This is a genomic window from Pseudoalteromonas sp. 68 DY56-GL68, assembly GCF_041414825.1.
Classification (GTDB): Bacteria; Pseudomonadota; Gammaproteobacteria; order Enterobacterales; family Alteromonadaceae; genus Pseudoalteromonas.
In genome coordinates this window covers 541341-592290 of sequence record NZ_JAOCZL010000021.1, presented here as the reverse complement: position 1 = coordinate 592290, position 50950 = coordinate 541341, and the positions used below count along the sequence as shown (strand labels likewise).

The 50950-nt window shown below is 40.5% G+C and carries 50 protein-coding genes (1 of these 50 running past the window's edge); 30 read left to right on the top strand and 20 right to left on the bottom strand.

All coding sequences use genetic code 11. From position 1 onward, the window contains the following. The first annotated feature begins 173 nt into the window (after positions 1-173). From NYF15_RS17140 to ihfA, 5 genes are all read left to right on the top strand, one after another. Positions 174-1229, top strand: coding sequence for a DUF2066 domain-containing protein (locus tag NYF15_RS17140; protein WP_130149649.1), 1056 nt, complete (start codon positions 174-176; stop codon positions 1227-1229). After that, positions 1229-1939: a DnaA regulatory inactivator Hda gene (gene hda, locus NYF15_RS17135; protein ID WP_205989508.1), complete on the top strand. Its 711-nt coding sequence runs from the start codon at positions 1229-1231 to the stop codon at positions 1937-1939. The genes NYF15_RS17140 and hda overlap by 1 nt, the downstream gene beginning before the upstream one ends. Positions 1940-2015: 76 nt before the next feature. Next, positions 2016-2996 (top strand): phenylalanine--tRNA ligase subunit alpha, encoded by a 981-nt coding sequence (gene pheS, locus NYF15_RS17130; protein ID WP_062568835.1) that lies wholly within the window; start codon positions 2016-2018, stop codon positions 2994-2996. A gap of 15 nt (positions 2997-3011) precedes the next feature. Further along, positions 3012-5399, top strand: coding sequence for a phenylalanine--tRNA ligase subunit beta (pheT, locus tag NYF15_RS17125; protein WP_371354213.1), 2388 nt, complete (start codon positions 3012-3014; stop codon positions 5397-5399). Positions 5400-5401: 2 nt separating this feature from the next. Beyond that, positions 5402-5701 (top strand): integration host factor subunit alpha, encoded by a 300-nt coding sequence (gene ihfA / locus NYF15_RS17120; RefSeq protein ID WP_036969033.1) that lies wholly within the window; start codon positions 5402-5404, stop codon positions 5699-5701. Between the two features lie 42 nt (positions 5702-5743). On the opposite strand, the gene NYF15_RS17115 is transcribed toward ihfA, so the two are convergent. After that, complete coding sequence (locus NYF15_RS17115; protein WP_371354212.1) at positions 5744-6544, bottom strand: DUF2989 domain-containing protein; 801 nt, start codon at positions 6542-6544, stop codon at positions 5744-5746. 173 nt (positions 6545-6717) lie between these two features. Between NYF15_RS17115 and NYF15_RS17110 the strand changes: the two genes are divergently transcribed. From NYF15_RS17110 to ccoG, 9 genes are all read left to right on the top strand, one after another. Continuing rightward, positions 6718-8160, top strand: coding sequence for a glyceraldehyde-3-phosphate dehydrogenase (locus NYF15_RS17110; RefSeq protein ID WP_371354211.1), 1443 nt, complete (start codon positions 6718-6720; stop codon positions 8158-8160). A gap of 201 nt (positions 8161-8361) precedes the next feature. Beyond that, a complete protein-coding gene (locus tag NYF15_RS17105; protein WP_371354210.1) occupies positions 8362-9489 on the top strand; it encodes a M14-type cytosolic carboxypeptidase in 1128 nt (375 codons plus the stop codon). Positions 9490-9775: 286 nt separating this feature from the next. Further along, positions 9776-11278 (top strand): alanine/glycine:cation symporter family protein, encoded by a 1503-nt coding sequence (locus NYF15_RS17100; protein ID WP_237118739.1) that lies wholly within the window; start codon positions 9776-9778, stop codon positions 11276-11278. 143 nt (positions 11279-11421) lie between these two features. Further along, positions 11422-11748 (top strand): hypothetical protein, encoded by a 327-nt coding sequence (locus tag NYF15_RS17095; protein WP_130150085.1) that lies wholly within the window; start codon positions 11422-11424, stop codon positions 11746-11748. Between the two features lies 1 nt (position 11749). Further along, positions 11750-12031: a YeaC family protein gene (locus NYF15_RS17090; protein WP_130149656.1), complete on the top strand. Its 282-nt coding sequence runs from the start codon at positions 11750-11752 to the stop codon at positions 12029-12031. Then, on the top strand, positions 12021-14702 hold the full coding sequence (locus NYF15_RS17085) for a DUF349 domain-containing protein (protein WP_371354209.1): 2682 nt from the start codon (positions 12021-12023) through the stop codon (positions 14700-14702). The genes NYF15_RS17090 and NYF15_RS17085 overlap by 11 nt, the downstream gene beginning before the upstream one ends. 48 nt (positions 14703-14750) lie before the next feature. Then, on the top strand, positions 14751-15308 hold the full coding sequence (locus tag NYF15_RS17080; RefSeq protein ID WP_237118737.1) for a DUF1439 domain-containing protein: 558 nt from the start codon (positions 14751-14753) through the stop codon (positions 15306-15308). 114 nt (positions 15309-15422) lie between these two features. Continuing rightward, on the top strand, positions 15423-16841 hold the full coding sequence (locus tag NYF15_RS17075) for a sigma-54 interaction domain-containing protein (RefSeq protein ID WP_371354208.1): 1419 nt from the start codon (positions 15423-15425) through the stop codon (positions 16839-16841). Between the two features lie 139 nt (positions 16842-16980). Continuing rightward, positions 16981-18363: a cytochrome c oxidase accessory protein CcoG gene (gene ccoG, locus NYF15_RS17070; RefSeq protein ID WP_371354207.1), complete on the top strand. Its 1383-nt coding sequence runs from the start codon at positions 16981-16983 to the stop codon at positions 18361-18363. A 25-nt stretch (positions 18364-18388) separates the two neighbouring features. Here ccoG and NYF15_RS17065 read toward each other — a convergent pair whose 3' ends face one another. From NYF15_RS17065 to NYF15_RS17055, 3 genes are all read right to left on the bottom strand, one after another. Then, the gene (locus NYF15_RS17065) at positions 18389-18805 is read right to left on the bottom strand and encodes a hypothetical protein (protein ID WP_130149661.1); all 417 of its coding nucleotides are present in this window, start codon (positions 18803-18805) and stop codon (positions 18389-18391) included. A gap of 184 nt (positions 18806-18989) precedes the next feature. Continuing rightward, positions 18990-19895, bottom strand: coding sequence for a M14 family metallocarboxypeptidase (locus tag NYF15_RS17060; protein WP_371354206.1), 906 nt, complete (start codon positions 19893-19895; stop codon positions 18990-18992). Between the two features lie 63 nt (positions 19896-19958). Then, complete coding sequence (locus NYF15_RS17055) at positions 19959-20549, bottom strand: hypothetical protein (protein WP_237118733.1); 591 nt, start codon at positions 20547-20549, stop codon at positions 19959-19961. 160 nt (positions 20550-20709) lie between these two features. Here NYF15_RS17055 and NYF15_RS17050 point away from each other — a divergent pair, with 160 nt between their 5' ends. Continuing rightward, complete coding sequence (locus NYF15_RS17050) at positions 20710-21747, top strand: AI-2E family transporter (protein ID WP_371354205.1); 1038 nt, start codon at positions 20710-20712, stop codon at positions 21745-21747. 19 nt (positions 21748-21766) lie between these two features. Here NYF15_RS17050 and NYF15_RS17045 read toward each other — a convergent pair whose 3' ends face one another. From NYF15_RS17045 to NYF15_RS17025, 5 genes are all read right to left on the bottom strand, one after another. Continuing rightward, entirely contained in the window at positions 21767-22186 is a 420-nt protein-coding gene (locus tag NYF15_RS17045) for a hypothetical protein (protein ID WP_237118732.1), read from the bottom strand. After that, on the bottom strand, positions 22173-23510 hold the full coding sequence (locus NYF15_RS17040) for an ATP-binding protein (protein WP_371354204.1): 1338 nt from the start codon (positions 23508-23510) through the stop codon (positions 22173-22175). The genes NYF15_RS17045 and NYF15_RS17040 overlap by 14 nt, the downstream gene beginning before the upstream one ends. Next, entirely contained in the window at positions 23504-24178 is a 675-nt protein-coding gene (locus tag NYF15_RS17035) for a response regulator transcription factor (RefSeq protein ID WP_062568851.1), read from the bottom strand. The genes NYF15_RS17040 and NYF15_RS17035 overlap by 7 nt, the downstream gene beginning before the upstream one ends. A 2-nt stretch (positions 24179-24180) precedes the next feature. Further along, entirely contained in the window at positions 24181-24432 is a 252-nt protein-coding gene (locus NYF15_RS17030; RefSeq protein ID WP_062568852.1) for a PepSY domain-containing protein, read from the bottom strand. Positions 24433-24592: 160 nt separating this feature from the next. Beyond that, positions 24593-24892, bottom strand: a complete 300-nt coding sequence (locus tag NYF15_RS17025) for a YciI family protein (protein ID WP_371354203.1) — start codon at positions 24890-24892, stop codon at positions 24593-24595. A gap of 176 nt (positions 24893-25068) precedes the next feature. Between NYF15_RS17025 and NYF15_RS17020 the strand changes: the two genes are divergently transcribed. Then, the gene (locus tag NYF15_RS17020) at positions 25069-26493 is read left to right on the top strand and encodes a sodium-dependent transporter (protein ID WP_371354202.1); all 1425 of its coding nucleotides are present in this window, start codon (positions 25069-25071) and stop codon (positions 26491-26493) included. A gap of 51 nt (positions 26494-26544) precedes the next feature. Here NYF15_RS17020 and NYF15_RS17015 read toward each other — a convergent pair whose 3' ends face one another. Further along, positions 26545-27183 (bottom strand): type II CAAX prenyl endopeptidase Rce1 family protein, encoded by a 639-nt coding sequence (locus NYF15_RS17015; protein WP_130149667.1) that lies wholly within the window; start codon positions 27181-27183, stop codon positions 26545-26547. Between the two features lie 58 nt (positions 27184-27241). Beyond that, a complete protein-coding gene (locus tag NYF15_RS17010) occupies positions 27242-27829 on the bottom strand; it encodes an inner membrane-spanning protein YciB (RefSeq protein WP_371354201.1) in 588 nt (195 codons plus the stop codon). Between the two features lie 162 nt (positions 27830-27991). On the opposite strand from NYF15_RS17010, the gene NYF15_RS17005 reads away from it, so the two are divergent. Both NYF15_RS17005 and NYF15_RS17000 read left to right on the top strand, forming a co-directional pair. Continuing rightward, entirely contained in the window at positions 27992-28291 is a 300-nt protein-coding gene (locus NYF15_RS17005) for an HU family DNA-binding protein (protein WP_346729895.1), read from the top strand. A 138-nt stretch (positions 28292-28429) separates the two neighbouring features. Then, on the top strand, positions 28430-29002 hold the full coding sequence (locus tag NYF15_RS17000; RefSeq protein ID WP_371354200.1) for a type 1 glutamine amidotransferase domain-containing protein: 573 nt from the start codon (positions 28430-28432) through the stop codon (positions 29000-29002). Positions 29003-29062: 60 nt separating this feature from the next. Here the strand turns inward: NYF15_RS17000 and trpA are convergent, their stop codons facing one another. From trpA to NYF15_RS16970, 6 genes are read right to left on the bottom strand one after another with little or no spacing between them, the layout of a single operon-like run. Then, complete coding sequence (gene trpA, locus NYF15_RS16995; RefSeq protein WP_055021153.1) at positions 29063-29875, bottom strand: tryptophan synthase subunit alpha; 813 nt, start codon at positions 29873-29875, stop codon at positions 29063-29065. Then, positions 29872-31056 (bottom strand): tryptophan synthase subunit beta, encoded by a 1185-nt coding sequence (gene trpB, locus NYF15_RS16990; RefSeq protein WP_294411650.1) that lies wholly within the window; start codon positions 31054-31056, stop codon positions 29872-29874. The genes trpA and trpB overlap by 4 nt, the downstream gene beginning before the upstream one ends. A gap of 7 nt (positions 31057-31063) precedes the next feature. After that, positions 31064-32428, bottom strand: a complete 1365-nt coding sequence (gene trpCF, locus NYF15_RS16985; protein ID WP_371354199.1) for a bifunctional indole-3-glycerol-phosphate synthase TrpC/phosphoribosylanthranilate isomerase TrpF — start codon at positions 32426-32428, stop codon at positions 31064-31066. Beyond that, complete coding sequence (gene trpD / locus NYF15_RS16980) at positions 32421-33440, bottom strand: anthranilate phosphoribosyltransferase (protein ID WP_371354198.1); 1020 nt, start codon at positions 33438-33440, stop codon at positions 32421-32423. The genes trpCF and trpD overlap by 8 nt, the downstream gene beginning before the upstream one ends. A 9-nt stretch (positions 33441-33449) precedes the next feature. Then, positions 33450-34055, bottom strand: coding sequence for an aminodeoxychorismate/anthranilate synthase component II (locus tag NYF15_RS16975; RefSeq protein WP_237118723.1), 606 nt, complete (start codon positions 34053-34055; stop codon positions 33450-33452). Beyond that, positions 34055-35623 carry an anthranilate synthase component 1 gene (locus NYF15_RS16970; RefSeq protein WP_371354197.1) on the bottom strand — a complete coding sequence of 523 codons (1569 nt, stop codon included), beginning with the start codon at positions 35621-35623 and terminating at the stop codon, positions 34055-34057. The genes NYF15_RS16975 and NYF15_RS16970 overlap by 1 nt, the downstream gene beginning before the upstream one ends. 445 nt (positions 35624-36068) lie before the next feature. Between NYF15_RS16970 and NYF15_RS16965 the strand changes: the two genes are divergently transcribed. The 7 genes from NYF15_RS16965 to NYF15_RS16935 all read left to right on the top strand — a co-directional run bounded on the left by NYF15_RS16965 (position 36069) and on the right by NYF15_RS16935 (position 40591). Then, entirely contained in the window at positions 36069-36908 is an 840-nt protein-coding gene (locus tag NYF15_RS16965) for a PHP domain-containing protein (protein ID WP_371354196.1), read from the top strand. A gap of 9 nt (positions 36909-36917) precedes the next feature. Further along, entirely contained in the window at positions 36918-37538 is a 621-nt protein-coding gene (locus NYF15_RS16960) for an L-threonylcarbamoyladenylate synthase (RefSeq protein ID WP_237118720.1), read from the top strand. 8 nt (positions 37539-37546) lie between these two features. After that, on the top strand, positions 37547-38383 hold the full coding sequence (locus tag NYF15_RS16955) for a ScpA family protein (RefSeq protein WP_371354195.1): 837 nt from the start codon (positions 37547-37549) through the stop codon (positions 38381-38383). Between the two features lie 24 nt (positions 38384-38407). Beyond that, entirely contained in the window at positions 38408-38824 is a 417-nt protein-coding gene (locus NYF15_RS16950) for a VOC family protein (protein ID WP_371354194.1), read from the top strand. A 132-nt stretch (positions 38825-38956) separates the two neighbouring features. Continuing rightward, on the top strand, positions 38957-39322 hold the full coding sequence (gene nrtS, locus NYF15_RS16945) for a nitrate/nitrite transporter NrtS (protein WP_237118718.1): 366 nt from the start codon (positions 38957-38959) through the stop codon (positions 39320-39322). A gap of 137 nt (positions 39323-39459) precedes the next feature. Beyond that, positions 39460-40011 carry a cytochrome b gene (locus NYF15_RS16940; protein WP_237118717.1) on the top strand — a complete coding sequence of 184 codons (552 nt, stop codon included), beginning with the start codon at positions 39460-39462 and terminating at the stop codon, positions 40009-40011. Position 40012: 1 nt separating this feature from the next. Beyond that, positions 40013-40591: a YceI family protein gene (locus NYF15_RS16935; RefSeq protein WP_062568870.1), complete on the top strand. Its 579-nt coding sequence runs from the start codon at positions 40013-40015 to the stop codon at positions 40589-40591. 20 nt (positions 40592-40611) lie between these two features. Here the strand turns inward: NYF15_RS16935 and NYF15_RS16930 are convergent, their stop codons facing one another. The 3 genes from NYF15_RS16930 to NYF15_RS16920 all read right to left on the bottom strand — a co-directional run bounded on the left by NYF15_RS16930 (position 40612) and on the right by NYF15_RS16920 (position 42594). Beyond that, positions 40612-41475, bottom strand: coding sequence for a TIGR02285 family protein (locus tag NYF15_RS16930; RefSeq protein ID WP_371354193.1), 864 nt, complete (start codon positions 41473-41475; stop codon positions 40612-40614). A gap of 100 nt (positions 41476-41575) precedes the next feature. Beyond that, on the bottom strand, positions 41576-41743 hold the full coding sequence (locus NYF15_RS16925; RefSeq protein WP_165381452.1) for a hypothetical protein: 168 nt from the start codon (positions 41741-41743) through the stop codon (positions 41576-41578). Between the two features lie 416 nt (positions 41744-42159). Further along, positions 42160-42594, bottom strand: coding sequence for a hypothetical protein (locus tag NYF15_RS16920; RefSeq protein WP_341804189.1), 435 nt, complete (start codon positions 42592-42594; stop codon positions 42160-42162). Positions 42595-42867: 273 nt separating this feature from the next. Between NYF15_RS16920 and NYF15_RS16915 the strand changes: the two genes are divergently transcribed. The 5 genes from NYF15_RS16915 to NYF15_RS16895 all read left to right on the top strand — a co-directional run. Beyond that, complete coding sequence (locus NYF15_RS16915; RefSeq protein WP_130149682.1) at positions 42868-43443, top strand: hypothetical protein; 576 nt, start codon at positions 42868-42870, stop codon at positions 43441-43443. 47 nt (positions 43444-43490) lie between these two features. Further along, positions 43491-44432, top strand: coding sequence for an acetoacetate decarboxylase (locus NYF15_RS16910; protein ID WP_371354192.1), 942 nt, complete (start codon positions 43491-43493; stop codon positions 44430-44432). 9 nt (positions 44433-44441) lie between these two features. Further along, positions 44442-46691: an NAD(P)-binding protein gene (locus NYF15_RS16905; RefSeq protein ID WP_371354191.1), complete on the top strand. Its 2250-nt coding sequence runs from the start codon at positions 44442-44444 to the stop codon at positions 46689-46691. Positions 46692-46815: 124 nt separating this feature from the next. Beyond that, positions 46816-49068 (top strand): TonB-dependent receptor, encoded by a 2253-nt coding sequence (locus NYF15_RS16900; protein ID WP_371354190.1) that lies wholly within the window; start codon positions 46816-46818, stop codon positions 49066-49068. Positions 49069-49100: 32 nt separating this feature from the next. Next, a protein-coding gene (locus NYF15_RS16895) for a 7TM diverse intracellular signaling domain-containing protein (RefSeq protein WP_371354189.1) crosses the window boundary here: on the top strand, positions 49101-50950 show its 5' portion. It continues 832 nt past the right edge of the window; 1850 of the gene's 2682 nt are visible here — the first part of the coding sequence; it begins with the start codon at positions 49101-49103; its stop codon lies beyond the right edge, outside the window.

The following is a 50950-nucleotide window of genomic DNA, read 5'->3' as shown; positions in this document are numbered from 1 at the left end:
GGCTCCTAATTAAAGAAACCCGTTGCAGCAATGCAACGGGTTTTTTGCGTTTGTCATCGCGATTTTATACGCGCTCTATCCTCATTGTCAGCTACCATTCATTAAATTAACTTTGCTTTGTGTATGGCTTTGATTTAGGATCAAAACAGTTTAAAAGCAAGAACTAATGGCCTGTGTCTAGATTACTTATTTGTTTATTATTATTTTTTTCGAGTGCTTCAACTTTTGCTGTTGAGGTGACTAATCTATATCAAGATACCCTTAAAGTTGCAGACAAATCACGCGATGCTCGTTTGGCAGCAAGTCGTGAAGCACTGCTTAATGTGCTGGTTAAGGTCAGCGGTGATACAAGTGCGGATCAAAACCCTCTTGCTAAACAGCGCACCCGCGATATTTCAGATTACATGCTTAAGTTTGAATATGACGAAAAAGCAGACGGTAGTTTAAATCTGGTCGTTAAGTTTGAAGCGAATAAGATTAATGCACTGATCAAAGATCTCGGTCTGCCATTATGGGGTACACGCCGTCCTTTAGTGGCTATCTGGTTAGGCATTGAAGATAACTGGCGCCGTGAACTGGTTACTCAGGAATCATATCCGCAGCTTGAACAGTTAATTTATGATAAAGCAGGTGAGCGTGGTTTACCTGTCGTTGTTCCTTTGCTTGATTTACAAGACCGCTCAATTGTAGGTATCCCAGAGGTATGGGGTAATTTTTCTGAGCCTGTAGAGCGTGCGTCGAGTCGTTATAGTGCAGAGCGCAGTATCACTGCAAGAATGTATCAACAACAAGACTCAGAAACGTGGATCCTTGATTGGCGTTTTACTAATGATGACCTTTTTGAAACGAATCGGCTGGTAGGTGACAAGCAACAGATTGTTGCCGATATGGTTGATAGTTTAGCCACAGGCTTGGCATTCGAGTATGCGATAGATCCGACTACGATTGGCCAACTTGCATCAGCAACATTTTATTTAAAAGGTATTAATAACTTTGTTGATATTGAACTTGCAAAACGCCGATTAGCAACCTTGAGTGTTGTTACACGTGTAGAAATTTTGCTACGTACACCAGATATGGTGCAATTCAATGTTAATCACACTGGTAGTATGAATGATTTTAGAAAAGCGCTAGAACTTGATAGTGCCTTTAAAGCCTATGAGGACCCTCGAGATTTTTATCAAGTTATTAATCAAGACGAACTTGAATATCAGTGGCAGGGGCTTTAATTCTAGTGCAAGAACCTATGCAAATGGCACTGCCGGTTACGTTGCCTGATGATGAAACGTTTACGTCTTATTTTGGTGGCGAGAATTCTCTTGAGGTTAGTCATCTTAAAGATGCATTTACAAAACTAAGTAGTAAATTCCAATATACTTACTTATGTGGTCTAGGTGATTCTGGTAAGTCTCACTTGTTGTACGCAACCTGTATTGACGCCCAGGAGCGTGGTTTATCAACGATGTTACTGTCTATGAGAGAGGTGATTGACTACGGGCCTGTCGTTCTGGATGGCTTGGAGACTCTTGATGTTTTATGTATCGATGACGTTCATTTAGTGGCTGGCAATGATGCATGGGAAAAAGGGTTATTTAACTTCTTCAATCGCTTTAATGAGCCAGGGAAATACTTGGTTGTCACTGCCGATCTATTACCTGATATGCTGCATATCAATTTACCTGATCTTGTATCGCGTTTGAAATGGGGCACGACATTGCAAATACGCTCAATGAGTGACGATGACAAGGCTGAGGCACTCGTTCGCCGTGCCCACATGCGCGGCCTTGAACTGACCGATGAATGCGCGCGCTTTTTATTAACGCGATTAAGCCGTGATATGCGCGCACTACTCGATGTTTTAGATAAACTTGACCATGCCTCTATGGCTGCACAAAGAAAATTAACAATTCCTTTTATAAAATCAACGTTAAAGCTTTAGTAGGGCTAGAATCTAGTCCTTGCTTTCAGTTATCATTAGCTATTACAAAATCCTTCTGTGAAAGACCAGGTACTCAATGAACTTAGAAAATATTTTAGCGCAAGCACTCGAGGCTGTAGCCAGTGCGAATGAAATCGCGCAATTAGAAGATATCAGGGTTAATTACCTTGGTAAAAAAGGTGAAATCACCAACTTACTTAAAACGCTAGGCAAGATTGCTCCTGAAGAGCGTAAAGAAGCGGGTCAAGTGATTAACCAAGCAAAACAAGAAGTACAAACAGCCATTAACGAAAAGCGTGAGTTACTAGCAAGTAAGGCTCTTGAAGAGAAACTAGCGGCAGAAACAATCGACGTAACTTTACCAGGTCGTGTTATGCCAACAGGTGGCTTACACCCAGTAACTCGTACTATTGAACGTATTGAAAGCTTTTTTGGTGAGTTAGGTTTTGCGGTTAAATCAGGTCCTGAAGTTGAAGATGATTTTCATAACTTCGATGCGCTAAATATTCCTGAGCACCACCCAGCGCGCGCTGATCACGATACTTTCTATTTCAACCCTAAGCTTGTGTTACGTACACAAACCAGTGGTGTACAAATCCGTACGATGGAAACTGAGCAGCCACCACTGCGTATCATCTCTCCAGGTCGTGTTTATCGTAACGATTATGACCAAACACACACGCCTATGTTCCACCAAGTGGAAGGCTTAATGGTTGATACAGATGTAAGCTTCACTGAGTTAAAAGGTATTCTGCACGACTTTTTACGTAACTTCTTCGAAGAAGATATGGAAATTCGTTTCCGTCCTTCTTACTTCCCATTTACTGAGCCATCAGCTGAGGTTGATGTTATGGGTAAAAACGGCAAGTGGTTAGAGGTATTAGGTTGTGGCATGGTTCACCCTAACGTTCTTAAATCCGTGGGTATTGATCCAGAAAAATACACAGGCTTCGCATTCGGTATGGGTGTTGAGCGTTTAACCATGTTGCGTTACGGCGTGAATGACTTACGTGCATTTTTCGAAAACGATTTAAAATTCCTAAACCAGTTCCGTTAAGAGTGAAGATATAAAATGAAATTTAGTGAAAAGTGGTTAAGAGAGTGGGTTAACCCAGCAATCGACACACAGGCTCTTTCGGAACAGTTATCAATGGCTGGTCTTGAAGTTGACGGTGTTGAGCCTGCAGCAGCAGAGTTCACAGGCGTTGTTGTTGGTGAAGTGGTTGAGTGTGGTCAACACCCTGATGCTGATAAATTACGAGTGACTAAAGTAAACGTAGGCGGTGATGAGCTACTTGATATCGTGTGTGGTGCACCTAACTGCCGCCAAGGTTTGAAAGTCGCTGTTGCGACTGTTGGCGCTGTATTACCTGGCGACTTCAAAATCAAAAAAGCCAAACTTCGTGGTCAACCTTCACACGGCATGCTGTGCGCATTCGTTGAATTAGGTATCAGCGAAGAAGGCGATGGCATCATGGAATTACCAAGTGATGCGCCAATCGGTACTGACTTACGTGAATACTTAAGCCTTGATGACAACATTATTGATGTTGACTTAACACCAAACCGTGGTGATTGTTTAGGTATTAAAGGTCTAGCGCGTGAAGTGGGCGTATTGAATAGTGTTGATGTAAATACACTTGAAATTACACCAGTTGCTGCAACGATTGAAGACAAAGTATCGATTGAGCTTGTAAATGATGAAGCGTGTCCTCGTTATTTAGGCCGTGTAATCAAAGGTATTAACCTTGATGCAGAAACACCACTTTGGATGGTAGAAAAGCTGCGTCGCAGCGGTATTCGCTCAATTGACCCTGTTGTTGATGTAACAAACTACGTGTTATTAGAGCTAGGTCACCCAATGCACGCATTTGATTTAAATGCGATTGAAGGTGGTATTAAAGTACGTAGCGCAAACGCGGGTGAAGAGTTAGTTCTGTTAGATGGCAACACAGCTAAACTAGACGAGTCTACGCTTGTTATTGCTGATCACAACAAAGCGCTTGCTATTGCAGGTATTTTTGGTGGTGAAAAGTCTGGTGTAACTGAAGCAACTTCAGACATCTTATTAGAAAGCGCCTTCTTTAACCCGGTAGCGATTGCTGGTCAAGCACGTAGCTACGGCTTACACACGGATGCGTCACACCGTTACGAGCGTGGTGTTGATTTTGCACTGCAAAAAGATGCGATGGAACGTGCGACAGCATTATTACTTGAGATTGTTGGCGGTGAAGCAGGCCCTGTTGTTGAAGCCGTAGCAACAGACAAACTACCAAAAGTAACAGAAGTGCGTTTACGTCGTGAGCGTTTAGACCGCGTAATTGGTCACCACATTGATGATGCAAAAGTGACTGACATCCTAACGCGTTTAGGTTTAGACGTGAAAATCGTTGATGGCGTATGGAGTGCTGACGTACCTAGCTATCGCTTTGATATTCGTATCGAAGAAGATTTAATTGAAGAAGTTGCGCGTGTTTACGGCTATAACAGCATTCCAAACGTTGCACCAACTGCTAAATTAAAAATGACTAACCATGATGAGTCGCATGTTGCGGTCACTAAATTCCGTAATACGCTTGTAACGCGTGGTTACCAAGAAGCAATAACCTACAGTTTCGTTGATCCAAAAGCACAAGCAATTTTACACCCGCAAAGTGATGCACTTGTATTGCCACACCCAATTTCAGTTGAAATGTCAGCAATGCGCGTGAGCTTAATGCCGGGTCTATTAGCATCATTAGTGTATAACCAAAACCGTCAGCAACCACGTGTCCGTTTATTTGAGCACGGCTTAAAATTCTTACGTGACGAAAATGCTGAAAACGGCGTAAACCAAGTTGCTGTCATTGGTGGTGTTATCTCTGGTCTTGCACACGGTGAACATTGGGTTCAAGAAAAGCGTAGCGTTGATTTCTATGACTTAAAAGGTGATGTTGAAGCACTTTTAGCAATTAGCAATGATACAGCACGTTTTGAGATAAAAGCAGAGCAGTCTGATGGCCTACACCCTGGTCAATCGGCAGTAATTTATTCTGATGGCAAGAAAGTAGGTTTCTTTGGTGCAGTGCATCCACAAGTGCAAAAGTCACTAGATATCAATAACACAGCATTTGTGTTTGAAATCGAAATGTCTGCACTAGAAAAAAGAAAATTACCAGAAGCTGTGGCTGTGTCGAAATTCCCGTCAAACCGCCGTGATATCGCGATTTTAGTGGAAGATCAGGTGAAATCTGGCGATATTTTAAACGTGATAGAAAAAGTTGGCGGAAATCAATTGGTTGACCTAAACTTATTCGATGTGTATAAGGGCAAAGGTATTGAGCCAAATTATAAGAGTTTGGCGATTGCTCTAACACTACAAGCGGTTGATAGAACGCTCGAAGAGAAAGATATCAATCAGGTAGTTGATAATGTGGTGGCCGCACTGGCCGAACAATTTAACGCATCGTTGAGGGACTAGATATGGCGCTTACTAAAGCCGACATAGCTGAACACCTATTTGAAAAACTCGGGATTAATAAGAAAGATGCCAAAGATTTAGTTGAAGCGTTTTTTGAAGAAATCCGCTCAGCGCTAGAAAAAGGTGAGCAGGTTAAGCTCTCTGGATTTGGTAACTTTGATCTTCGAGATAAGAAAGAACGTCCAGGCCGTAATCCGAAAACAGGCGAAGATATCCCTATTTCGGCACGCCGAGTGGTAACTTTTAGACCCGGTCAGAAGTTAAAAACTCGCGTTGAAGTTGGCACAAGCAAATCAAAATAAAAAAAGGCAGCGTTAGCTGCCTTTTTTATTTCTTTTTGCTGTTTAAAAATCACGAGGGGACACAAACTTACCTGCTTGGATACTGTCGTAGGTTTGTTGTGCTAAATCATCTAAGCTTTCTAGGCTCTTACCTGAGGCTGTTAACTTATGTTCGATTGGTAAAATATCAACATTTTCGTAGCCAGATAACTGCGCAACCCGTGCGAAAGTATATGCGTGCTTGTATTTTTCATGTTTATAAAACAAGCTGACTAAAGTTGGGTAGATCTCAGGATTTGGGGTTTCATCTGCCTTATTGAGTTCTAATGTTTTGTAAAGCAAGTCGATTGTTTTTTCATCATCAAACTTTACATAATAACTGGCAAGGAAAAATTGCATTTCAGCATTTTCAGTGACACTTTTATCATTTTCTAGAGCAAGTAACTTAGTTAACGCAGATTGGTCATTATTGCGTGACCAGTGATAGTAAAGAAGGCCTGGGTGTTTGGTGTCTTTAGTATCTTGAAAGATACGGGTCATTTCCTTAATGCTCGTCAAGTGGCCTTCAACTCGTGAGGTTGTTTTTTCTTTTAGTTTTATATGCTCAATTTTTGCTGCTAACGACACGCATTGGTCATACTTTTCAAAGCCTTTTAAAAGCTGATACTTATTTTCATCGGTAGGCGACTTATATTCAATATAACGTTGCATGATGACGTCTTTGCGTTGCTCTTTACAGTGGCTATCTTTATTTAGGTCATTACAAAAGCCAGGGGTTTCTTCACACACTTTGGCTAGTGTCAGCGGATCTTCGCACCCAGTTAATGCCAGTAAACCAAGCAGCAGGCTTGCTCTTAATAACATTCCTTAACCTCAAGTTAATAAATACTACTTTATTCTAGCGCAATGAATTGATCTGTAACAGTGGAGAATCATTTGAGTTTAAATTAGAATACCCGTGCCAGAGATGTGCTGCTCTCAAATCACAGTACATTTTTATGGCTATCCGTTCAAAATTGTTTAATTAGGTAAAAAAAATGACCTCATCTCACGAGTTAGAATACACAAACAGCTGGCAAGAACGTCAAGACTACGCAGAAAGCATGCAACCAATTATTGGTAAGCTTTACCGTAGTCGTGGTATCGAAATTGCTGTATATGGCCGTCCTCTCGTTAATGCCAGTACAATCGATATCATCAAAGCACACAAAACAGTTGCTCAGTTTGAAGGTACAAAACTACGTTTACGTGAAAGCTTCCCATTTCTTGAAGCGATTAGCAAAATGGATTTAAACTCAGCACGTATCGATATTGGTAAACTAGCGTATGGTTATTTATTTAATGATGCAGCTAAAGGTCGTTCAGTTGAAGAGTACCTAACTGACGAACTGGCGGAAATCGCTAATGCAGAGCGAAAAGAGCCGCGTGATGTTGTGTTATATGGCTTCGGTCGTATCGGTCGTTTATTAGCGCGTCTATTAATTGAGAAGTCAGGCCCTTATGCTGATTTACGTTTACGTGCAATCGTCGTACGTGGCGGTAAAGACGGCGACTTAGAAAAGCGCGCAAGCTTACTGCGTCGTGACTCTATTCACGGTCCATTCAATGGCTCTATTACAATTGATAAAGAGCGTAATGCAATTAAAGCTAACGGTAGTTACATCCAAGTTATCTACGCTAACTCACCAAGCGAAGTTGATTACACAGCTTACGGCATCGAGAATGCACTTGTTGTCGATAACACAGGTATCTGGAAAGACGAAGCCGGTCTTGGCCAGCATTTAGAAGCGAAAGGCGCTGCAAAAGTATTATTAACTGCACCTGCTAAAGGCAATATTAAAAACATCGTATACGGTGTAAACAACCAAGATATCAAACCTGAAGATAAAATTGTGTGTGCAGCAAGCTGTACAACCAATGCTATTACGCCTACATTAAAAGCGCTTAACGATAAGTTTGGTATCAAGAATGGTCACGTTGAAACTGTTCACTCATACACAAATGACCAAAACTTAATTGATAACTACCATAAAGCTGAGCGTCGTGGTCGTGCTGCTGCACTTAACATGGTTATCACATCAACGGGTGCTGCAAAAGCGGTTTCTAAAGCGTTACCTGAGCTTGAAGGTAAACTAACTGGTAATGCTATCCGTGTTCCTACACCAAACGTATCGATGGCTATCTTGAACTTAAACCTTGAAACAGGTACAACTGTTGAAGAACTAAATGCGTTCTTACGTGAAACAGCACTTTACTCAGATCTTCGTGACCAAATCGATTACACAGCGTCAACTGAAATCGTATCTACAGACTTAGTGGGTAGCCGTTACGCAGGTGTTGTTGACTCACAAGCAACAATCGTAGATGACAACCGTGTTGTGCTTTACGTTTGGTACGATAATGAGTTTGGTTATAGCTGTCAGGTTGTACGTTGTATGCGTGACATGGCTGAAGTAACTTTCCCAAGCTTACCTCGCTAATAGCTACATAATAAAGAATCTAGAAGCCAGCATTATGCTGGCTTTTTTAGTCGTGAAAGTGTTTGCAAATTTTCTGCATGTGATAGGCTGTGCTACGTCTACACCATATTACTAACAAAACGTTCTACACAAGAGCGTTGACTTAATTCTTAACTAACAAGCGAGTAGCTAAGAATTATTTTTAACCAATAGGTTTATAGAATGAAAATCACCAGCAATTTTGACAGTGGTAATATCAAGGTTATTGAAGCCGTTGATCCGCTGAATATTCAATTAGAAATTAATAAAGACAATCAGTCTGATTTTTTCCAGTGGTTTCACTTTCGTCTTGAAACAACGCCGTTTCAAAACCATAAATTACATATTAATAACCTAGAAAACTCAGCGTATCCAGACGGCTGGGAAGGTTATCACGCTGTTGCATCATACGACCGTCAAACGTGGTTTCGTGTTCCTTCTGAGTACGTCGATGGCACGCTATCTTTTGAAGTTGAACCTGAGTGTGGCAGCATATATTTTGCTTACTTTGCACCATATAGCTATGACCGTCACTTAGATTTACTTGCATGGGCACAAAGCCAACATGCATGTGAACTAGAAACATTAGGTGAAACACTTGATGGTCGCGACATGAGTGTATTGCGTGTAGGTATCCCAAGTGAGGATAAAAAGACCATTTGGGTCACTGCACGCCAACACCCAGGTGAAACGATGGCTGAGTGGTATGTTGAAGGTTTACTTCATAAACTACTTGATGATGAAGACCCACATGCCGCTGCACTCTTATCTAAAGCGGTGTTCTACATTGTGCCAAACATGAACCCAGATGGTAGCGTTCGTGGTCATCTGCGTACCAATGCTAAAGGCGTGAACTTAAATCGTGAATGGCAAACGCCAAGCATGGAAAATAGCCCTGAAGTATTCTTAGTGCTAAATAAAATGCGTGAAACTGGCCTTGATATGCACTTAGATATTCATGGTGACGAAGCAATTCCTTATAACTTTGTCGCAGGTAGTGAAGGTATTCCAGGTTACGATGACCGTTTAAAAGATTTAGAAGATAGCTTTAAAGCTGCGCTTTTAACAGTGACGCCAGAATTCCAAGACGAGCATGGTTATCCAAAAGATGAGCCGGGTCAGGCTAACTTAACGGTAGGTTCTTCGGCTGTTGCCCATGAGTTTAATGCATTAGCGTATACGGTAGAAATGCCATTTAAAGATAACGATGATTTACCAGATCCTGATTACGGTTGGTCAGATCGTCGCTCGTATCAATTTGGTCAAGATACGTTAGCGGCCATCGTGAACGTGGTCGATAAACTAAGATAACGCACATTACGGGCATCAGCAAAACTGATGCCCGTAATTGTATCTACTGATAAAAGTTTCAGCGGTGCTTACGAATAGCACAATGAATGTTAATTAAAGTCACGTACACGTCATTTTGAAAATTAACTGTTAACAAAGATGGGGTGTTTAAGTTAATATTCAATACGTTTCGCTGAGACGTTATTAAATTTTATTAATATTTCTCACACTTATATGTCGCGTATTCTCACAAGCTCACGCAGAGTATCGTAACTAACAATAAAAAATATCATCATAGAGGATATCCATGGAAGCTCTTGTAAGCGCCGTCAATGACATAATCTGGAGTAATGCACTCATTTACTTATGTCTAGGTGCAGGTCTATTTTATTCCGTTTTAACCCGTTTTGCTCAAGTTAGACATTTCAAAGAAATGTGTAAGTTATTGCTAAGTTCTAATAACTCAGATACTGGTATTTCATCATTCCAAGCGCTAGCTGTTTCATTATCTGGCCGTGTTGGTGTGGGTAATATTGCTGGGGTTGCTGCGGCAATTGGCTTCGGTGGGCCTGGTGCTATTTTCTGGATGTGGGTTGTGGCGTTTTTAGGCGCGAGTACAGCCTATGCAGAGTCTACCCTCGGCCAAATTTATAAATCTGAAGAAGACGGTCAGTATCGCGGTGGTCCAGCGTATTACTTTGACCGTTGCTTACAGCAAAAGTGGTTAGCTGTATTATTTGCCGTATCAGCTATTGTTGCCTGTGGCGTATTCTTACCTGGCGTACAAGCAAATGCGGTAGGTAATGCATTTACGCAAGTGTTTGGTGAAGGCACACTGGTTAACACAAGTTTTGGTGAAGTAGGTAGTTTTAAGTTAGTTGCACTGGCTATCATTTTAATCGTGCTTGCGTTTATTATTTTTGGCGGTATTAAACGTATCGCAAACTTCACACAAATCGTGGTGCCATTTATGGCATTAGGTTACATCGTACTTGCTTTAATCGTGGTATTTTTAAATCTGGATAAAGTGCCTGGTATCTTCTCAATGATTTTATCTGATGCATTCACAGCTCAAGCAGGTTTTGGTGCTGCAATTGGCTGGGGTGTTAAACGTGGTATCTATTCAAACGAAGCAGGTCAAGGTACGGGCCCTCACGCAGCATCTGCGGCAGAAGTTGATCATCCAGCCCAACAAGGCTTAGTACAAGCATTTTCTGTTTACGTGGATACAATCTTTGTGTGTACTGCAACAGCGTTAATGATCCTTATCACTAAGCAATATAATATTGTTGGTGAGTTACCTGCGGGTCAATTTATTGTGCAAAATGTTGATGCAGCTACGGAAGTAGGCTCTGCAGCCTTTACCCAAATGGCACTATTTAGTGTATTTGGTGGTTTTGGTGAAGCATTTGTTGGTATTGCGTTGTTCTTCTTCGCATTTACTACAATCCTTGCTTATTACTATATTGCAGAAACTAACGTTGCTTACTTAAACCGTTATTTTAAAGGTAGCATTCCATTAGTTGTCGTTAAAGTGGTTATCATGTTCATGGTTGCTTACGGTATGGTGAATAATTCTGGCTATATTTGGGCAATTGGTGATATTGGTGTTGGCTTAATGGCTTGGATTAATATTGTCGGTATCTTAGCCATTTTCTTTGTCGCAAAACCAGCACTCAACTGTTTACGTGATTATGAAGATCAAAAGAAAGCGGGTGGTGAAATTACCTTTGATCCAGTTAAGTTAGGCATCAAAAATGCGATCTTCTGGGAAAAGCGTTTAGTAGATAAGGCTAAAGAAAAAGAATAAATCGTATTTCCAAGATGAGTTTGATGATTGCAGTTTTCGAATCTTCACAATTGAATGAAATTCAAATAAGACATCGACTCATAAAACGAGTACAATAAAGGGCGCCTTAAGGCGCCTTTTTTATGCGTAGTATGGAGAAAGATATGGCGATTATTAGTTGCCCGCAATGTGCAAAATCAATATCTGATAAACATAAGCAGTGTCCGCATTGTGAATGCCAAGTCACCGATCTTAGCAATGAACAAATGCAACAAATGCAAAAAGAAACGCGCATTCGTAAACAACAAAAGTTTATGAATCACTCTTTCCTCGCACTGATTTTATTTTTAGGGGGCTTTTTCTGTTATTACTTTATGCACCCCGAAGCAAAGTCTCTTGAGTGGTATGCCTATTCAGCGGCAATGGCTGTAGGTTTTGTTTGGTATCTCGTTAGCCGCATCTATTTAGTAGTTTTGAAAAAGAAAAAGTAACATGAATATTGATCACATAGTTAAAAATATCACCCCAGACGTATTTGAGCGTCTTCAGTACGGCGCTTCAACAGGTAAATGGCCTGATGGCACACCATTAACTGAAGAGCAAAAACAACAAACCGTTCAGCTCGTGATGCTTTACCAAGCTAAAGTTTCGCAAACCAATGAGCAATTTACCATTGGTGAAAATGGTGAAATGGTGCAAAAGAGCAAAGCTCAATTGCAAAAAGAATTCGCATCAGAAAATGAAATAGCTAGGTTTAGTGAAAATGATCTTTAAACACCTGTTTACTCCGAAATGGAAGCACCCTAAAAACCAAGTTCGTTTGGCCGCCGTTGAACGACTTGATACCGAGCGCGATCTCAGCATCTTAAATAGTATTGCACTGGAAGACAGTTCTGCAGAGATCCGTAAAAAAGCCTTGAATAAAGTGAATGATATCGTTTTGTGGTGGCAGGTGTATAAGCAAGATCAAGCGCTGAAAGAGCTTGCCGAGCAGCACATCAATCAAGCTGTTTTAAACACTGACAGTCAATTAGATGTAAACATTAAAAATGAATTTATCGAGCGTTATGCGCCTGTTAAAACACTAGAGAAGTTAGCATTTGCAGAAAAAGAAGTGCAAGTTCGCGTTAAATTATTAAAGCGTTTAGCCAATGCTAACTTGATTGATAAAGCATTTAAAGAAGGCAGTGAAGAACTACAAGCTCAGCTTGTTGAGTTGGTTATCAATCACCAGTTAGCAAAATCATTATTAAAGCATGCCAAAGGGAAAGCTCAACAGCAGCTAGCCACTCACCTTGAAAACGAACGTTTAGCTATTGAAATGCCAGCTAAAGTTGAGGCAGATACACGCGTTGTGTTGGCCAAATTAAATGCATTACGTGATAAAACTGATTTTCAACTGGTATCTCAACAACATGCTGATTTGTTACAGCAATGGCAGGCGATTGAACTTAAGTGGTTGAATGAAGAACAAGTTAAAGCGCTTGATAAAAAATACATAGCGATCACTCAAAAGTTAGATGTTCACCTTGCTTCGCTTCGTAATGAATATGAAATTGCTCAACAATTATTATTGGAGCAACAGCGCCAAGTACTCGCACTGGCAACACTTGAAGCGTTATCAGAAGAGATTGAGAATGCTCTACAGCTTGGGATGGAAGCGCCTGAGCAAATCCAACAAGATTGGTTAGAAGCGAAAGTAGCACAAGCAAAAGAAGCACTTACTGAAACAAAACTAACTGATAATCAAACTGTTCGTGATGTTAAAAAGCGCTTAGAGAGTTTGTTTGAGCAGGTAGAGCAATTACCAACACTTGTTACCTCGATAGCTGAATACAAACAAGCGTTTGAAACGTTATCTGCGATTGAACCAAGTGATGATGAAGCACTGTTTGATGAGCGTCAGCGAGAGTTTAAAACACAGCAAAAAAATGCTCGTCAAAAATTATCTAAGATCCCTTCGCGATTACAAGGTAGTTTAAAAGCAGCCTTAACAGCGCGTGTTAACATGTGGCAAGAAGCAATGGCGCCACTTACGACAAAATTGACTAAAAATCAGCAAGCCGCTAAGCGAAAAGCACGAGATGTTAAACGATTGATTGAGCAAGGTCGTTTTAATATTGCATTTGGTGTTTTTAAAGGATTTGAAGAACTATATAACACGCTAACAGAGTCTTATAAGCAACCACTTGATTCACTTAAATCTGACCTTGAGTCGCAATTAGCGGAAGCAAAAGATTGGCAAAAGTACGCATCTGCACCAAAGCGTGAAGCACTACTTAAAGAAGTGAGTGAATTAGCGACAGCAGAATGTACTGACCCTAAACAACGTGCAGAGCAAGTTAAACAATTGCGTCGACGTTGGAATGAATTAGGGCGTCTTGATACAGAACAAGAGAAACGCCAAGGTGAGCAATTTGATCAGCAAGTAGAGTTACTGTTTGCGCCGTGCCGTGAGTACTTTGCTGAGCAAGAGCAACAGCGTGAGCAAGCTAAATCACAGCGTGTTGATGTTATCTCACAAATGCAACAGCTAAATGAATTGGATACTCAGTCTGATGAGTTTGATTGGAAGCAGTTTGAAAGTAAATTTAATCGGATTTCTAAAGCATGGCGTTCTGCTGGTAATGTTGACCCTAAAACGTATCGTGAGTTGCAAGCACAATTTAAAGCTGCGCAGTCGCAAGTGCAAGCTCAACTTATTGCATTCCATAAAGCAAACGCTGAGCAAAAAGCAGCGCTGGTAGAACAAGCTACACAGCTATCACAAATTGATGATTTAGCGGTGGCATGCCAAGAGCTGAAAGAATTGCAACAAACTTGGCAAACAATAGGCTTTGCAGGGATGAAAGCAGAGAACACTTTATGGCAGCAATTTAGACGTGTTAATGATGAGACATTTGCCAAGCGAAGTGCCGAGTTTGAACAGCAAAAACAAGCACAACAGCAAAATGACGAAGTTATAGCAGAGCAGTTAACTGAGCTTGAATCTGCACTAGAAACAGTGGTTCATCTTGCTCAGCTCAAAGACTTAGCTGCGAAGCTTGCAGAGCTTGAGTATTCGAAAGCGTTATCAACTCGGGTTACTCAGTTAGAAGCGGCGATTACTGCAAAAACAGCGCAAATTAGTAAGCAAGCAGAGCTCTCTAAGCTCAATGCTTTATTTACAGCGCTTGAGAGTAATACTGATATTCCTGCTCAGTTCCAAACGCCATTGACAACCGTATTAAACGCGCAGCAATTACTAACACGTATTGAAATTTTAGCTGGTGTAGAATCTGCCGATAGTCAATTACGTATGACTGAGCAAGTTGCGATGCTTGATGATAAGCACCGTGGAGAGCAAGCCGATGTTTATTACTACTTGAAACAGCTTCTAGCGGTCAGTGAAGGTTCAGTTTCACCTGACACACTAGCAAGGCTTAAAGCAATATTTGCACAATAACGACTATTTATGAAGCCGCTTAATTAGCGGCTTTTTTCGAGGAAGACCATGAGAATTTTACTATTATTAACTTGCTTACTGTTAGGCGCATGTAAAAGCACAGAGCAAGGCATTTCGGTTTATTCATTCACGAATTCAGAAATTGAAGCGGCTTTATCAAATCAACTACCCAAATTTAAAGAACAAATAAAATTAATGGGGTTACCTGTAGAATTTGCAGTTAACGATTTGAGTGTTAATGTCGGTCCAGAAAAACGTGATGTTATCGTGTTAGGTGCTGATTCAAGCGCTGTTGTAAACGCTTTTGCACTTAAATACCCTGTACGACTAAAGCTTGAAATAGAAGGTAGCCCTTTTTATGACAGTGAGAAAAAAGCCGTGTTCTTACGTAATGTAAAATTGTTAGATACGCAGGTAGATACCGCTGGCTTTAAAGGGAACTTAAGTTTACTTGATGATCAAGCTATGCAAGTAATTAATGGGTTTTTAGCGGTCAATCCAGTTTACAAACTTAATACAAGCGACCCGAAAATAGCTTTACTTAGTAAGTTGCCACTCGATCTGCAAGTAGCACAAGGTGAAATCCGCTTAGTTCCTGCCATGTAACTTTTTAACTAGTAAGAGCACTTTTATAGTGCTCTTTGGCTTTTTTCATCGCTTGTTTTAATGATTATTCGTTGCGATAATATGTCGTGATATTTCGCGAATAGACATTTTGCTATGATTAAAGAATTTTTAAATGATCCAACACTTTTATTAAATGCTGTAGGAGAAGGGATATACGGCTTTGATTTATCGGGTAATGCTGTATTCGTCAACCCAGCAGCTGAGCGTATGACTGGCTGGAAAGCAGAAGAACTTCTAGGTAAAAAAATTCACCAATATCATCACCATACTCGAAAAGATGGCTCACCATATCCTGCAGATGAATGCCAAATATATTGCACTATGTTCGATGGTAAACATCGTCACGTAAATGATGAGGTATTCTGGCGTAAAGATGGTAGTTATTTTGCGGTTGAGTATACCTCAACACCCATTTACAAAAATGGCGCCTTGATTGGTGCAGTCGCGATTTTTCGCGATGTCTCAAAGCAACAGCAAACTGAAGTTGCATTGCGCGATGCTCTGGCTCAAGTTCAGCACTTGTCTGAGCAGTTACAAGCTGAGAACGCCTATCTTATTTCTGAGTTAAATGAAGACTGGCAGGGGTCGGGTTTAGTCGGGCAAAGTCATTCGTTTCAAAGTATGCTTGAGCAAATAACTCTAGTGAGTCAAACGAACAGTACCGTTTTGATTTTAGGTGAAAATGGCACAGGTAAAGAGCTGGTGGCGAGAAACTTACACCGTTTAAGTAGCCGCGCTGAGCAACCATTCATTAAAGTAAATTGCGCGGCATTTTCTGCAAATTTAATAGAATCAGAGTTATTCGGTCATGAAAAAGGAGCGTTTACCGGCGCTAATGAGCGCAGAAAAGGGCGTTTTGAACTGGCTGATAAAGGCACTCTATTTTTAGATGAAGTGGCAGAGTTACCATTAGAAGCGCAAAGTAAGTTACTGCGCGTGCTACAAGAGCAAGAGTTTGAGCGCGTAGGAGGTAGCCAAACCTTAAAAGTCGATATTCGAGTATTAGCCGCAACTAATCGAAACTTATGGCAAATGGTTGAGCAGGGCAGCTTTCGAATGGACTTATATTATCGCTTAAACGTGTTTCCCATTCGTGTTCCTGCGCTGCGTGAGCGCAAAGAAGATATTCCACTTCTCGCGGCAAACATAATCACTCAGCTTAACAAGCGGTTAGGTAAACAGCTAAAGGGGCTTAGCAAAGCAACGCTCACTAAGTTGTCTAATTATGATTGGCCAGGCAATATTCGCGAGCTACAAAATATTCTTGAGCGTGAAGCTATTTTATCAAAACAAGCTTTGCTACAACTCTCTGCACCTTTGAATAACGAGCAAACAAATGAGCAAGTTGTCTCGCTTGCTGCTGTACAAAAGCAGCATATTTGCGAGGTACTAAAACGGTGTAACGGCCAAATATCAGGTGAAAATGGCGCTGCTACCTTGCTTGGTTTACCCGAAAGTACTCTTAGATCAAAAATGAAAAAGCTGGCTATAAAACGTAATTTCGCGAAATAGCGTGGCTGTTCGCGTTATTTCGCGGTTTTGGTTGTTTTAAGTGAAAAAATAGTCATTAATATCAATTATTTAATTTTATTTTGAGTTGGCCTGATAGTTGCTCTGTAAGGTTATTACCGACACAGAAGTAAGTAGCAAAATGAAATTTGATATTAAAGAGCAAGACTTAATCATCAAGCCCTACAACCAAGATGGGCCGATTTATATCCGAGAGCAAAAGGGGCACTTCCAACGTATCCGCCGTTACTTAGGCTGGGTACTGATGTTGACGTTTATCGCCATTCCGTGGATTCAGTATGATGGTCGTCAAGCCGTCTTACTCGACGTAGCAACACAAAAATTTAGCTTGTTTGGGTTAACACTGTTGCCTCAAGATTTTATGATTTTAGCCATGTTATTTATGACAGGTGCTTTTGCATTGTTTTTTGTGACGAACTGGTTAGGGCGAGTTTGGTGTGGTTATACCTGCCCGCAAACAATTTGGATGCTTATGTTCACTTGGGTTGAACATAAAGTCGAAGGGAACCGTAACCAACGAATCAAACTTGATAAATCTCCTTGGTCAGCAAGTAAGTGGCAAAAGAAAATAACCAAACATGCAGTTTGGCTTGTCATCTCTTTACTCACATCAATGTCATTTATGGCTTATTTTATACCTGCTAAGTCTTTATACATGAGCTTATTCACACTTGAAATGTCAGGGCTTGTTAGCTTTTGGGTTTTCTTGTTCGCATTTTGCACGTATGGTAATGCGGGGTTTTTACGTGAAAAAATGTGTACTGTTGCGTGTCCATATTCACGTTTTCAATCAGTAATGTTTGATAAAGACACGTTAGTCGTCACCTACGATCAAGAGCGAGGGGAATCTCGTGGTGCGCGTAAGCGTAAAGCCGATCCTAAAGAGTTAGGTTTAGGTGACTGTGTAGATTGTAACCTGTGTGTTGAAGTATGCCCTGCAGGTATTGATATACGAAATGGCTTGCAATATGAATGCATAAACTGCGGCTTATGTATCGATGCGTGTGACGATACCATGGAAAAATTTAATTATCCAAAGGGACTAATAAAATATGCCTCAGAAAAGCAAATGGAAGGAAAAACAACAAACCCATTTAGGTTAAAACTGCTTGGGTATGGCGGTTTAACGGTCTTATTTGTGGTTGCTATGGTCGTTTGGGTAGCTATGCGTACGCCAATAGAAGCATCAGTTATTCGTGACCGTAATGCTTTGTATCGTGTTAACTTTGAAGGGCTGGTTGAAAACCCATACACTTTATCAATTATCAATAAAACTCAGCATAGTTTGAGCTATTCAATTGGTATAACTGGTATCGAAGAAGCTAATCTACAGGTGCCAGAAACAATAACGATTGATGCAGGCCAAATGAAGAGGGTGCCTGTTACCGTGGTTGCTGATGGTTATGAATTAAAATCAAAAGTAACGCCAATAAGTTTCCATATTCAAGCGCTTGAAGATGCAGATATAGCGATAACGAAAGAAACAAAGTTTTATAAAAACTAATAACGCTTGGTATTGAAATGGCTTGTTAACAAGCCATTTCAGCAAATTCAAGTTGTTTTAAAACATAAGCTTTGGCGCTTTGCAAATCATCAAATAAACAATCAAGAATTTGAATCGGAGACTCAGCTTCTGCGATGATACGTTTCATTTGATTAAGCACGATTGAAGAGCTGAACATATATGCTGTGGCAATACAGTTTGTGCCTTGTAAAGCACGGAATAAATTAGCAAAACCTCGTTCTGCATCAGGAGTCGTTGCAAGTAGGTGAGTAGAATGACTAATATAAGCCCACGGGCGCCCAGCCAAAGCACTGATATGCTTTTTTAAACCAGTCGCGAAGTCGTTGACTAATCGTGCGTTAATATTACCAGAAAATTGTCCAATAATAATTGGACCCTCAGTGATGATACTGACACTGCCATAGTGATTCTTAAATTCCAATTTGCTTCCCTTTCGAATTAAAAAGAGCGCGAATTTTATACAATTCACAGAGCGTGTCTAGCTATTTATTGTACAATTATAAAAAAGCATAAATATTCTAAATTTATGCTTTTTATTGGTTTTTAATTGCTTTTATGGGTGTTGTGCAGATAGCTTATTCATCTGGCATTTAAAGTTTAGATAACTATTTATTAACAATATAGTCAAGAGCGCCTGTAATTGCCGCTACTTGAGCGTGAATACAAATTTCGTCACTTGCTTGTGGGCTATCAGGGTAGACCTCTGTTGTTGTTACAAATTCTGCATCTGTTAAGCCCATACATAAACCGAGCTTTTTCGCTTCGTAATTAATTACTCCAAACTGAGTTTGCGGCACACCAATCAACTGGTTATTTTCATCACTTGGGGCGATGTGGGTAACTTTTTCAACTGATTTTATAATTGCGGTTTGGAATTCATGTTCAGGACGTTCGCTGTCAGCTACAAGATAAAATCCATCTGGTATATTCCAATTATCGTGTGTTTTGGCATCGCGCGCTGCAAGCGCTGGACGAAACTCGCTATTATCAGTGTCGGTTGTTTCATGGAGATCAATATGTGCGTACGGTGCAATTGAATTATCAGCTAGGTACTGCATGATTGCTGCCGATTCTTGCGCAGGACTATTTTGATAAAAGGAGCGGTTTGGATCAGTTGCAGTTGGATTCCAACGGTTTATGGTTTCGTAACCCCAAGGGCTAATACAGGGTGCAATCAAAATATTAAAGTGTGAAAGGTAATCGGTAGCTGATTTTTTGGCAAAGGCTAATGCGCCGTGCACACCACTCGTTTCATAACCGTGTACACCACCTGTTACTAACACGCATGGTTTATTATTTTGCCAATTTTTGCTTTTTAAAATGAAAAGCGGGTAGCTGTTATTGTCATAGTCAAGCGTACCATAGCGTTCAACATCGAACTTTTCTGATAACGAATCAAGCTGTGATACGACGTCATCTGAGTAGCTACGCTTTACTGATTGAAGCGCAAGCCATGCTTTTTTGTCTTCATCATTCCAAGGTTTACCAGGGGTTCCGATAGGATAACTCATAAAATACCTTATTTGGATTTGCTGCAAAAAAGCGAGCTTATCGAAGCGTAGCATGTCATGCAACTAGATAAGTTCAGTCGTTATGTTTCCTTGTTCATATAACTTTGCGTGATGATGTTTGTGAATGTCGAATAAGTATTGGCGCATTGCATCTTCGCCTTCACAGACCTTAATTATTTTTGCAGCAATACCTTTACTTGTCGCTCTGACAGGTTTGGCTCTGATCATCACATGCTCTTGGTTGGGTAACTTAAAAGCAAGCGTAATTTCTTGCTCTAAAACGGCTTCGGCATGTTTTGGTTGTAGGAGTATTCCAGTACTCGAGAGTGATAAAATAACGTATTTTTCTGTTTGTAGGTCAAGATCGGGTGTTCGCCAACTTCTTTCAATTCCTTTGGTGTCGATTACTTCAGGCGCACTAAGAACCGGCGTTAATTGACCGCTTTCATCTGTGGTGAACTCTAATGGAAACCACAACTGATAGATACCCACTTCTGCCAATAGCGTTAATTTTGCATTCTTGAGTAATCCACTTAGCTTGTCTGGTAGGTTGAGATTTAATGACATTTTAGTGTTGATAGGGTCATCAACACTTTGTTCAGCCTCAAATAAGCTATTAAAAAAAGACAACTCTTGCTCTGATAAATGTGTCATCCCTAGCTCCTTTTAAGTACGACTGGGTAATAGTAACTTAAGGTCATAGTTTGTTCAAATAATGTGTACAAAACAGGCATTAACTGTGCCAGTTGCACAGAGATTTCTTTTAGTGTTTATTTGACTTACACTGGAGAAAATAATTCACAAGGATTTTATTTTGTCGAGTTTGACTGGTGTAAATAAAAGTTTAGTTATCTTTGCCGCTTTAGTTATTGTTTTAGCAGGTATTAAAGCTGCAAGTGTAATTGTGATCCCTTTTGTTTTGGCAGCTTTTATTGCCATTATATGTAATCCCCTGATCCGCTTTTTTGCTAAATATGGAATTCCCAAAGCAATTGCAGTGGTTTTTGTCATGATGATGATAGTTGGTGTAGGGGTAAGCCTTGCCGGTCTGGTAGGGCAATCTATGACCGATTTCTCTGAAAAACTACCAGAGTACAAAGCGCAACTACAAGAAGAGTTTGTGTGGGTTGTTAATGTTGCTGCTAGTTATAACATCTTGATTGATAAAGAACAGATTATTTCTTTATTTGACCCAGGAAAAATGATTGATGTGGCTACAAATATGCTTACAGGCCTTGGCGGCGTAATGGCAAATATGTTTCTTATTATTTTAACGGTAGTATTTATGCTGTTTGAAGGGCCAATGCTAAGCAAAAAAGTACATATGGCATTAGATGACCCCGAAATGAAAATGAAGCAAATTGACCGCTTTTTAGACTCTATTAACTCTTATCTTGCGATAAAAACGTTAGTAAGTTTGGGCACCGGCCTGCTTGCAGGTTCTATGCTATGGGCACTTGGTGTTGATTACTTTGTGCTGTGGGGGGTTGTGGCATTCATGCTCAATTATATCCCTAATATTGGGTCGATTATTGCGGCCGTACCGGCGGTATTATTAGCTTTAATTACACAAGGCCCGCTTGTTGCTGGGGTTATTGCGGGTGGTTACCTAGTAATAAATACGGTGATGGGTAACATAGTTGAGCCTAAATTTATGGGTAAAGGTTTGGGTTTATCAACGTTAGTTGTATTCTTATCTTTAATCTTTTGGGGTTGGTTGATGGGAACAGTCGGAATGCTGTTATCCGTACCATTAACTATGATAGTTAAAATAGCCCTTGAAACAAGCCAAGAAGGGCGTTGGCTCGCAACTTTGCTGGGAAACGGCGAAGAGCTTAAATTAGATGATTAAAAGGCGCTGATGCGCCTTTTTACTTTAATGGTTGCTTTAACACACTCAGGTGCTGATTGAGTATAGCAATTTCACATTGCTTGTAGGTAATAGCTGCCTTGGTTGCATTTGGCATTTTTTGCAAATATCGCCAACGACAACTGTCCTCTTGATAGCTGGCTTGGTTTTTTACACTGCGTAAAAATATAGGTAATAGTTGGCTGTTCCCCGTATCTTCTTTTATCTTTTCCAGATCTAGAGTCAGTTTATTCACCCACATTTTTTGTTCGCGTTCCAAATCTGCAATGACTTTATCTAAGCAGCGAATATATTGCTTTGTTTCAGCAGGTGTATTGCCGTTTAATGTGCATTGCTGTTGAGCATCGATAGAGAATGCTTGAAATGATATAAATCCTAAAAAAACTGTAAATATCGGGTGTTTCATATTATTTTTTATCACGATAGTTAAACTCTAAAATAAACTCAGCGCCACCAAGTTTTTCGGAGTCACCAATTGTTAAGTGGCCATTATAAGAGTTTACTAAGTCCGACACGATAGCCATACCAACACCATGACCACTTTCATAAGTGTCCAATCGGGTGCCTCTTGTTAATAATGATTCACGCTTGTCAACGGGCACGCCAGGTCCATCATCACAGATATTAATTGTTAATGATTTGCCTTGCTTAACGTTAATGTCAACTTGCGAGCGGCAAGCTTTACAAGCATTGTCTATTAGATTACCTAACAATTCCATTAAGTCGGTTTTATCACCTAAGAAGTAATCTTTCTCTGTTACTTCACAAGTAAAGATAATATCTTTGTCACGATAAACCTTCGTCATGGCACTTAAAATTGAATCAATAACAGGTTTAACAAGCGTTTGTTTTTTCCATGTATCAGACGCACCAGTGGCGGCTCGCTTTAATTGATGCTCGATCATCACATTAATACGGTCTAACTGCTCTTGTGCATCTGCATCATTGGCTAAAGGGCTTGACTTAAGTACAGCTAATGGGGTTTTCAATGCGTGCGCTAAATCGCTTAATGACGCCCGATAACGCTCTTTTTGGCGCTGCTGTGATTCAAGTAATAAGTTTAAATCTGCCTTAATTGTTTGTAGCTCAACAGGGTAAAGACCCTTAATTTGTTGATTATCGCCAGACTCAATGGATTTTATTTCTTTGTCTAAACGTTGTAGGGGTCTTGCGCTCCAAACAAAACCAATCGCCATCAATGCGGCGATTGCAACACCCATAACATACATCCAATTTACTAAGGTTTGTTTAAAGCCATCCATCAACCTGAGTAGAGCATCATTACGTTTTAACAAAATAAACCGTGCATGCTCGGATTGATCTATATTTTCTAGGATAACGGTAAGGGTAAGCTGCCAATAAACCACATTATTATATTCAACACGACGGAAATCGGCTGAACCAGCAGGGGCTTCGAATTCGTCAGGAATAAAATTTATATTCGTTGCTGACTCAGAGTACCAAACAGGTAGATCGTCACGATAAATCATAGCGTAGGTGTCTGAGTTTAGTCTGTTTAGTTCGGGGGTGAGAATGGTGCTTGGCATCACAATGCCACGTTCAGTAAAGTCAACTTCAGAGATAAGAGAGTATAAGTGGGCTTCGAGCGTTTTTTCGGTCGCTTCGACCAAGGAGGCGTAGTAAGCCTTACCAATTGAGAAAAACAAAATTGGTAAAGCAACTAATAAAACAAAGACAAGGATAAATCCTTGCCTTACTTTAAGCGGTATTTGCGATGCTACCACTGACTTTTAAGCCTGTAACCACGGCCACGTAACGTTTCTACAGGGTTTAGTGTACCGTCAGGGTCTAGCTTTTTACGTAAACGAAGCACGAATACTTCAATTACGTTTGAGTCAAGATCAAAGTCTTGGTCGTAAATATGCTCAGTTAGCTCTGACTTAGAGATCACTTTTTGTGGGTTAACCATTAAGTACTCAAGTACTTTGTATTCATATGCTGTCAGGCTAAGCTCTCTGTCATCTACCCATACTTGCTGAGAGCGAGTATGAATTTTGATTGGACCTGCTGTCATTTCAGGGTTTGCTTTACCCGCACTACGGCGAATAAGTGCGTTACAGCGCGCAATTAACTCTTCAACATGAAACGGTTTAGTAAGGTAATCATCAGCGCCTGCATCTAAACCTTCTACTTTATCTTGCCAACGGTCACGTGCCGTTAAAATTAAGATAGGAATAGTAATACCTTGTGCACGTGCTTTTGTGATCAGTTCTATACCATCTACTTTTGGTAAGCCTAAATCGACTACTGCCATATCAAGAGGGTATTCTGTAATATGAAATAAACCAGCTTCGCCATCGTGACAAAGATCTACACTGTAGCGCTCTTTCTCAAGGGCATTACGTAAATTGTCTGCCAAGTGTAAATCATCTTCAATTACTAAAATTCGCATTTTTAATCCTTTTTCACTTCGCCAGTCTTTTTGTTCACATGGATATCGACCACGTGTCCGTTCGTTTTTAATATTCTAACGGTATATACTTTTTCTTGCTCTGTGATTTTGAGGGTTCTACCGTCTTCCGCTTTTTTTGCAATCAACACTGCTTGCTTTTTACTGACCTCATCAGCTTGCTTGTTACTTGCAGCCGCTTGAAAGCTTGAAAGTGCAAATAGTAGGCTAAAACTGAAGGCTAATAATACGCGCATGACGGGAAACTCCTAAACCAGACCCATTTAGTTTAATTAACCAAGTAACTAAAACTCAAGTAAAAACGTTAAATTATGTGATTTAACGAGATGATCTTAGTTAACAAGCAGTGAACAAACACTGAATTATTGCAGCAGGAAAGTTCACTCTAATTAAAAATTAACCAAAGACTTTTTTAAATGGCTTTACAACTGAGTTATCGTAAACGCCAGCAGCAATATAAGGGTCGTTTGCTGCCCATTCCCTTGCTGCTTCTAATGAATCAAATTCAGCAACCACTAATGAGCCTGTAAAACCGGCTTCAGCAGGGTCTTCACTATCAACGGCTGGTAGCGGGCCTGCTGTAAATAAACGATTTTGATCGTCTAATTCCTGAAGGCGAGCTAAGTGAGCAGGGCGAGCAGATTTACGTGCGTCCAAACTATTCTCAACGTCTGTTGAATAAATCATATACAGCATAATGTGTTCTCAATGTTATTTTGAAAAAATAGTAGCATATTCTGCTGAGTAGACGAGAGATTATTTGCGTAATAATCTTTACACAAACCCATATAACTTTAACTTATAAAGCTTGAAATACGCGGTATAACACTGGTAGAGTCGCTTGATTGAGAAAATAATAATAAGGTTTTTAAATGAGCGAAAAACGCGAGCATTTTAGCTCCCGCCTCGGTTTTATTTTAGCGGCAGCCGGTTCTGCTGTAGGTATCGGAAACTTAGTGGGTTTTCCTGTTTCCGCTACAAAAAATGGTGGTGGTGCTTTCCTTTTAGTCTATGCATTGTTTGTCATTTTTATCTGTTTGCCTGTAATGATGGCCGAAATGGCAATGGGTCGTAAAGCGCAAAAAGATCCTCTTGGTTCTTACAAATTATTAGCGAGCAATGATCCAAAATGGAACTTTGCGGGCTTTTTAGCGGTACTAACGCCATTTATGATTGCTGTTTTTTATATGGTGATCACTGTGTGGATTTTTGGTTATTTATCGCAAACCGCATTTGGTAATTTAGATGCTTTAGCTCAGCCTGATAACTTTGGTACCTTTATCAATAGCTATACCGTGTTTGGTTATATGGCTGTAGTTGCAATCATCGTTAACTTGATCTTGGTTGGTGGTGTAAAAGAAGGTATTGAAAAAGCAGCTAAGTTTATGATGCCGGCTTTATTTGTGTTACTTACCGCGCTGGTGGTTTATGTATTAACACTTGATAACGCGATGGCGGGTGTAAAGTATTACATCGTACCTGATTTCAGTAAAATGAGTGCGAGTGTACTTAATGGTGCGCTAGCTCAAGCGTTCTTTTCACTGTCGTTAGGTATGGGTATTTTAATGACCTATGCATCATATATTTCTAAGAAAGATGATATCGTTGGCAGTGCTAAAATGGTTGCGGTAACTGATTCGCTAGTTGCGTTTATTGCCGGTCTTATGGTGCTTCCAGCTATTTTTAGTTTTAACCCAGATACTGATCCAAGTACTTTATCTGACTCATCGGTGTCGATGATTTTTGTATATCTACCAAAAATTTTATTAGCATTACAAGCTGATATTGGCTACGTGGGTGCATCAATTGTTGCGTTTGTATTCTTCTTATTAGTCTTTTTTGCGGCAATTACGTCACTTGTATCGATTGTAGAAGTACCAACAGCAACATTAAGTGATCGTAAGGGTATCAGCCGTAAAAAAGCATTGGCTATCCTAACTTTATCAACAGGCGTATTAACTGTGTTGTGTACCATGTCGTTTGGTATGGTTGACTCACTTACTCAGTTTGTTAATTATGGCGGCGCAGATAAGAGCTTGTTTGATATTGTTTATGATGTGTTTTACGACACAATTTTACCGCTTAATGGTTTAATGGTGTGTTTATTCGTTATGTACCGCTGGAAAAAAGCAAACTTATCAGCAGAGCTAAGCCAAGGCTGTGACGGCTATATCGGCAGCTTTACAGAGAAGTATGTGAACTTTTCGCTATCAACGTTTATCCCTGCCATTTTATTACTTATTTTTGTAAATACGGTCGCAACGAAGTTTTTTGCATTTAGTATTTTCGGATTTTAAAAGCCAACTCAATATTTAGCCGCGCACTTTTGCGCGGCTTTTTTATATTCGCTAAATAGCCCCTGCATCTAAAACATCACCTAGCCCCAAAGTAAACATCCAAAGTCCCCATAAACTGTGTTCAATAACACACACAAAGGTCGAGCGGCTTTGCGCATAGGTGTAAGAAAAAAGCAGCCCACCTAAAAATGCCAGCAGTACGGCGAGTACATTCGCATAGACAATGTGCGCCAACGCAAACACCGATGCGCTGACAATAATACGCACGGTTTTACTTGGCATAATGTGTTTATAACGATGGAAAAAATAGGTTCTAAAAATAAGCTCTTGCGGCATCACCGATAAAATGGGATAGAGCAATAACAACATCAGCCAATCATAAAAAGAATTTCTGGGCATCGAAAACCAGTTTTCTTGATTCATGATGCCGTAAAACATGCCTGAGAATAGCGCCCCTAAAAAGAAGAAGCTAAACAAGCGACGTTTGACTGCACTAAATTCACCTAAGCTGGTTAGCCTAAAGCGTTTGAAATGAGGGTCAGACAAAAGCAACATGCTGCACACGGCCATTAAAATAATAAGGGCAGGTATAAGCCAGTTAGCGAGGTGGGCGCGTAGCAAGAAGCCTAATAGCGGCAAAGAAACAAATATGAGGGTAAATTCAAACCAGCGGTATTGGTTAGCGTTCAATGTCGTCTCAGCGTGTTTTTTGTATACGCTAACAAGCTAAGACGACAGATTTATGACATTAAGATTGCTTTGAATCTTTCTCTTCGTCATCCTCAGGTAAGTATTTAAATAAAGTAATGATAGTGGCTAGCACGCATACAAAGGTAATGCCCATTAAACCAAATACTTTAAAGTTAACCCAAAAATCGAGTGAGAAATTATAGGCAATGTAGATGTTCAGCGCTGATATACCACCGGTTACTGCAACCCAAAAGAGATTAAGTTTGTTCCACAGTGTTTCCGGTACCTTGATTTCTTGTTTACTCTCAGAGGCATTTTCTAAAATAGAGCTAAGTGCTTTTTTAACTAGGTTTTTGCCAAGCACATAGCGGCTGACTAACAAGGTAGCACTTAAGATGGCATAGACAATGGTGGCCTTCCATTTCACAAACTGTTCATCGTGGAAGACTAAGGTAAGTGTTCCTAGCACGACTGCGATTGCAAAAAACACCCAGTGGCGGGCTGGTACTTTGCCATCTTTAAAATAACAATAAGCAACCTGAATTAAGGTAGTTAGCATCAGCAAGGCTGTTGCCCAATAAATATCAACTAATTTGAAAACCGCAAAAAACAAAATCAGCGGAGTGTATTCAATAATTGCGCGCATAGATTTATAAATGCTCTAATTTAAAAAGATACTGGGTTGTATCAAGTTATAGCTCAAGATACAAGGTTGACTTAGTTGCCCTGAAAGCTTAGCCTCCCGAGCCAATCTGGCCTAAACCAATGTTTAGGATGTTTTACCTTATCTTTTTCCGCTTAACCTCAGATGATTAAGCGGCGTATTTTGGAGCATATTATGAATAAAGCCGCGTTAGTATCGCAAATGGCTGCCCACAGTGAATTAACAAAAAAAGACACACAAGCAGCCTTAACGAGCATGTTAAATGCTATCGAAAAATCATTATCTGAGGGCGACCAAGTGCAAATAAATGGCTTTGGTACATTTGCCTTAAGTTATTATCCAGCCCGTAAAGGGCGCAACCCGCAAACCGGTGAAGAAATTGAGATTGAAGGCGCTAATAAGCCAGTTTTCAAACCTGCTAAAGCACTCAAAGACGTTTTATAAGCAGGATTTGCACAGCGGCTGTAGTATTTACAGAGTAAAAATTGGTGACTTAAAAATTAATTTAATATTTTCAATGTATTAAGTCTTGGCATGTTGTCTGCTTCTAATGATTTAGGTTTGCCCAAATAAGGAGATAACATGTCAGATTTAAATAGCCAACTTAATGGTAAAAAGATTGCCATTCTTGCAACCAACGGCTTTGAGCAAAGCGAGCTATTGTCACCACGAAGCGCATTATTAGAAGCTGGTGCACTTGTTGAAGTTGTGTCACTTGAGCGTGGCGATATCACCGCATGGGATGAAAACCAATGGGGTGAGCGAGTCACTGTTGACCGCGTAGTCAGCGAAGCAGACTCTGCAGAGTATGACGCGTTACTGCTTCCTGGTGGTTTATTCAACCCAGATACTTTACGTCAAGATAGCGAAGCAAAAGCCTTTGTTGATGGTTTTTTTAGTGCAGGTAAAAACAAACCTATCGCCGCGATTTGCCATGGCCCATGGTTATTAGCCGAAATTAACAAACTACGCGACCGTAAGGTGACATCATACCCAAGTATTAAAACTGATTTGATCAATGCTGGTGCTAATTGGGTTGATCAAGAGGTGTGTGTTGATGAGGGCATAGTCACAAGCCGAAGCCCTGCTGATTTAGAGGCTTTTAATCGTAAGTTTATCGAAGAGATTAAAGAAGGCGTGCACCGCCATCATTGATCATAATTAGTTAGACATAAAAAAGGGCCTTCAAGGCCCTTTTTTATGTAATAAAACAACTTACTTAGTAGCAGCTTTCATACTGGCTACAAACTCTTTTAAACCAGTGAGCATTGCTGCTTGGTCATCAAGGTTTGCCTCGATGATTTTAACAACCGCAGAGCCTGAAATGGCACCAGCGGCTCCTGACTCAAGTGCTGATTTAACATCTTCAGGTGTTGATACACCAAAGCCAAGTAGAGCCGGTGCAGCATGATAATCTTTTAGTTTTTTAACTAATGAATCTGCTGGCATTTGTGCCTTGGTTTCTGTGCCTGTCACACCTGCGCGTGAAAGAAGGTATGTGTAACCACGACCATATGACGCACACTCCCGTAAGGTGTCATCATCAGCATTAGGCGTTGCAATAAAAATTGGGTCGATGCCATTTTTCATTGCTGTTTGGCGAAATAGCTTTGACTCATGTAGTGGCACGTCAGCCACTAAAATTGAATCAACACCGGCTTCTTTAGCATCTTGATAAAATTTTTCGATGCCACGCTTAAACACCAGGTTTGAATACAATAATAAGCCAATTGGAATATCGGCATTGTACTGACGCACTTGTTTAATGATATCAAAGCAATCTTGGGTATTGATGTTTTCATCAAGTGCACGAATGTTGGCAGCTTGGATCACTGGGCCATCTGCAATCGGATCTGAAAATGGAATACCTAGCTCAAGGGCATCAGCGCCGCCATCAATTAAGCTTTTGATGATTTCTACACTCAGTGCTTTATTAGGGTCGCCAATAGTAACAAAGGGTACAAAGGCACCTTGGTTTGTTTCATTTAATGTGGCGAACAGTTGTCCGTAACGGTTAGTCTGGCTCATAGTGCGCCTCCTTCTGATAAAACACTGTGTACGTGAGCCAAATCTTTATCGCCTCGGCCGCTTAGATTAACCACTAAAATAGTGTCTTCGGTTTGTTGCTCAGCATATTTAAGGGCATATGCGAGGGCATGGCTTGATTCAAGCGCTGGAATAATCCCTTCGTTCTTAGCCAGTAGTTGGAATGCTTCAAGCGCTTCAGTATCAGTAATACCTACGTACTCAGCACGGCCAGTTTCATGCAAGTGCGCATGCTGTGGCCCAACAGCAGGGTAGTCAAGACCTGCTGACACAGAGTAAGACTCTTCAATTTGACCATCATCATCTTGCATAATGTAGGTATAGGTACCGTGTAAAATGCCTTTTGTGCCTTTACATAAGGTTGCACCATGCTGGTGGGTATCTAAGCCTTTACCAGCAGGCTCTACACCAATTAGTTTTACGCTTGGCTCATCAATAAAGTCTGTGAACATACCAATGGCGTTAGAGCCACCGCCCACGCAAGCAAGCACAGCATCTGGTAGGCGACCCTCAGCTTTAAGCACTTGTTGTTTTGCTTCTTCACCAATCATTTTTTGGAACTCACGTACCATGGTTGGGAATGGGTGAGGGCCTGCTGCAGTGCCTAGTAAATAGTGAGCATCTTTGTAATTTGCTGACCAGTCACGCAGTGCTTCGTTTACGGCATCTTTTAAGGTACCAGAGCCTGCTGTGACAGGAATAACCTCTGCGCCCATTAGTTTCATACGAAATACATTTGGTTGCTGACGTTCAACGTCTTTTGCGCCCATGTAAATACGGCATTTTAAGCCAAGTAGGGCACAGGCTAGGGCCGTTGCAACACCGTGTTGGCCGGCACCTGTTTCTGCAATCACTTCTTTTTTACCCATGCGTTTGGTCAGAAGTGCTTGACCAAGTACTTGGTTGGTTTTGTGCGCACCGCCGTGGAGTAAATCTTCACGCTTTAAATAAAGTTTTACCTTAGGATTTTTAACTAAGTTACGTGTCAGAGTTAATGGCGTAGGGCGACCTGCGTATTCATTTAACAGTTTTTCAAACTCAGCCTGAAAAGCTGGATCTTTTTGTGATTTATTAAACTCTGCTTCTAGTTGCTTGAGTGCTGGCACAAGCAGCTGTGGTACAAACATACCACCGAATTCACCGAAATAAGCTGGATTTTGCATTCTAACCTCAATAATTTCTGATATGCGAAAACGCATTTTGTAATTTTGTTTGGCACTTTTTACCCGCTGACGCTTCAATGCCAGAATTTAGGTCAAGGCCATTGGCACCGCGATAAAGCGCTGCGTGAATATTTTCTGGGTTTAAACCCCCGGCTAACATAAACGGCACGGTTGCCGTCTCTAGCACTGACCAATCAAATGCTTCGCCTGTGCCGCCTTTTTGGCTTTTGCTGTAAGTGTCGTATAAATGGCGATCAACCCCTTCAAGTGGTTTAGGTAATTCGCCTTTAACAGCTTGGGCTTTCCAAATTTCACAGCCAAGCGGTAGTTGCTTTCTGAGGCTTTGAATATACTCGCTATTCTCATCGCCATGTAATTGCACGGCAGCTAATTTTAAGCTTTGTGCATAATCGACCACTTGTTCAAGAGGTGCATTGACAAACACACCCACATACGCAAGTGGGGCACTTTGCGTTACTTGCTTGGCACAGTCGATATCGACATAGCGCGGCGACTTAGGATAAAAAATTAAGCCACCATACACAGCACCACTGGCGTAGGCTGCCATCGCATCTTGTGAACGGGTTAAACCGCACACTTTGTTCTCACCTAAAATCACTTTACGACACGCGGCTTCTAAGTCGCGCTCAGCCATCAGTGAGCTGCCAATTAAAAAGCCATCACACAATGGCGCAAGGCGTTTAACATCTTTATGGGTATAAATGCCCGATTCTGAAATCACCACTTTGTCATTTGGGATAAGCTGACGTAAACGCTCAGTTGTTGCAAGATCAGTACTTAAATCACGAAGGTCGCGGTTATTAATACCAATTAGGCTGGCATTAAGTGCAAGTGCACGACTTACCTCTTGTTCATTACTAACTTCAGTGAGTACCGACATATTTAAAGAATCAGCCACTTTATGAAGCGCTAAATATTGCTCGTCATCAAGGACTGAGAGCATTAATAGAATCGCATCACCACCCGATAAGCGTGCTAAATAAACTTGGTACTCATCAATAAAGAAATCTTTACAAATAAGCGGCTGTTCAACTTGGCTGCGCACGTGTTCGAGGTACTGATAGCTACCTTGAAAATATTTTTCGTCAGTTAATACGCTCATACAGGTTGCGTACTTTTTATAAACCGATGTAATTTCGTCTAAATTGAATGGTTCGCGAATAAGCCCTTTTGACGGCGAGGCTTTTTTACATTCTAAAATAAACTGTGTACCGGTTGCTGCTAATGCCGCTTCAAAGTTTCGCTTGGTTGGCACAACATCGCTAATGAACGATTCAAGCGGGCGCTGTGCTTTTCTTTGTTCTAATTCAATGCGTTTGTCAGCAACAATTTTGTCTAACACGTTAGCCATGACTTACCTCAATAATTGCGTTCAATGTGTCCATCGCTTTGCCTGATGCTAATAATTCGCTTACTTGATCTGCGGCTGCTTTTAAATCACCTGCTTTATCGGTTAAATAAAGAAGGGCGGCAACGTTGGCTATAATGGCAGCGTTATGCGCCATTTCACCTTGACCTTGTAAAATCGCTAAGCTTGCTTTTGCGTTATATTCTGGGCCTTGGCCTGCTAGTTGTTCAAGTGAATAGTTTGCAAGACCAAAATCGCTCGCTGTTAGCGTGTACTCGCTCAGTTCACCGTTATTAAGCTCAACCACTTTGGTTGTCCCGTGTAAGGCAATTTCGTCAGTGCCTGCACCGTGAACCACCATAGCGCGTTTTGTGCCAAGGGTTTTTAAGGTTTCGGCCATTGGTAAGCACAGTGAAGGGTCATAAACACCAAGCAATTGCACCTCAGGGGCAGCAGGATTGGCCAGTGGCCCTAAGATATTAAAAATTGTGCGGCTTTTAAGAGCCGTACGCACGCCCATCGCATGGCGTACACCACTGTGATAATGCGGTGCAAATAAAAATGTAAACCCAGTATTGTCTAAACAATGCGCTGCTTGCTCAGGGCTCATATCGATATTGATACCCAAGGCTTTAAGTAAATCCGCTGAGCCCGAATTACTCGACACACTGCGATTACCATGTTTGACCATATTGATGCCCGCAGCGGCGGCAACAATAGCAGCTGTGGTACTAATATTAATTGTGTTTGAGCCATCGCCACCGGTACCACAGCTATCAGCAAGTAAGGTTTTGCTGGTTTGAAATGGCACTGCGTTGGCGCGCATTGATGCCGCCGCACCGGCGATTTCATCACTTGTTTCGCCTTTTAGTTTTAGGGCGATAAGTGCAGCAGTTAATTCAATATCATTAAGCTGGCCATTCATGATGGCGTCAAACAATGCAGTTGCTTGCGAAAATGATAAATCTTGCTTTGCTAACAATTGGTTTAACTGGGTTTGAGTTGTTGCTTCCATGTTATTCCTCTACTGCACGCGTGTGGTTAAAAATTCAATGCTTTGCTGTAATAGCAATGCGCCATTTGGCGTTAAAATTGACTCAGGGTGAAACTGATAGCCAAGGGCACTATCTTGTTGGTGGTAAATTGCCATTGGAATATTTTCATAACAAGCAATTACTTCAACGTCATCAGGGACTTTAGTTGCCATTAATGAATGATAACGAGCAACCGGCATTTTATCGCCCATACCCGCGAATACTGGGTGCTCAGTCAACGTAATAATTGATGACTTGCCGTGCACAGTTTCGCCTGCATGACCAATAACCCCACCGTAGCTTTGTGTTAGTGCTTGCTGCCCTAAACAGATACCCAGCATCGGGAAGCGGCCTTTACACAGTTCAATGAGCTCCATTAAACAACCCGCATCAGAGGGGGCGCCAGGACCAGGTGAAAGCACTAATAATACAGGTACTGTCTCTTGGCACATTTTGTCGAAGATGCTTTGTGCACTGATGTTATTACGGTATACCACTAACTGGCACCCTAACATAGAAAGTTCATCGACTAAGTTATAACTAAATGAATCAAAGTTATCTAAAAAGTAGATTTTATAGGCTGATGTTGTCGTCATTATTGTGCCTCGTAAGTCGATTGAATCGCAGTGATCACAGCTTGTGCTTTAGCGCGGGTTTCATTGGCTTCTGATTGTGGGTCTGAATCAAACACCACACCTGCACCTGCTTGCACATAGGCTGTGCCGTTTTTAACAAAGGCAGAGCGAATAACAATACAGCTATCCATGGCACCATCACCTGTTAAATAACCCACAGCACCACCATAGCTGCCGCGGCGTTTTTGTTCGGTTTGACGAACTAACTCAGCAGCGCGTACTTTAGGTGCACCCACTAAGGTGCCCATGTTCATACAAGCTTGGTAAGCATGTAGCGCATCGAGTTCAGGTTTTAAAGTACCCACAACGCGTGAAACTAAATGCATCACTTGTGAGTAGCGGTCTACTTTTAATAATTCTTTCGCGTGACGTGTGCCTGGTACGCTAATACGGGCAACATCATTTCGCGCTAAATCAACTAACATCAGGTGCTCGGCACGCTCTTTTTGGTCGTTGCGAAGTTCAAGCTCAATGCGGCTGTCTAGGTCTGGATTAATTTGCCCGTTAGCAAACTTGCCACGAGGGCGAGTGCCGGCAATCGGGTATACCTCAACTTGCTTACTCTCAGCGCAATATTTGAGGGCTGACTCGGGCGATGCGCCGAATAACACAAACTCTGCATCGCGCATATAAAACATATATGGGCTTGGGTTTTGTTGTTTTAATTGGCTGTAAGCATGAAGTGAGTCAGGGCAGGCGAGAGAAAAAGTACGAGATGGTACAACTTGGAAAATATCGCCATCAACGATGTTCTTTTTTAACTTGATGACATGTTCGCAGTATTGCTCGTCGCTAACATCAACAGAAATTGGGTTTGAGCCTGCTTGCTTTTGCCCTTGATAGCTTTGTGCATTGTCACATACGGCATTTAAACGCTCTAACTGTTGACCAACCTCAAAACAATTAGCATGAACTTCAGGGCCGTTAAATACATTGCCAATTAGCTCGGTTGTTTTTGCTTGATGGTCGATGACAACTAACGTTTCGGCGAGGTAGAAAACATAATCAGGGCAGCTGTTTTCGCCGTCAGGTACATCAGAAAGGGTTTCGAAATTAGCAACCATGTCGTAGGCAAACACACCGCCTAAGAACACAGAAAATGGGTTGTCAGTGGTGCTTTTAATACTGTTGATGCAGCTACGTAGCGCACTAAATGCGTTATCTGCTACTAATTTACTGGCTTCATCAATATCGCTTGCGACCTCGTTGTAGGTTAACGTTAATGTGTCTTCTACAAGCTCAGAAGAGCAGTTTTGCACATGAGTTTGTAAATAAGGCAGTAATTGCTTGCCGTTATTTGACTGTGCGGTGAGTGTTACCTGTTTGCCTTGGCAAACAATACGTAGCGCTGAGTCAACCAAAATTAGACTTTTTACACTGTCTTTAGAATCAATTTCAGCAGACTCTAACAGCAGTGAATTAGGCTTATCGAGTAAACTGTATAACGCAAGTGGGCTACTGATGTAGTCGCGCACTTGAGTGATACTGGTTACTTCACCCGGTGTCGTTGTTATATGACTAAAAATCAAACCTCATTCTCCCTCATTCCCAAAAACTCTTTAAAAAACAAAACCCCGCGAAGCGATGCTTGGCGGGGTTCGTATAAAGATGCCTATAAATTAGATAGACCCTTACCGTCCCGCTAAGCCAGGCGCCACCACCAATGATGTGTAAGAGTTGCTATGTAATTCATTATAAAACCTTAAAATTTAGATATAAAAAAACCCGCTACTTGAGCGGGTTTTGAAATCGTTAGACACGACAATTCGTCACCCGCTAGTTACGAGTGCCACCACCAAATTGTGATTTGAATTGTTTTGTTCATTGTTATTGCTTATTTAACGTGCCTGAAAGTGCATACAGTAAAGCGTACCTATGCCGATACTGTCAAGTATTAATTTACCACAATTACTATAAAAATTTTGTTATACTCACATCATTGATTCAAGAACTTACGTAAAGCAGTCTTTCCCTTTGATAAAATACGATTTACATAGCCACACCACATACTCAGATGGTCAGCTATCAGTCGAGCAATTGTTACACCGCGCGGTTGAGAAAAACATAGATGTGTTTGCAATTACCGATCACGACACGTTGAGTGCTATAAAACCAGCACGCCAAGTCATTGCAGATGATAATTTACCGCTTAAATTAATTTCTGGTGTTGAAGTATCAACAAAATGGGAAAGCTTTGAAATTCATATTGTTGGCTTAAATGTTGATGATGAAAATGACGCACTGTTGTCATTATTACAAGCGCAACAAAGCAAGCGTGAAGAGCGCGCTTTAGAGATAGGTCGTCGCCTTGCTAAAAACGGTTTTCAAGGCATTTACGAGCAAGCAAAAACATTTGCCGAAAACGCCCAGATCACACGCGCGCATTTTGCCCGTGCACTGATTGAACGTGGAGTAGCTAAAAACTTCCCAGGGGTATTTAAAAAGTACTTAGGGCGAGGAAAAACAGGCTATGTACCAAGTAGTTGGTGTGATATGCAAACGGCAATTGCGGCCATTCACCAAGCCGGTGGGGTTGCCGTTCTTGCACATCCTGGGCGTTATCAAATGTCGAATAAGTGGCTGCGTAAGTTAATTATCGAATTTAAAGACGCAGGTGGCGATGCGATGGAAGTTGCACAGCCACAGCAGGCTCCGAGTGAGCGCCAGTTCTTAGGTGAACTGAGTCGTGAATATGGCTTACTTGCGTCACAAGGGTCAGATTTTCATTTTCCGACCAGTTGGTTGGAGTTAGGTAAAAATTTATACTTACCAAAAGATTGCCAAGGGGTTTGGCAAGCATGGGAAGGGCAATAGGAGCGTGTAATGAGTCAGTTTTTTCATATTCATCCAGATAATCCGCAACCACGCTTAATCAGCCAAGCGGTTGATATTATTAAGCAAGGCGGTGTTATTGTATACCCAACCGATTCGGGTTATGCACTTGGCTGCAACATTGGTAATAAACAAGCAAAAGAGCGCATCGAACGTATTCGTGGCATTGAAAAACACCATAACTTTACCTTAGTTTGCCGCGACTTATCGGAGCTATCAACTTATGCTCGCGTTGATAACCAGCTATTCAGATTAATTAAAAATAACACCCCAGGGCCTTATACGTTCATCTTTAAAGGCACTAAAGAAGTACCAAAGCGTTTATTAAACGAAAAGAAAAAAACCATTGGTATTCGTGTTATCGAACACCCAATCACCTGTGCTTTATTGGCTGAATTAGGTGAACCCTTAATGTCGTGTTCTTTAATTTTACCAGGTGAGCAATATACCGAAGCTGATCCTGATGAAATTCGCGATCGCATTGAAAAGCAAGTTGATTTAATTATTCATGGTGGTTATCTTCCTGAACAGGCAACCACTGTAATTGACTTATCAGATGATAGCATCGAAATCTTACGTGTCGGTTGTGGTGATACTAAACCATTTGAGTAGAGATTTCATTGACTAGCCCAGAGCTTGACGCGCCAGATAATTTACAAGAGCCAGTACAGCAAAAGCTGCCACTGGCTTTTTTGCATGGCAAAGCGGTGGTCGATAAACCTGAAGATTTATACATTCCCCCTGATGCGCTAGAGATCATTTTAGAAACCTTTGAAGGGCCACTCGATTTACTTCTGTATTTAATCAAAAAACATAAACTCGATGTGCTAGAGCTCTCTATTTTTAGTATTACTGAGCAATACGTTAGTTATGTTGAAATGATGAGCGAGTTTCAGCTTGAACTGGCTGGCGAATACCTTGTGATGGCGGCACTACTAGCACAAATTAAATCACGATTATTACTACCAAAACATGAAGAGCTTGAAGAGGAAGAAGACCCTCGAGCTGAGCTTGTAAGACGTTTACAAGAATACGAACAATTTAAAAAAGCCGCCGAAAATCTTGATGAGATCCCTCGCGAAGGCCGCGATATCTTTGTTGCCGAAGCGCTGGTGCCAGAATTTAATGAGCGTGAGGTGCTGTTACCTGACGTTGACATGAAAGACTTGTTAGTCGCACTAAGCGACGTTATGGCTAGGGCCAAAACATTTGAACACCATCATATTACCGCAGAAGCTTTATCAACCCGTGAGCGCATGAGCTTAATCTTAGATAAACTCTCAGAAGCCCAATCACAGCTGCCTTTTAGTACTCTTTTTACTATTGATGAAGGCAGAAGTGGTGTTGTCGTTAGCTTTATCGCTATGTTAGAGCTGGTGAAAGAAAACCTAATCAGCTGCTTTCAGGTAGATGCCAATAGCCAGATTTATGTTGGTTTGGTGGAAGAAAGCGAATAGCTAAGCCCTTTAGTAGGTAATACAATGAAACAGAATATTGTTCATATTGCTTTGGTCGTGAAAGATTATGATGAAGCTATCGATTTTTATGTAAATAAACTCAAGTTTGAGCTTCTGGAGGATACCTATCAACCAGAACAAGACAAACGTTGGGTGGTTGTTGCTCCGCCAAATTCTCATGGTGTGACCTTGTTACTTGCCAAAGCGTCGAAGCCTGAACAGCATGACTTTATTGGCAACCAGAGTGGAGGAAGAGTATTTTTATTTTTAAATACAGACGATTTTTGGCGAGATTTTAAGCGCATGAAATCAATTGGCATTAAATTTGTCCGAGAACCAATTGAACAGGACTATGGAACCGTAGCTGTTTTTGAAGATCTGTATGGAAACCTATGGGACCTTCTTCAGTTGAATCCCGACCACCCAATGGCAAAAAGATAACACTGAAATACGAATAAAATTTTAATAATAGTGTAAAGATAAGCACTGTCAGTCTTTTCTAATAAATCACTAGGAATAGTTTTTGTGTTTTAAAGGTCATTTAATGAGTCTTTAAACTCACAAGAGCATATCGTGATCAAATCAATTCTATTTTTAAAGGTCGCATTTAACAAAAGAACCTTAGTTACTGGTTTTAAGACTGCCCTTATTGTGGGTATTTTCTTAAACATAATTAATCAAGGCGATCTCATTCTAAGTATGAAATTAGCCGATGTTCATTGGCTCAAACTAGCACTGACCTTTTGTGTACCATTTTTTGTGTCTGTGTATTCTGCAACAATAGCACGTTTAAGATTTGACCCAGGAACAAGAGCATGGGTTGAAGCGCAGTTAAGCTGTGGCAAATGTAATAAGGTGTCGTTGCATGTACTCAAAAATCACTTAGTTGGTGAATGTAGTAAATGCAGAGACAAAACGCTTTGGTACAAAAACCATTAACACTTTCTATGCAAGGGAAGTTATATCGCTGTGTAAATATGTGCGTAAATGCACAGATGATGTTTGTTTAACGCTATTTTAATTGCAAATAAGCTAGGCTATTCTATCGGTAGGAATAGCGATTTTCGGAAAAGAGTATGTTAAGCAACACTAAAACCAGCTACGGATGGGTAGCAATTACACTTCATTGGTTAATGGCTCTTGGGGTGTTTGGCCTGTTTGGCTTGGGTGTCTATATGGTTGAGCTAACTTATTATGATGCTTGGTATAAAGGCTCCCTTGATTTACATAAAAGTGTAGGGATTACCTTGGCAGCTGTTTTACTTTTTCGTTTTGGTTGGCGGTTACTCGGTACACAACCTGAGCCGATATCTAATACTAAAACCATGAACTTTATTGCTCACTCAGTACATAAAATAATTTATTTATTACTTATCGTCATTGTTATAACCGGTTATTTAATCTCGACAGCAGATGGACGTGCCATTGACGTATTTAATTTATTTGCTGTACCCGCATTGCCAGGTTCAATTGCTAATCAAGAAGATATTGCAGGTGAAATTCACTTTTATGCCACATACGGGCTAATAGGTGTTGTTGTTTTACATGCATTAGGGGCACTAAAACATCATTTTATCGACAAAGATAAAACCTTAACTAGAATGATCAAACCACTAAAGGATGATTAATATGAAAAAGTTACTTTTAAGCACGGCATTAAGTGCGGCGTTATTTTCTACTGCAAATGCGAATGCAGCAGACTATGTGATTGATACAGACGGTGCCCATGCATTCGTTACTTTTAAAATTAAACACTTAGGCTATAGCTGGCTGCATGGCCGCTTTAACACTTTTTCAGGTGATTTTAGCTACGATGATAAAAAACCTGATGCCTCTAAAATCAATGTAACGATTGAAACAAAGAGTATTGATTCTAACCACGCTGAACGTGATAAGCATCTACGTGGTAAAGACTTTTTAAATGTAGATAAGCACCCAACAGCGACGTTTAAAAGTACTTCAATTAAATTTGATGAAGAGGGTGATGAAGCTGATGTAACGGGTGAATTCACTTTAAATGGCGTCACTAAAACGATTACCTTTGAAATTGATAAAATAGGTGAAGGTAAAGATCCATGGGGTGGTTACCGTGTTGGTTTTGAAGGTGAAACAAGCCTAAAACTTGCTGACTACGGTATTGATTACAACCTTGGACCTGCATCTACACATGTGGATATTGGTTTATTTATTGAAGGTGTTCGTAAGTAACATTATTTTAAAAGTGCCGCTTAATGGGCGGCACTTTCATTTCTATCCTTGAGCCTTTTCTCTAAAATTGGCTTTAAATTATCAGGTAACCAGCGCACTAAAATGTCGTGATAATCTTGCGTATGTGCGATTTTTTCTAACGCAATATCGAGTTCACTAATTATCTGGCGACCTTGTTCATTATTAGTGCAACCAATAAACCCTTCACTTAGTTTAGGTGCCTCTGTCAGAGTGAGCTGGGTTAGTTTGTCCTCAAAGCCCATTGAGTGAGCCAGATAATAGTGCTCACTGGGATAACCCAATAGAATATCGATACGTTTTTTGCTTAACATGTAAGTCAGGCTTGCTAAAGTATCACTGCCTGGGCGAAATATTATATTTGCATCATGATTGGTGTTTATAACGTCATCAATACTTTTACCAAACGAGCGGCTCATAGATACCCCAAGTGCAAGGTGCTTCTCATTTAACAGAGCTTTTAAAGAAATTGCTTTACTAGGGTCTAAATCGAGCGCTTTAATTAGCTCTTTTCTTATGGCTATTGATGGAGATAATCCAATTGTTGATGTGTGAGAGCTAAAAGCAATGTGCTGTTTACGGTGCTCATTCTGATATAACGATAACATGCAATAATTATTTTGCGGATTAGAAAGTTCGTGTATTGCTCTACTTGACGGATAAAGAGTATGTGTGAATCGATAACCTGGTAACGCTTTTTCAATCATTTTCATGACACTTTCATCACGCCCCGTACCTTCATAGCGGTCATTCATGATGTAATAAGGCGCAAAATCAACGACTACCCATTGAATAGTTTTGGTTTGTTTTTCGGCAAATGAGGCTGCGCAAAAAAAGAATAGTAAAAGAACACTAGCACGGCGCATCTTACTACCTGTTAATAGTTAAAAATATAAGTGTAGCAGGGTTTTAGCTCAATGCAGAGAAGTATAAACTAAAACGCCAGCAGAGCTGGCGTTTTTCGGTTTAGTTGGCTTTTAGCCATTTCACAAATTGACGGGCATCACTGGCCTTTTGGAAAATGGCGTTTTTCAAGCCTTGCGTGTCACTAAAAATTACACGCTGTTTGTTAACCGATATTGACTGCACTGGGTGTGCAATTTGGATCAGAGACCCATTGTATTTATATGACATAATAAAACTCACTCTTTCTGTTTGTCAGATTCTGTAGAGCTTTAAAGGCAGTTAAAAATACAGTCTGACATTTGTTGTCTTGCGTACAGTGTTGACTAAGTTTGTGACAGTTTGGTGATAATTTTGAAATTCATCAAATTGTCATTCGGTAACACGACATCGCAAGTATTTATACGAATATGCGGGAATTACTGGATCAAGGTAAGGGGTTAACCGCGAGGTTTCTAAAAACCAGACAGATAGACTACTTCACGAATGTTTTTTATGCAAGTTTTATTTTTTAAAAAAATCTACTTTAAATATTGGCTTTTAATCTAGTGCTATAACCGAGTTATTTTTAAGGGGAAGTGCTCGTTTACTCAAGCTATAAAAGACAAGCAAATAGATGTATTTACTTGTCTTTTAAGTATTTGCTGTTAGTTAAGTATTTTAATTTGCTCAACTGAAGATACGTCTACATGAGTTTGGTAATAGTATTTATTTGTAGCTCGTCCTTGTGAGATGAAGTCTATTATGACGCGCTTTGCTTCGCCCGTAACTTCTATCTCTTTATCAATAAAAAATGTCTCAGGGGATTCACCAAATTTTTTAGTGAACTCAGGTACAACCTTGTAGTTTAAGGCAACTGTAATTGATCTTCTATCACGGTAATCTTCTTCAGTATTTAAAAAAACGTCACCTCTGTGTTTTCCGGCTGCTTTAATATGAAATTTAAATATGCCTTTAACACTGTCTGGCGCACTCGCTTCACTTAAAGCAATCACGTCCATTGTATTACTGGTATCTATACGTGATGGCGATGAACTGCACGCAGCCAGTGCTAATGTAGAGAGTAAAAGTAAGTATTTCATATTTAACTTCCTTGTAAGTGTTTAAACTATATTTATTGGGTACAAATCGGTAGTTAGAGTAATTGTTCAATATGTCAAAAGCAACAGGATTATCTTTATTTATTAATTAGTTTTATGCAGTAGTCAGCAAAGGTCTCTACAGTCTTTCAAGTTAATCCATATCAATTTGAAGGGGATAGCTTGCTCAGGTTTAATATAGCTGGATGTTTTTTTGAAACAGGCGTATTCTAATCGGGACAATAAAAATAATAGTTTTAAGAAAGAAGTAGATTCATGAATTACCTCTTGGTAACAGACATTTTTGGTAAAACTGCTCACCTAACACAGCTTGCCTTGCAGCTTAAAAATCGAGTTAGAATGTGCGACCCATACATGGGGCAAATACAGTTGCCAACAAATGAATCAGCACAATATCAGCACTTTTTGAATGAGTGTGGGCATGATACCTATTTTGAGCGTGTCCATTTCACACTAACAACAATAAAACGTCCTACAACGATTATAGCTTTTAGTGCAGGGGCATCAGCAGCCTGGCGAGCACAAGCTGAATTAGACAACCCTTTTATAAAACAGCTTATTGCTTTTTATCCATCGCAAGTGAGGCATCACCTTTCACTGAATGCGAATATACCTTGTCGATTTATTTTTCCTCATAGCGAAGCACATTTTGATATTGCGCCAGTGGTTGCAGCTTTAAATGAAAAGGACAGGGTAGAGTGTAATGTAAGTCAATATGCTCATGGTTTTATGAATGCTTTATCTGAAAATTTTGATTTAAATGCTTATAAGTATTTTACCTCGCACTTGCTAGCAATTGAGACAAGCTCAGCGCAATCAATACCTAATTAGAAAATCTGGTCTATAGTCATTACTAAATAATAATTAAAGTAATTACTATGTCTACAAATCAAACATACAGCCACTTTTTATCTAACCCTGTAGCTAAACCTCCATGCAGAATGCTCAATGCGAGCATGTATGGCTTTTTTGTTTCCGCTTCTGAGCAAAAAATGCAGCAGTATGTCGATGCCACGCTTAATACACTTGCCAATGACGCGACAACGTTTAATGTTTTAGGGGAAACCTGCTTACTCACATTCACCGATATAGAAAAAATATCGTCACTTGCAGCACCGTTTTCTGAACATGGCTGGATGCAAGAAACGGATATTATCATTTGGTTGCCTGTCGCTAAAATATTAGATGGCGATATTAGCTACCTGTATTGGTACCCTGCATTTATTAGTGTGAATAATGTTTATGCGCTGATCAATGGTCGTGAAACGTGGGGATACAATAAATATCTGTGTGACTATGAAATGCCCAGTAACATTGATGATAGCGGGCGATTCTCGGTTTCCTTGCAGTGTTTTGAGAAGTTTTCGCCTGACTCCATGTTAGCTCAGCATGAGTTGCTCACTATCACGCGAGTGATAAAGCAAAAGCCCGAGAGTTTGTTAGATAATGTGGAGCAATTTGCAGAGCGTGTCGCCTCGGTTTTAAGTGATGACTATAAAGGGATTGATTTATCTCTGTTAAAGCAATTACTTGATGGTTTCATCCACCCTCAAATGGACCAAATTTTATACAAACAATTTCCTGATGGTGAGGGTGAAAATTCTGTTTATAAAGCCGTTGTCCACTCACCTTCAGTGATAAAAAAAATTCATCAGCTAACGCTTTTAAAAAATGATTACAGCCTCGATGTTAATTTTTTAGCGAGCTTTCCACTAAACGATATGTTTGGTATTGCTCTTGGTAAACAAGCCGTACACCTACCGTTTTACGTCAGCATGGACTTTGATCAACTTGGCGCAACTGAAATTTTATCTGCGTAAGGGAAGAGTATGCAAAAAGAAAAAATTACCATAGTGGGTGGAGGAGTAGCTGCAATGACAGCTGCAGTTTACCTAACTGAGCAGGCTGATTGGCAACAAAAGCGTGAAATTACAGTTTATCAACAAGGTTGGCGATTAGGTGGCAAGGGCGCAAGTGGGCGCAATAGCCATTTTGCAGAGCGTATTGAAGAGCATGGATTGCATGTTTGGTTTGGTGCATATGTAAATAGTTTTCGTACTTTGCAAGGAGTGTACAACTCATTAAACAGGCCTGCTACACGTCCACTTGCTACATGGCAAGAAGCATTTAAACCCCATAGCTTTATTGCCTTACAAGAGTACATTGATAACGAGTGGCAAACGTGGCCAATTGATTTTCCGACAGTTGCAGGCAACCCTGCGGATGGAAGTTTAGACATCACTGTGTGGGATTTTGTAACCATGACTTTGGCTTGGTTAAAAAAGTGGACTGAAGACATTGAAGAGATATGCGAACAACATCACGCTGAAACAAGATTGGTGACAAAAAAATCGCGGGATCAATCATTACTTAAATACATGTATCAGGAAATTAAAACCAATATTGACCATACGCTAAGTAGTGCTGAGCAGTTTGTTAATGATATTGAGTCAGGTGCTGGCGAGATTATCTCAAGTCCTCGTTCGCTATTGACTCATTTACTGCAATTTTCTTCGCAACAAACAACACACACCGACAAACAAGCCGATCGTTTAGTTATCTGGTATATCGTACGAAAACTGAAACGTTGGTTTAAAGCCCAAGTGATTGATTTATTGGATGACAGCCCAGAACTACGTCGACTTTTTATAAGTGCAGATTTAGCGATTGCAATGCTAACAGGGCTTATAAAAGACAAAGTTTATCGTGATGGCTTCGCCGTTATTAATTGTTACGACTTCCGACAATGGCTTGAGAAAAATGGCGCCAATAAAACCTATAGTGTGAACTCAGCACCAATTAGAGGCTTTTACGATTTGGTTTTTGCTTATCCAGAAGGTGATTTTAATAAACCCAATGTTGAAGCTGGTGTGGCTGCACTTGCCATGTTGCGGATAGGTCTTTGTTATAAAGGCGGAGTAATGTGGAAGATGCAAGCTGGTATGGGGGATGTGATTTTTGCACCAGTGTACGAGCTATTGAAAGAACGAGGTGTGAAATTTAAATTTTTTCACCAACTCACCAATCTTGAAGCTGGTCAGGACACACAGGGAAAGGCGGTTGTTTCAAAGGTTGAGTTATGCCAACAAGTTAAGCTATCAGTAGAAGAATATGAACCTTTAGTTGACGTTAAAGGTTTACCATGCTGGCCAAGTGAACCTATTTTTTCACAAATAGAGTCAACTCAGGCCCATTTGCTTCAGGAATACCAAATAAACTTAGAGTCTTTTTGGACTCCTTGGCCTGAGGTGTATGAAGAGCAGTTTAAGAAACCTCTCCCTAGTATTAAATTAACTCATGGGCTTGATTTCGATACACTTATTTTAGGCGTGTCAGTTGCGTCACTTGAGCATATTGCAAGTGAGTTAATTGAGTTAGATAGCAATTTAGCAAAGCAATCGCAGCAGGTAAAAAGTGTCGCCACACAAGCTTGTCAGGTATGGTTAAATAAAACTGACCAGCAGCTAGGGTTTGATTACACCGTACCGAGTAAAGAGAATCCGATTCTTAGTGGTTTTGTTGAGCCTTTCGATACATGGGCAGCGATGGCTAATTTAATCGATAAAGAAGACTGGCCAGAGAATAACGCCCCTGTAAATATCGCTTACTTTTGTAGTGCACTGAGCTGCCACAGCTACCCAGCAGCAACAAATTATCAGTTTCCAATAAAAATGAAAGAAGCTGTTAAAGCGAATATGAAAAATTTATTCAACCTTGATATGTCAGCATTATGGCCAAAAGCATACGACAGTAATAATCAGTTTGATTGGCAAGTCTTTTTTAATGACCCAAGCAGTATTTTACCTGTATTCGAGCAACAGTACTGGCGGGCAAATATTGACCCGAGTGAGCGTTATGTTTTGTCGGTGACAGGGTCTAGCCAATACCGCTTAGCCACTGATGGCACTGTGTTTAATAATTTAAGAATTACAGGAGACTGGATTAAAACAGGTGTTAATGCGGGCTGTGTTGAAGCGGCTGTGATGGCCGGAATGCAAACCTCAAGGTCGTTATGCGGTTATCCAGAAACTATTAGTGGTGAGTATGCATTTGAAAAAACAGATAAGAGCATTAAATGAGGGCTAAATAGTTTGATATTTCACAAATTATGTGTGAATTATGCGACTTTAGTCTTTTATATGATCTATACTTACGTTAATTACAAGAATTTAACAAGTTTCCCTCTTTTAAGGTCTGACCAATATGAAGCGTCGTTATCTTATTGGCCCTAAATTACTCGTTTTATTGCTAGGTAGTGGAGCAACTAATGTAGTTGCTTTTGGGTCAGAGACTGAAAAAGACATGGAAGTTATCAGTGTTTATGCGCAAAAGCGTCCTCAAGCAATTGAAGATGTGGGCGTTGCTGTTAGCCAAGTGAGTGGCCAAAAATTAAAGAATCAACATTTTAAAGATTCGACTGAAATCGCTTTATTTGCGCCCAATGTAAAAATTACTCAAAACGCTGCTGAGGGTACGCCACCGGCTGTTAGTATACGTGGGGTGGGTTTGCTTGATTATAATACCGCCAACACCTCACCTGTGGGCATGTATTTAGATGGCGTAGCAGTTGGGTCTGCCAATAACCAAATCATTAATCTATATGACATAGACCAGCTCGATATACTTCGAGGTCCACAAGGTACGCTATTTGGACGTAACTCCACCGGTGGGGCAATTCTGATCCGTACTAATCGCCCAGAGTTTGATAGCTACGGCGCACTAACGCTTGGCATAGCCAATAATAATGCGACCAGTATTGATGGTATTTGGAATCAGCAAGTTAGTGATACAAGTGCGCTACGCTTTACTGTTAATTATCAAGATTATGACTATTCCACAGAAAATATTTTCAGTGATTCACCCGAAGCGGGAATGGAGCAAAAAAATGCCCGTGTGTCATTTTTAACGCAATGGGACAATGTTGATGTGTACTTACAAGCACACATAGAAGATTGGGATGGAATTGTACAACCTGTTGGTAATATTGGCATTGTAGCTAACCCACTCACTGGTGAATTATGTTCCCCTAGCGATGCAGGCTCAACGCGTTGTTTTGATAGTTTTGGTTTTAATGATGGCAGTGACGACTTTTTTACTGTGAGTGTAAATAACGATTCACCACACAGCTCGGATGGTTATGGCTTTATTGGGGAAGTGAATTGGCATCTTAGTGAGCAAAGTACGTTTACTTCACTGTCTAGTTTTAACGATTTAGAACGCAGCCATGCATTTAACTGTGACGGCTCACCAGCTCGTTTATGCGAAGGGGTGTTAGGTTTAGATACTCAGCTATTTAGCCAAGAGTTTAGGCTACTAAATGAATTTGAAAACTACACGCTCACCAGTGGTGTCTATTTTGCAGATGAAAACATAGAACAGGACAATCTTAACGATATTTTACGCGATCTGCGCGGCATTTTACCTAGCAACTTAACGGCAACGTTTATCTACGACAATGAAATTAGTATGCAAAACCTTGCGCTTTTTAGCCAGATAGAAGTACCGTTTGCTACACGCTGGATAATAAGTGCAGGACTGAGGTACGACTACGAATCACTCGATTATAACTCCGTGGCAACCTTAAATACTGTGATAGACCCTACCAATCTAGAGGGAGTTAATGTGCCTTTTTATGAGGTTGCTGACTCTCAATCTGACAACGGTGTAACAGGGCAACTTACAATCAACTATGCGCTCAGCGATGCAACTAATATGTATTATCGGTTTGCCAATGGGAGTAAAAGTGGTGGCTATAATGGCGGGTTTTTATCGTCAGAAGAGCAAGCTATTTTAGCTAATTATGGCAAAGAGCGACTGAATGCCCATGAAGTGGGTTTAAAATCATGGTGGCCGAAGCAGAACTTGAGAATGAACTGGGCTGGTTTTTATTATGATTACAATGATCAGCAAGTATTTATGAATCAACCGTCAGAAACACCGCAAATGCCACCCGTGCAATTGCTTGAAAACGTTGGTAATTCAATAATTTATGGTCTTGAAAGCGAAGTTTATTACCAGCCGCACAATGATTTAGCCTTGGTTTTAACGATAGGCTATATTCCGCATGCTGAATTTGAAGAGTATGTTGATCCACTCGGAAATAGTATTACTGATAACCGCTTGCCTTTTACATCTAAATGGAATGTTGCCGCAAGCCTGCAATATGATACTTATATAGCCAACAACCCACTTACGGCTTCTTTAAGTTACGATTATCAGTCTGACTTTTACTTTGATCAGAATATGAATCCTTATGCGCACCAAGAAGGTTTTAGTATCGTAAATGCTAACTTGAAATATGGTGTTGATAATTGGTCATTTATCTTGTGGGGGAAAAACCTATTTGATACTGAGCATAGCCAACTGAAGTTCGATTTAAGCTCGTTCTTGGGCATGTTAGAAGATTTCAAAGGTGAGGGGCGTCGTTATGGTTTCGATGTTGCCTATCATTTTTAATCTAGTTGTTCTTGCTTAATAGAGATAGATGAATGAGATTTAAGTTCTATGTAGGTAGTCTGCTTTTTCTTCTTTGCATGATGTTTTCGGCCAATGCTGCACAAACGTATGTTTATACAGATGACTCAGCTGAGCAGAATTTGCATGATGTTGGGCAAGTGCTCATGGCAAACGATAATATGTTTCCTCAGTCAGCGGCTAACATTAACGAATGGCAGGCAAGTAAAACACCTCAATCTCGCATCAGTTCGGTGGGGGGAAGTTATTGGCTAATCGTTAAGATAGATAACCAAAGTAATCGAGAAGATTTGGTGCTCTATCCTTACAATACGCTTGTGTCGAAAATTGAAAGTCGTGTCTATGACCTAACGGATCCTAGTAAACCTGTTCAGCACTATCTTACAGGAGGTGTCGAGAGAAATGAGTTTGCATTCCATTATGGTAATCGGCTAACCCTAGAAAAGGGAAAGCAGTATGTATTGATTACTTACTTTGAAAGTGATTATTTTTATACGCCTGCAAAACTTGTGTTAACACCGTACCAGAGTTATTTTGATACTATCACTGTAGAGAATATGGTGATGATGCTGTGCTTTGGAGTGGGCATTGCGCTTGGCTTATATAATTTATTAATTTACCTTGTTTCCAGAGATATCACTCACCTTTATTATGCGCTCTTTACTACTTCGTGGGTGTTCGCGTGGAGTCATTTTTTTCATATATCTGACCAATTATTTGGCTATTACAACCCTCATTTGCATTGGCTCGGTTTCGCACTAACTCCACTCACAAATATATTGTTTTATAATAACCTACTGAAATTAAAAGAGACTTTTCCAAAGCTTGCACAGCTATCAATGACTGTGGGTGTTATTGCGACACTCGGTATTCCTTTTTGTATTTTATGGCCAAGCTTTGGTTTCTACTGGTCTACGGTGGTCACGGGTATTGCACTGTGTTTGGGTTTATACATTGGTGTGCGCTGTATGCTTAAAGGATTTAAACCCGCACGTTACTTTGTGTTGGCCTATCTTGCGATGATGCTACCAAATATGGTTGGTAATTTAACTAACCTTGGCTTGTTGCCTGCTACAACAGTTAACTTATATTTGCTCGGCCTAATTGGCACGGCGATGGATGCTATGTTACTGGCTTTTGCTGTTGCTGATAAATTTAGGCTACTGCACGATGATAATGTTGAACTGACCAAAAACTTAGAAGAAAAAGTGCACTCTCGAACATTAGAGCTTGAACAACTTGCTGATGAATTGCGCGATGCTAACCAAGCGAAAAGCCGTTTTCTCGCTAATATTAGCCACGAAATTCGTACGCCCATGACCTCTATTATTGGTTATGCCGACGGCATAATGCTCGGTGATATAAAGCCCCATGAACGTAACCATGGTATTGGGGTTATTTTACAAAATAGTCGGCATGTGCTTGGTTTAATTAATGATATTTTAGATATGTCGAAAATTGAGGCTAACAAACTTGAGATTGAACTGATAGAAACGGACTTATTTGCCACAATTGCTAATATTGAATCCCTTATAGGTAAACAAATTCGTGATAAAGGTCTTAAATTTAGCGTTGATTATCAATTTCCCTTACCTGATTACATTGTCACTGATCCAAGCCGGTTAAGACAGATCTTGTTAAACCTAACAACTAATGCGCTCAAATTTACGCAAGTGGGGCGTATTACGCTGTCGGTAAGTTGTGATAACGATATTCTTGCAATCAGTGTTAAAGACACAGGTATTGGTATGACTGATGCAGAGCAAGAATCACTATTTAGTGCGTTTTACCAAGCTGACTCGTCTATCTCACGTCAGTATGGTGGAACAGGGCTAGGTTTAAATATTTCGAAAAGTTTAGCTGC

Bases quoted from the DNA above. Each gene is read 5' to 3' on its own strand.
- NYF15_RS16960 (WP_237118720.1), top strand. From the start codon at position 36,918: ATGAGTCAGTTTTTTCATATTCATCCAGATAATCCGCAACCACGCTTA.
- NYF15_RS17055 (WP_237118733.1), bottom strand. From the start codon at position 20,549: ATGACACATTTATCAGAGCAAGAGTTGTCTTTTTTTAATAGCTTATTT.
- NYF15_RS17115 (WP_371354212.1), bottom strand. From the start codon at position 6,544: ATGTTATTAAGAGCAAGCCTGCTGCTTGGTTTACTGGCATTAACTGGG.
- trpCF (WP_371354199.1), bottom strand. From the start codon at position 32,428: ATGGCTAACGTGTTAGACAAAATTGTTGCTGACAAACGCATTGAATTA.
- NYF15_RS16910 (WP_371354192.1), top strand. From the start codon at position 43,491: ATGTCTACAAATCAAACATACAGCCACTTTTTATCTAACCCTGTAGCT.
- trpB (WP_294411650.1), bottom strand. From the start codon at position 31,056: ATGCAAAATCCAGCTTATTTCGGTGAATTCGGTGGTATGTTTGTACCA.
- NYF15_RS16975 (WP_237118723.1), bottom strand. From the start codon at position 34,055: ATGACGACAACATCAGCCTATAAAATCTACTTTTTAGATAACTTTGAT.
- trpD (WP_371354198.1), bottom strand. From the start codon at position 33,440: ATGGAAGCAACAACTCAAACCCAGTTAAACCAATTGTTAGCAAAGCAA.
- NYF15_RS17090 (WP_130149656.1), top strand. From the start codon at position 11,750: ATGAATATTGATCACATAGTTAAAAATATCACCCCAGACGTATTTGAG.
- NYF15_RS17075 (WP_371354208.1), top strand. From the start codon at position 15,423: ATGATTAAAGAATTTTTAAATGATCCAACACTTTTATTAAATGCTGTA.
- NYF15_RS16915 (WP_130149682.1), top strand. From the start codon at position 42,868: ATGAATTACCTCTTGGTAACAGACATTTTTGGTAAAACTGCTCACCTA.
- NYF15_RS17000 (WP_371354200.1), top strand. From the start codon at position 28,430: ATGTCAGATTTAAATAGCCAACTTAATGGTAAAAAGATTGCCATTCTT.
- ihfA (WP_036969033.1), top strand. From the start codon at position 5,402: ATGGCGCTTACTAAAGCCGACATAGCTGAACACCTATTTGAAAAACTC.
- pheT (WP_371354213.1), top strand. From the start codon at position 3,012: ATGAAATTTAGTGAAAAGTGGTTAAGAGAGTGGGTTAACCCAGCAATC.
- NYF15_RS17020 (WP_371354202.1), top strand. From the start codon at position 25,069: ATGAGCGAAAAACGCGAGCATTTTAGCTCCCGCCTCGGTTTTATTTTA.
- NYF15_RS17095 (WP_130150085.1), top strand. From the start codon at position 11,422: ATGGCGATTATTAGTTGCCCGCAATGTGCAAAATCAATATCTGATAAA.
- NYF15_RS16950 (WP_371354194.1), top strand. From the start codon at position 38,408: ATGAAACAGAATATTGTTCATATTGCTTTGGTCGTGAAAGATTATGAT.
- NYF15_RS17030 (WP_062568852.1), bottom strand. From the start codon at position 24,432: ATGCGCGTATTATTAGCCTTCAGTTTTAGCCTACTATTTGCACTTTCA.
- NYF15_RS17100 (WP_237118739.1), top strand. From the start codon at position 9,776: ATGGAAGCTCTTGTAAGCGCCGTCAATGACATAATCTGGAGTAATGCA.
- NYF15_RS16920 (WP_341804189.1), bottom strand. From the start codon at position 42,594: ATGAAATACTTACTTTTACTCTCTACATTAGCACTGGCTGCGTGCAGT.
- NYF15_RS16940 (WP_237118717.1), top strand. From the start codon at position 39,460: ATGTTAAGCAACACTAAAACCAGCTACGGATGGGTAGCAATTACACTT.
- NYF15_RS17060 (WP_371354206.1), bottom strand. From the start codon at position 19,895: ATGAGTTATCCTATCGGAACCCCTGGTAAACCTTGGAATGATGAAGAC.
- NYF15_RS16900 (WP_371354190.1), top strand. From the start codon at position 46,816: ATGAAGCGTCGTTATCTTATTGGCCCTAAATTACTCGTTTTATTGCTA.
- NYF15_RS17080 (WP_237118737.1), top strand. From the start codon at position 14,751: ATGAGAATTTTACTATTATTAACTTGCTTACTGTTAGGCGCATGTAAA.
- ccoG (WP_371354207.1), top strand. From the start codon at position 16,981: ATGAAATTTGATATTAAAGAGCAAGACTTAATCATCAAGCCCTACAAC.
- NYF15_RS17085 (WP_371354209.1), top strand. From the start codon at position 12,021: ATGATCTTTAAACACCTGTTTACTCCGAAATGGAAGCACCCTAAAAAC.
- NYF15_RS16930 (WP_371354193.1), bottom strand. From the start codon at position 41,475: ATGCGCCGTGCTAGTGTTCTTTTACTATTCTTTTTTTGCGCAGCCTCA.
- NYF15_RS17010 (WP_371354201.1), bottom strand. From the start codon at position 27,829: ATGCGCGCAATTATTGAATACACTCCGCTGATTTTGTTTTTTGCGGTT.
- NYF15_RS17035 (WP_062568851.1), bottom strand. From the start codon at position 24,178: ATGCGAATTTTAGTAATTGAAGATGATTTACACTTGGCAGACAATTTA.
- NYF15_RS17110 (WP_371354211.1), top strand. From the start codon at position 6,718: ATGACCTCATCTCACGAGTTAGAATACACAAACAGCTGGCAAGAACGT.
- NYF15_RS17105 (WP_371354210.1), top strand. From the start codon at position 8,362: ATGAAAATCACCAGCAATTTTGACAGTGGTAATATCAAGGTTATTGAA.
- NYF15_RS16925 (WP_165381452.1), bottom strand. From the start codon at position 41,743: ATGTCATATAAATACAATGGGTCTCTGATCCAAATTGCACACCCAGTG.
- pheS (WP_062568835.1), top strand. From the start codon at position 2,016: ATGAACTTAGAAAATATTTTAGCGCAAGCACTCGAGGCTGTAGCCAGT.
- NYF15_RS16905 (WP_371354191.1), top strand. From the start codon at position 44,442: ATGCAAAAAGAAAAAATTACCATAGTGGGTGGAGGAGTAGCTGCAATG.
- NYF15_RS17005 (WP_346729895.1), top strand. From the start codon at position 27,992: ATGATTAAGCGGCGTATTTTGGAGCATATTATGAATAAAGCCGCGTTA.
- trpA (WP_055021153.1), bottom strand. From the start codon at position 29,875: ATGAGCCAGACTAACCGTTACGGACAACTGTTCGCCACATTAAATGAA.
- NYF15_RS16935 (WP_062568870.1), top strand. From the start codon at position 40,013: ATGAAAAAGTTACTTTTAAGCACGGCATTAAGTGCGGCGTTATTTTCT.
- NYF15_RS17025 (WP_371354203.1), bottom strand. From the start codon at position 24,892: ATGCTGTATATGATTTATTCAACAGACGTTGAGAATAGTTTGGACGCA.